42 protein-coding genes, 1 pseudogene and 1 other annotated feature (1 of these 44 cut by a window edge) are annotated in these 57671 nt (G+C 52.7%); of the genes and pseudogenes, 33 read left to right on the top strand and 10 right to left on the bottom strand.

Features of this window, described 5'->3' with window-relative positions; all coding sequences use genetic code 11:
* From MKZ24_RS28830 to MKZ24_RS28775, 12 genes and pseudogenes are all read left to right on the top strand, one after another.
* Window positions 1-27, top strand: the end of a protein-coding gene (locus MKZ24_RS28830; protein WP_340789160.1) for an iron-containing alcohol dehydrogenase. Its footprint begins 1137 nt before the window's first position; 27 of the gene's 1164 nt are visible here — the last part of the coding sequence; its start codon lies beyond the left edge, outside the window; its stop codon occupies window positions 25-27.
* A gap of 263 nt (window positions 28-290) precedes the next feature.
* Window positions 291-827, top strand: coding sequence for a hypothetical protein (locus MKZ24_RS28825; RefSeq protein ID WP_042234082.1), 537 nt, complete (start codon window positions 291-293; stop codon window positions 825-827).
* On the top strand, window positions 827-2401 hold the full coding sequence (locus tag MKZ24_RS28820) for a flotillin family protein (protein WP_042234084.1): 1575 nt from the start codon (window positions 827-829) through the stop codon (window positions 2399-2401). Before MKZ24_RS28825 ends, MKZ24_RS28820 begins: the two co-directional genes overlap by 1 nt.
* A gap of 89 nt (window positions 2402-2490) precedes the next feature.
* Window positions 2491-3198: an ABC transporter ATP-binding protein gene (locus tag MKZ24_RS28815; protein ID WP_042234087.1), complete on the top strand. Its 708-nt coding sequence runs from the start codon at window positions 2491-2493 to the stop codon at window positions 3196-3198.
* Entirely contained in the window at window positions 3191-4810 is a 1620-nt protein-coding gene (locus MKZ24_RS28810) for a hypothetical protein (RefSeq protein ID WP_340789154.1), read from the top strand. Before MKZ24_RS28815 ends, MKZ24_RS28810 begins: the two co-directional genes overlap by 8 nt.
* Window positions 4811-4950: 140 nt before the next feature.
* Entirely contained in the window at window positions 4951-5829 is an 879-nt protein-coding gene (gene glcT / locus MKZ24_RS28805; RefSeq protein WP_042234091.1) for a glucose PTS transporter transcription antiterminator GlcT, read from the top strand.
* Between the two features lie 241 nt (window positions 5830-6070).
* On the top strand, window positions 6071-8128 hold the full coding sequence (gene ptsG / locus MKZ24_RS28800; RefSeq protein ID WP_042234092.1) for a glucose-specific PTS transporter subunit IIBC: 2058 nt from the start codon (window positions 6071-6073) through the stop codon (window positions 8126-8128).
* A gap of 98 nt (window positions 8129-8226) precedes the next feature.
* Window positions 8227-8502 carry an HPr family phosphocarrier protein gene (locus MKZ24_RS28795; protein ID WP_039309348.1) on the top strand — a complete coding sequence of 92 codons (276 nt, stop codon included), beginning with the start codon at window positions 8227-8229 and terminating at the stop codon, window positions 8500-8502.
* The gene (gene ptsP / locus MKZ24_RS28790) at window positions 8495-10207 is read left to right on the top strand and encodes a phosphoenolpyruvate--protein phosphotransferase (protein ID WP_340789147.1); all 1713 of its coding nucleotides are present in this window, start codon (window positions 8495-8497) and stop codon (window positions 10205-10207) included. Before MKZ24_RS28795 ends, ptsP begins: the two co-directional genes overlap by 8 nt.
* Window positions 10208-10388: 181 nt before the next feature.
* Window positions 10389-11630, top strand: a complete 1242-nt coding sequence (locus MKZ24_RS28785; protein WP_340789143.1) for an MFS transporter — start codon at window positions 10389-10391, stop codon at window positions 11628-11630.
* 328 nt (window positions 11631-11958) lie between these two features.
* A complete protein-coding gene (gene pulA, locus MKZ24_RS28780; RefSeq protein ID WP_340789141.1) occupies window positions 11959-14361 on the top strand; it encodes a type I pullulanase in 2403 nt (800 codons plus the stop codon).
* 70 nt (window positions 14362-14431) lie between these two features.
* Window positions 14432-14857: pseudogene (locus tag MKZ24_RS28775) on the top strand (alpha/beta hydrolase fold domain-containing protein); the annotation flags it as partial.
* Between the two features lie 71 nt (window positions 14858-14928).
* On the opposite strand, the gene MKZ24_RS28770 reads toward MKZ24_RS28775, so the two are convergent.
* From MKZ24_RS28770 to MKZ24_RS28750, 5 genes are all read right to left on the bottom strand, one after another.
* The gene (locus MKZ24_RS28770) at window positions 14929-16533 is read right to left on the bottom strand and encodes a diguanylate cyclase domain-containing protein (protein ID WP_052416136.1); all 1605 of its coding nucleotides are present in this window, start codon (window positions 16531-16533) and stop codon (window positions 14929-14931) included.
* A gap of 565 nt (window positions 16534-17098) precedes the next feature.
* Window positions 17099-18271: an ABC transporter permease gene (locus MKZ24_RS28765; RefSeq protein ID WP_340789135.1), complete on the bottom strand. Its 1173-nt coding sequence runs from the start codon at window positions 18269-18271 to the stop codon at window positions 17099-17101.
* Window positions 18268-18969 (bottom strand): ABC transporter ATP-binding protein, encoded by a 702-nt coding sequence (locus MKZ24_RS28760; protein ID WP_340789132.1) that lies wholly within the window; start codon window positions 18967-18969, stop codon window positions 18268-18270. The genes MKZ24_RS28765 and MKZ24_RS28760 overlap by 4 nt, the downstream gene beginning before the upstream one ends.
* The gene (locus MKZ24_RS28755) at window positions 18966-20534 is read right to left on the bottom strand and encodes an efflux RND transporter periplasmic adaptor subunit (protein WP_340789129.1); all 1569 of its coding nucleotides are present in this window, start codon (window positions 20532-20534) and stop codon (window positions 18966-18968) included. Before MKZ24_RS28755 ends, MKZ24_RS28760 begins: the two co-directional genes overlap by 4 nt.
* Window positions 20535-20596: 62 nt before the next feature.
* Window positions 20597-23254 (bottom strand): hypothetical protein, encoded by a 2658-nt coding sequence (locus MKZ24_RS28750; protein ID WP_340789126.1) that lies wholly within the window; start codon window positions 23252-23254, stop codon window positions 20597-20599.
* A 272-nt stretch (window positions 23255-23526) separates the two neighbouring features.
* Window positions 23527-23814: a binding site (T-box leader), on the top strand.
* Between the two features lie 59 nt (window positions 23815-23873).
* Here MKZ24_RS28750 and pheS point away from each other — a divergent pair.
* From pheS to MKZ24_RS28705, 9 genes are all read left to right on the top strand, one after another.
* Window positions 23874-24908, top strand: coding sequence for a phenylalanine--tRNA ligase subunit alpha (pheS, locus tag MKZ24_RS28745; protein WP_042234103.1), 1035 nt, complete (start codon window positions 23874-23876; stop codon window positions 24906-24908).
* A 346-nt stretch (window positions 24909-25254) separates the two neighbouring features.
* A complete protein-coding gene (pheT, locus tag MKZ24_RS28740) occupies window positions 25255-27699 on the top strand; it encodes a phenylalanine--tRNA ligase subunit beta (protein WP_340789122.1) in 2445 nt (814 codons plus the stop codon).
* A 202-nt stretch (window positions 27700-27901) separates the two neighbouring features.
* Entirely contained in the window at window positions 27902-30067 is a 2166-nt protein-coding gene (locus MKZ24_RS28735) for a cell division protein ZapA (RefSeq protein WP_340790234.1), read from the top strand.
* 531 nt (window positions 30068-30598) lie between these two features.
* Window positions 30599-31591 (top strand): sugar-binding protein, encoded by a 993-nt coding sequence (locus tag MKZ24_RS28730; RefSeq protein WP_042241946.1) that lies wholly within the window; start codon window positions 30599-30601, stop codon window positions 31589-31591.
* Entirely contained in the window at window positions 31588-33021 is a 1434-nt protein-coding gene (locus MKZ24_RS28725; protein WP_340789119.1) for a sensor histidine kinase, read from the top strand. Before MKZ24_RS28730 ends, MKZ24_RS28725 begins: the two co-directional genes overlap by 4 nt.
* A gap of 29 nt (window positions 33022-33050) precedes the next feature.
* Entirely contained in the window at window positions 33051-34631 is a 1581-nt protein-coding gene (locus MKZ24_RS28720; RefSeq protein ID WP_052416142.1) for a helix-turn-helix domain-containing protein, read from the top strand.
* Between the two features lie 239 nt (window positions 34632-34870).
* On the top strand, window positions 34871-35926 hold the full coding sequence (gene xylF / locus MKZ24_RS28715; protein WP_340790233.1) for a D-xylose ABC transporter substrate-binding protein: 1056 nt from the start codon (window positions 34871-34873) through the stop codon (window positions 35924-35926).
* 88 nt (window positions 35927-36014) lie between these two features.
* On the top strand, window positions 36015-37526 hold the full coding sequence (locus MKZ24_RS28710) for a xylose ABC transporter ATP-binding protein (protein ID WP_042234116.1): 1512 nt from the start codon (window positions 36015-36017) through the stop codon (window positions 37524-37526).
* A 2-nt stretch (window positions 37527-37528) separates the two neighbouring features.
* Window positions 37529-38722, top strand: coding sequence for a sugar ABC transporter permease (locus tag MKZ24_RS28705; RefSeq protein ID WP_445324177.1), 1194 nt, complete (start codon window positions 37529-37531; stop codon window positions 38720-38722).
* A 117-nt stretch (window positions 38723-38839) separates the two neighbouring features.
* Here the strand turns inward: MKZ24_RS28705 and MKZ24_RS28700 are convergent, their stop codons facing one another.
* On the bottom strand, window positions 38840-39232 hold the full coding sequence (locus MKZ24_RS28700; protein WP_042234120.1) for a cupredoxin domain-containing protein: 393 nt from the start codon (window positions 39230-39232) through the stop codon (window positions 38840-38842).
* A gap of 333 nt (window positions 39233-39565) precedes the next feature.
* Here MKZ24_RS28700 and MKZ24_RS28695 point away from each other — a divergent pair, with 333 nt between their 5' ends.
* Window positions 39566-40651, top strand: a complete 1086-nt coding sequence (locus MKZ24_RS28695; RefSeq protein ID WP_052416144.1) for a GGDEF domain-containing protein — start codon at window positions 39566-39568, stop codon at window positions 40649-40651.
* Window positions 40652-40772: 121 nt separating this feature from the next.
* Here the strand turns inward: MKZ24_RS28695 and MKZ24_RS28690 are convergent, their stop codons facing one another.
* A complete protein-coding gene (locus MKZ24_RS28690) occupies window positions 40773-41120 on the bottom strand; it encodes a phage holin family protein (RefSeq protein WP_042234122.1) in 348 nt (115 codons plus the stop codon).
* Between the two features lie 153 nt (window positions 41121-41273).
* Here MKZ24_RS28690 and MKZ24_RS28685 point away from each other — a divergent pair, with 153 nt between their 5' ends.
* From MKZ24_RS28685 to MKZ24_RS28660, 6 genes are all read left to right on the top strand, one after another.
* Window positions 41274-43640: an endonuclease MutS2 gene (locus MKZ24_RS28685; RefSeq protein WP_340789109.1), complete on the top strand. Its 2367-nt coding sequence runs from the start codon at window positions 41274-41276 to the stop codon at window positions 43638-43640.
* Window positions 43641-43664: 24 nt separating this feature from the next.
* A complete protein-coding gene (locus MKZ24_RS28680) occupies window positions 43665-44084 on the top strand; it encodes a DUF350 domain-containing protein (RefSeq protein ID WP_042234127.1) in 420 nt (139 codons plus the stop codon).
* A 136-nt stretch (window positions 44085-44220) separates the two neighbouring features.
* A complete protein-coding gene (locus tag MKZ24_RS28675) occupies window positions 44221-44769 on the top strand; it encodes a hypothetical protein (protein ID WP_340789106.1) in 549 nt (182 codons plus the stop codon).
* Between the two features lie 78 nt (window positions 44770-44847).
* Entirely contained in the window at window positions 44848-46053 is a 1206-nt protein-coding gene (locus tag MKZ24_RS28670) for an MFS transporter (RefSeq protein WP_340789103.1), read from the top strand.
* A gap of 97 nt (window positions 46054-46150) precedes the next feature.
* Entirely contained in the window at window positions 46151-47785 is a 1635-nt protein-coding gene (gene dcuS / locus MKZ24_RS28665; RefSeq protein WP_340789101.1) for a DcuS/MalK family sensor histidine kinase, read from the top strand.
* Window positions 47782-48510 carry a response regulator gene (locus MKZ24_RS28660; RefSeq protein WP_340789099.1) on the top strand — a complete coding sequence of 243 codons (729 nt, stop codon included), beginning with the start codon at window positions 47782-47784 and terminating at the stop codon, window positions 48508-48510. The genes dcuS and MKZ24_RS28660 overlap by 4 nt, the downstream gene beginning before the upstream one ends.
* 38 nt (window positions 48511-48548) lie before the next feature.
* Here MKZ24_RS28660 and MKZ24_RS28655 read toward each other — a convergent pair whose 3' ends face one another.
* The gene (locus tag MKZ24_RS28655; protein WP_340789096.1) at window positions 48549-49382 is read right to left on the bottom strand and encodes a MurR/RpiR family transcriptional regulator; all 834 of its coding nucleotides are present in this window, start codon (window positions 49380-49382) and stop codon (window positions 48549-48551) included.
* Between the two features lie 178 nt (window positions 49383-49560).
* Here MKZ24_RS28655 and MKZ24_RS28650 point away from each other — a divergent pair, with 178 nt between their 5' ends.
* The 4 genes from MKZ24_RS28650 to MKZ24_RS28635 are packed head-to-tail and all read left to right on the top strand — an operon-like array spanning window position 49561 to window position 53829.
* On the top strand, window positions 49561-50439 hold the full coding sequence (locus MKZ24_RS28650) for a hypothetical protein (protein ID WP_042234137.1): 879 nt from the start codon (window positions 49561-49563) through the stop codon (window positions 50437-50439).
* Window positions 50432-52180 (top strand): ABC transporter ATP-binding protein, encoded by a 1749-nt coding sequence (locus MKZ24_RS28645; protein WP_340789094.1) that lies wholly within the window; start codon window positions 50432-50434, stop codon window positions 52178-52180. The genes MKZ24_RS28650 and MKZ24_RS28645 overlap by 8 nt, the downstream gene beginning before the upstream one ends.
* The gene (locus tag MKZ24_RS28640) at window positions 52167-53000 is read left to right on the top strand and encodes an energy-coupling factor transporter transmembrane component T family protein (RefSeq protein ID WP_340789092.1); all 834 of its coding nucleotides are present in this window, start codon (window positions 52167-52169) and stop codon (window positions 52998-53000) included. Before MKZ24_RS28645 ends, MKZ24_RS28640 begins: the two co-directional genes overlap by 14 nt.
* A gap of 34 nt (window positions 53001-53034) precedes the next feature.
* The gene (locus MKZ24_RS28635) at window positions 53035-53829 is read left to right on the top strand and encodes a PHP domain-containing protein (RefSeq protein ID WP_340789089.1); all 795 of its coding nucleotides are present in this window, start codon (window positions 53035-53037) and stop codon (window positions 53827-53829) included.
* A 106-nt stretch (window positions 53830-53935) separates the two neighbouring features.
* On the opposite strand, the gene MKZ24_RS28630 is transcribed toward MKZ24_RS28635, so the two are convergent.
* A complete protein-coding gene (locus MKZ24_RS28630) occupies window positions 53936-54394 on the bottom strand; it encodes a hypothetical protein (protein ID WP_340789086.1) in 459 nt (152 codons plus the stop codon).
* Window positions 54395-54573: 179 nt separating this feature from the next.
* Between MKZ24_RS28630 and MKZ24_RS28625 the strand changes: the two genes are divergently transcribed.
* Window positions 54574-56133 carry a flavocytochrome c gene (locus MKZ24_RS28625; protein ID WP_340789085.1) on the top strand — a complete coding sequence of 520 codons (1560 nt, stop codon included), beginning with the start codon at window positions 54574-54576 and terminating at the stop codon, window positions 56131-56133.
* Between the two features lie 139 nt (window positions 56134-56272).
* Here MKZ24_RS28625 and MKZ24_RS28620 read toward each other — a convergent pair whose 3' ends face one another.
* The gene (locus MKZ24_RS28620; RefSeq protein ID WP_340789083.1) at window positions 56273-57511 is read right to left on the bottom strand and encodes an NAD(P)/FAD-dependent oxidoreductase; all 1239 of its coding nucleotides are present in this window, start codon (window positions 57509-57511) and stop codon (window positions 56273-56275) included.
* Window positions 57512-57671 lie beyond the last annotated feature (160 nt).

Here is a 57671-nt window from a genome sequence, read left to right as displayed (position 1 = left end):
GTAGAGATTTACAAGCTGGCTCTGTAAATTCATTTACAGGCAGTTGACCTTGTAAGCTGGCCCTGTAAGGCAGCTGGATAGACATACCGGCAATGGTTAACCCTATATGCTGCACCATTGTTCAGCCGTTCCCGTTCGCCGGGAGCGGTTTTTTAACATGAAGATCCCTAAATAATCTCTCTTCAGAGATACAATATTGAGATTAATACCCAACTTTGTGAAACCAAGGACATGGTTTCAGCGTTTAAACTAGTATGACAGTCCGGAAGTAAAGACGGGAGGAGACAAACATGCAAACGCTGTATTTGGGCTGTTTGGCGCTGGGCATTATTTTTGCTGTAGTCAGTGTACTTGTAGGCGACCTGATCGGAGGCGCTCTGCACGGGGTTTTTGACTTCGTATCTTTTGATTTCGTCAATCCTGCCATCTTGGCGGGCGGAGTAACGGTGTTCGGCGGAGCGGGGGTACTGCTTAGCCGCTACAGTGGACTGGAAGATGGCGCAATTCTTGCCTTGTCCCTGCTGATTGCGGCTTTTATGGGAGTAGTGCTGCATCTTGTTGTCGTGAAGCCAATGAGGAACAGCGAAATGTCGAACGGATTCTCAATGAATGAGCTGCCGGGCAGAATCGGCGAGGTTACCGTCCCGGTACCTGCTGCAGGCTACGGAGAGATTATGGTAAAGTTCGGCGCTGGTAACAGTCTGCATACGGCGGCCAGCTTTGAACAGCATCTGCTGCCGGCCGGTATCAAGGTTGTAGTTGTGGAGGTCCGCGAGGGGGTAGCCCTTGTGTCAGAATTCGAAGAGAGAAGAGGAGAGGATTCTTAATGTTCGGTATTCCTGATTTTTTGTTTATTCCTGCAGTCGTTGTGGCTGTATTATTTGTACTCGGTATTGCGTTCTGGGCCCGTTACAAAACGGTAGGACCTGATGAAGGGATGATCGTTACCGGCTCCTTCCTGGGCAGTAATCATATCTCAGATGACGGCTCCGGCCGCAAAATCAAAATTGTCCGCGGCGGCGGTGCGTTCATTCTGCCGGTCTTTCAGAAGGCAGAGTTCATGTCACTGCTCTCCCATAAGCTCGACGTGACGACCCCGGAGGTCTACACCGAGCAGGGTGTTCCGGTTATTGCCGATGGGGTCGCGATCATTAAGGTGGGCAGCTCGACCGAGGATGTAGCTACGGCAGCCGAGCAGTTCATGGGCAAGCCGATTGAGGCGCTGAAGAGCGAAGCCCAGGAAGTACTCGAAGGCCATCTGCGGGCGATACTCGGTTCAATGACCGTTGAAGAGGTCTACCGCAACCGGGACCGTTTCGCCCAGGAGGTTCAAGGTGTTGCAGCCCGTGATTTGAAGAAGATGGGGCTGCAGATCGTCTCGTTCACCATTAAGGATGTGCGTGATAAGCACGGATATCTGGAAGCGCTGGGTAAGCCGCGGATTGCCGCAGTGAAGCGGGATGCAGAGATTGCTGAAGCCGAGGCTGTGCGGGATGCGCGGATTCAGAAGGCCAATGCCGAAGAGCAGGGGCAGAAGGCAGAACTGCTGCGTGATACCAATATCGCCGAAGCCTCGAAGGAGAACCAGCTGAAGGTAGCGGCGTTCAAACGTGATCAGGATACCGCCAAAGCGGAAGCGGACCAGGCGTACCATATTCAGGAGGCGCGGGCCAAGCAGACGGTGGTTGAAGAGCAGATGAAGGTCGAGCTGGTCCGCAAGGAACGCGAAATTGATTTGCAGACCAAGGAAATCCAGGTTCGCGAGAAGCAGTATGATGCGGAAGTGAAGAAGAAAGCGGAAGCTGACCGTTATGCGGTGGAGCAGGCGGCGGAAGCCGACAAGGCCAAGCGGATGCGTGAAGCGGATGCGCTGCAGTACAGTATTGAGACTCAGGCTAAAGCGACCTCCGAGCAGAAACGTCTGGAAGGGCAGGCAGTCGCGGATGCCGAACTGGCCAAGGGTAAGGCAGAAGCGGAAGTTATCCGGCTGCGCGGTCTGGCCGAAGCGGAAGCCAAAGAGAAGCTGGCGGAAGCCTTCCAGAAGTTCGGCGAAGCGGCGGTGCTCGATATTATCGTCAAAATGCTGCCGGAGCTGGCCGGGAAGATTGCCGAGCCGCTGGCTTCCATTGATAAGCTGACGGTTGTGGATACCGGCAACGGGGAAGGCGCGGCCCGGGTCAGCAATTATGTGACCCAACTGATGGCGACGGCCCCTGAGATGCTGAAAAGCGTGTCCGGCATTGATGTCGAAGCGCTGATCAAAGGGTTGACCCAAACCAAAGGCAAGCCGGAGCTGGCAGCATCTGCCGAATATACCGGAGCGCCAGTAACCGCCCTCCCGGGTAAACCGAAACCGGCCGTATTACCATCGGCCGCCCCGGTTGAACAACCAGAGGAATAATAGCGTATCACAGAGGTATGGCCGGCAGGTTTAACCGCCTGTCATACCTTTTTTATAGAAATACCGCATTAAGAAACGGAGGTGCAGGCATGGAGCTCATTTTGGATAATATACGCAAGAGCTTTGACGGTAAGGAAGTGCTGAAGGGAATTGACTTCACCTTCGAGCAAGGCAAGATTTACGGGCTCCTGGGACGCAACGGTGCCGGCAAAACCTCGCTGTTCAACTGCCTCAGCGGTGAGATACGCATGGACAGCGGCGGGGCGTTTCTGCGGCGGGAGGAAGTGAGTCTTCCGCTTCGCGAAGAGGAGATCGGCTACGTCTTTTCCCTGCCGATTCTGCCGGATTTCTTAACGGGTTATGAGTTTGTGAAGTTCTACATGGATATCAATAAGGATAAAATAGAACCGGGCAGAAGTATCGAAGAGTATTTTGATATCATCCGTTTTGAGGAGGAGGACCGCCACCGCCTGATTAAGGGCTACTCCCACGGGATGAAGAACAAAATTCAGATGCTCTGCTTCATCATTTCCCGGCCGCCGCTGATTCTGCTGGATGAGCCGCTGACCTCCTTTGATGTGGTGGTCGCGCTGGAGATCAAGAAGCTGCTGCGTGAGATGAAGCAGAAGCATATTATTATTTTCTCCACCCATATCCTGCAGTTGGCTGCCGATCTCTGTGATGAGCTGGTAATTCTGAATAATGGCTCGCTCCGTGAGATTCCCGCGGAAACGCTGCGCAGTCCGGAGTTCGAGGAGCAGATTATCGCGCTGCTGAAGGATGGAGACCATGATTAGCACGCTGAGGGCGATCATGGAGATTCGCGGGATGTCCGGCGCTAACCGGCTGATGTTCTATTTCAGAAAAATCCCCGTTATCGGCAAGCTGGTACCGGCTTCAGTCTATTCTGAGACGGCGCTTAAGCAGACTTTATCGGTAATCGTCTATATCCTCAAAGCCATCTGGGCCTTCTTGTCCAAGTTTGCCTATTTGGGGCTTATGGTCTATTTGCCCGTAAAGCTTGCAGGCAGTGAATTAACCTTAACGCTTTCAGCACAATATCAGCTGTACCTGCAGGTCCTGCTCTGTTTAAGCTTTCTGGTCGCTGCGGTTTCCAGCGCGGTTATTCTGGAGCCCAAACGGGACAAGTATATATTCGTGAAGCTAATGAGGCTCCCTGCGGAGAGATATATGCGTGTTACGCTGGCGCTGCGCGGGATCAGCTTTGCGGTTACGTTTATCCCGGCGATGATGGTCTTCGGGAATCTTCTGGGGGCTCCGCTGTGGCAGGGAGGTGTTCTTGCTCTGCTGCTGACCTTCTGGCGTATTGCCTGCGAGGCCCTGCATTTGTGGTTTTTTGATAAATACGGCATTGTGGTTGTCAAAAAAACTAGCTGGGTCTGGACCGCCATTGGTGCAGGATACCTGCTGGCTTATGTACCTCTGCTCCCGGGATTTGCGTTGGTGGACAGTTCTACGTTGTTCAGTCTGCCTCTGGTGCTTGGTGTGACCGTGCTGGGAGCCCTCTGTGCAGTCTACATCGCCCGTTATCCGGATTACCGCAATGCAGTGGATGCCGTGACCAAAATTGATGATCCGCTGCTGGATATGGGACGCATGATGAAGGAGGCACGGGTGAAGGATGTCGCAACCCGGGAGCAACAGTACACGGCGGAGCAGCTGAACCACGGACGATTCGCAGGCAAAAGCGGGTATGCTTATCTGAATGCGATATTTTTCTCGCGCCACCGGCGGTTACTCATTCATCCAGTGCAGCGGCGCCTGGTGATTATTGGCGCACTCTTCGCGGCTGCATTGCTGACGCTGCTGTTCTCGGAAGCAGCTTTTAACAGAATGGCCCATTATCTGATCAGCGCTTTGCCGACCTTTCTGATCCTTATGAATTACACCTCCATCGGTGAACGTGTCTGCAAGGCTATGTTCTACAACTGTGATCTCAGTCTGCTGCGTTACGGGTTCTACCGCGAACAGTCGGCGATCCTGAGCAACTTTCGGATCCGGCTGCTGCGCATCAGCCTGCTTAATCTGATTCCGGCTGCCGCGATCTGCCTGGCGGTGAATCTGCTGATCCTGCTGTCGGGTGAGAGCTGGGGCGCTGCGGATGCGGTTATCTTTTGCGTGACCATTGTGGCCCTGTCCCTGTTCTTCTCGGTGCATCATCTGTTCATGTATTACATCTTCCAGCCGTACAGTACCGAGCTGAATGTGAAGAATCCGTTCTTTACGATTGTGAACAGTATCGTGCTGGCAGCCGGTTTTATAGCCATGCAGTTCAAGAGCGAGCCCGGGATTTTTGCTTTTATTGTAGTGCTCTCTGCTGTTGTCTATATGCTGGCGGCCCTGATATTGGTCTACAAATTCTCAGGCCGGACGTTTCGGGTGAAATGAGTCCCAGGCTCTTTGCCGCACACTTCTAATTTGAGATTCTTGATGTTATGATAGTAGCTCAAGGTTAATCTTCACATGCTGATACGTGTATCGTGCTGCCAAAATAGATCGGGTATCCAGAATTAAAAGAGGTGTCGCAAGTGAGCAGCAGCATAACAGTGGGCAAGGTACTCAATAACAACGTTATCATTGCTGAGCATCCCCAGTATGCCGAGGTAGTGGTCATTGGCAAGGGTATCGGCTTCAACCGTAAGACACGGGACCGGATCAACCTCTCTTCTGTGGAAAAAATGTTCATTCTGCGGAGCCAGGAGGAGCAGGAGCAGTATAAGCAGCTGGTGCCCCAGGTGGACGAGAAGCTGATTGAGGTGGTCCAGGAGATCGTCCTGCATATTATGCAGAGCAGCCGGCAGGCACTTAACGAGCATATCCATATCGCGCTCACCGACCATATTTCCTTTGCCATCCGCAGGAGTGAACAGCATATATCCATACATAATCCCTTTCTGTACGAGACCCGGGAGATCTATCCGGAGGAATACAGGCTGGCGGAATATGCAGTGGACCGGATTAACGAAGCCATGAAGGTATCACTGCCGCCGGATGAGATCGGATTTGTGGCGCTTCACATTGTCAGTGCACTCAGCAACCGGCATATCTCGGAGGTTAAGCAGCACTCGCAGCTGATCGGCGACATGGTGGGACTGGTGGAGGATAACCTCGAATACCGCATTCCGCGTGATTCTTTGGACTATTCACGTCTGGTGACTCATTTGCGTTTTGTGCTGGAGAGGCTGCGCCGGGGGGAGACTGTACGTGAGACTTCGTCCCTTGACGGGCTGATGAAACGTGAATATCCCGAGATGTATATGCTTGCCTGGAAGCTGACCAAGGTTATCGAACAGCGCGTGCATATCCCGGTATATCCTGCCGAGGTGAGTTATCTGACGATTCATCTGCAGCGTCTTGCCCAGAAGAAGGAAGATGAATCCGGTATGGAACAGCAGGACAGCATTTAGCCTGTTAATTAATGCTTGCAACTTCAAATTATCGGTGCTACAATGATCCCTGTTATTAACAAAACAGAATACAAACGTGTAACTGATACGATCAGGCATGAGTGATTTACAGTATTATGGTTGTCTAGCCCCAACTCGGGGTAATCTAACTTTAGCGTTAGGCGACAACCTGTGTACTGTATTGCTCATGCCTTTTTTGGCTTCTGTTTGAACGAAATCAACGATTAAGGAAGTGACCTCAATGTTCAAAAAGTTATTTGGCGTTTTGCAGAGAGTTGGTAAGGCGCTAATGCTCCCTGTTGCCATTCTGCCTGCTGCTGGTCTGCTGCTCGGCATAGGGAACATGCTCGTTAATCCGGATTTCCTGCAGTATGTTCCGGCGCTGGAGAATGATGTGGTACAGGCGATTGCTACCGTATTGATGAATTCGGGGCAAATTGTATTTGATAATCTCTCCTTGCTGTTTGCAGTCGGCGTAGCCATCGGGCTGGCCGGAGGCGAAGGTGTAGCAGGTCTTGCGGCTATTATCGGATTCCTGGTTATGAACGTAACCATGGGTACGGTGGTCGGCGTCAACGCATACGTGCTGACCTGGAAAGATTTCTCGTATTCCAGTGTTCTGGGGATCCCCACATTGCAGACAGGGGTATTCGGTGGTATCCTGGTTGGGATATTGGCCGCATCTATGTACAAAAGGTTCTTCCGTATAGAACTGCCGTCCTATCTCGGCTTCTTCGCGGGTAAACGTTTTGTACCGATTATGACTGCGGTGACTTCCCTGATTCTCGGTCTTGCGCTTACTCTGGTATGGCCGCCGATCCAGCACGGTCTGAACTATGTCTCGCAGAGTATGATCAACACCAATCTGACGCTGTCAGCCTTTATCTTCGGGGTTATCGAGCGTTCCCTGATTCCTTTCGGCCTGCACCATATCTTCTATTCACCGTTCTGGTATGAGTTCGGAAGTTATGTAGACAAGGCTGGAGATCTGATCCGTGGTGACCAGAGAATCTTCATGCAGCAGCTTCGTGACGGTGTGGATTTCACAGCCGGTACATTTACCACTGGTAAATATCCGTTCATGATGTTCGGACTTCCGGCAGCCGCCCTTGCGATCTATCATGAGTCCAAACCTGAGAACAGACGGGTTGTCGGAAGCTTGATGATTTCTGCAGCGTTGACTTCCTTCCTGACAGGTATTACCGAGCCGCTGGAATTCTCATTCCTGTTCGTTGCTCCGCTGCTGTTCGCTGTACATGCGATATTTGCTGGTCTTTCCTTCATGACCATGCACATCCTTAATGTCAAAATCGGTATGACCTTCTCCGGCGGGTTCATCGACTATGTGCTGTTCGGCGTCATTCCGAACCGCACAGCCTGGTGGCTGGTCATTCCGGTAGGTCTGGTCCTGGCAGTGATTTACTACTTCGGATTCCGCTTCGTTATCCGCAAGTTCAACCTGAAGACTCCAGGCCGAGAAGAGGCTTCGGACGACGAGGAAGAAATGAGCACGGAAAGTGTATCCAAGACCGGCGACGATCTGCCGCGCAACATTCTGTCTGCTCTGGGTGGCAAAGAGAATATCACACATCTTGATGCTTGTATTACCCGCCTTCGTGTCGAAGTGAAGGATAAAGCAGGCGTTGACAAGGGCCGATTGAAGAAACTTGGTGCTTCTGGGGTTCTGGAAGTGGGTAACAACGTACAGGCGATCTTCGGAACCCGTTCGGACACGATCAAATCGCAGATTCAGGATGTCATGAACGGACGGACACCTGCTGCTGCTCCTGTAGCGCCGAAGCCGGAGCTTGAGCAACAGGCCGGCGAGCAGAGTGAGGCTATTATTGCCGAGGATATCGTATCCCCTGTGAACGGTGAGCTGATGGATATTACACTGGTTCCCGATGCGGTCTTCTCGCAAAAGATGACCGGTGACGGCTTCGCCTTCCTGTCCGATGACGGCAAGATTGCCTCGCCGGTATACGGCAAGGTATTCAATGTCTTCCCAAGCAAGCATGCGATAGGCATTATGTCCGACGGCGGCAAGGAAGTGCTCGTGCATATCGGTGTCAATACCGTTAAGCTTAAGGGCCAGGGCTTCACTGTACTGGTAGAAGAAGGCGATCTGGTAGCTGCCGGGCAGCCGATCATGGAAGTGGATCTGGAGTATGTGAAGGCCAATGCACCTTCGGTCATTTCTCCGGTGATCTTCTCCAACCTGCCTGAAGGCTCTTCGGTCACCCTGAAGAAACCGGGCAAAGTAGTCATCGGTGATAAGGATATCATCACCATTCAGTAAAATGTGCAAAGGCGAAGCGCTTCCATTATAATTATAGGGAGCGCGGCCTTCACCATAAGCAACTATCCTAATTAATAGAAAGCGAGTTGGATATTATTATGCAAACAACTTTCAGAATCATTGACGAAGATGGAATTCACGCACGCCCGGCAACAGCGCTGGTAAATACAGCTACAAAATTCAAAGGCACTGAGGCTTTTGCGGAAGCCAAAGGCAAAAAAGTAACTCTTAAATCCATCTTGGGCGTTCTGTCCCTGGGCCTTGAAGCAGGAGATACCCTGACCCTTATTACTGAAGGCAGTGAAGAAGCTGAAGCCCTCAGCGCACTGCAGGAAATTATGGTTAAAGAAGGGCTGGGAGAAGTTCATGAGTAAAATTTCAGGAATCGCGGCTTCCGCAGGTATTGCAGTAGCCCGTGCCTTTATCCTGGAACATCCGGACTACACCATTACCAGAACAGCGGTCACGGATGTGGACGCTGAGCTTGCGAAGCTGAATGATGCGCTGGATAAATCCAGAGGCGAACTGCAGAGCATCAAAGAGCGCACACTGGCAGAGCTTGGCGAGAAAAAAGCAGAGATCTTCGAATCTCATCTGCTGATTCTTGATGATCCCGAGCTGATTACGCCTGTAATGGATAAAATCCGCGAGGAATCGGTAAATGCGGACTATGCCCTAAATGAAGTAGCCACCCAGTTTGTAGAAATGTTCCAGAACATGAAGAGCGCGTACCTGCAGGAACGTGCAGCCGATATGCGTGACGTAACCAAGCGCGTACTGAACCACCTGCTCGGCATTCACTATGTGAGTCCGGCAGAAATCAGTGAAGAGGTTATCGTGATTGCACTGGATCTGACACCTTCTGATACGGCACAGCTTAACCGGAATTTCGTTAAAGGCTTCACAACCAATATCGGCGGACGTACTTCCCATTCCGCGATTATGGCCCGTTCCCTGGAAATTCCGGCTGTAGTAGGCACTAAGAACGTATTGTCTCTCGTCAAAGCAGGGGATCTGATCATCGTTGACGGTCTGAACGGCGATGTGCTGATCAACCCGACAGAGGCTGAAGTCGCTGAATACACCGCGAAGCAGGAAGCTTATAATCTGCAGATTGCCGAGTGGAAGAAGCTGCGTGATGAACCAACTGTATCGGCTGACGGCAAGCATGTAGAGCTGGCTGCCAATATCGGTACACCGAATGATGTAACGGGTGTAATTGAGAACGGCGGCGAAGGCGTAGGCTTGTACCGTACTGAATTCCTGTATATGGGCCGCGACAAGCTGCCTTCCGAAGAAATTCAGTACAATGCCTACCGCAGCGTGCTTGAGAACATGCAAGGTAAGCCGGTAGTTGTGCGTACACTGGATATCGGCGGTGACAAAGAGCTGCCGTATCTGGATCTGCCGAAGGAAATGAATCCGTTCCTCGGCTTCCGTGCGATCCGTCTGTGTCTGGACCGTCAGGATATCTTCCGCACCCAGCTGCGTGCCCTGCTTAGAGCCAGTGCCCACGGTGACCTGCGGATTATGTTCCCGATGATCGCGACGCTCGGCGAATTCCGTGCAGCCCGTGATCTGCTGCTGGAAGAGAAGGTCAAGCTGCGTGAAGAAGGCAAAGAAGTATCCGATAACATCCAGCTGGGCATCATGGTTGAGATTCCTTCGACCGCAGTACTGGCTGACCAGTTCGCCAAAGAAGTGGATTTCTTCAGTATTGGTACGAATGACCTTATCCAATATACAATGGCTGCGGACCGTATGAATGAACGGGTATCCTATCTGTATCAGCCATACAACCCGGCAATTCTCCGTCTGGTCAAAATCGTCATTGATGCAGCACACGCCGAAGGCAAGTGGACTGGCATGTGTGGTGAAATGGCCGGCGATGCTACAGCGATTCCGCTGCTGCTCGGCCTTGGCCTGGATGAATTCAGCATGAGTGCAACCTCCATTCTGCCGGCTCGCAGCCAGATTGCCAAGCTGTCTGCTGCAGATATGAAGGAAATGGCTGCCCAGGCGCTGCAGCTCGGCACTGCCGAGGAAGTAGCGGCACTTGTGCAAAGCCGTGTGAATTAATTCGTTTTTGGTTTTCTGTTTGAGGCAATTCCACTTTTCCAACTACTTTAGCCGGTCTCCGATACAGGAGGCCGGTTTTTTTTGAATTGTGATCATGCATCCACTTCAGCAAGAACGGAACCGCCCTTTCCGGCAGCATTATATATAATAAGTCCATCACTTCCGAAGGGTGGAATTATTTTTGCAGAAATTCAGTGCCTCGCAGCTTTATATGTTCATGGTGTTTATGATGTCATTAGCGGGCAGCACCATATTTACAACCTACAGCATTTATTATGTTACTGAGCTAGGGTTAAATCCGTTCCAGCTCGTACTGGTTGGAACGGTTCTAGAGATAACAGTGTTAGTGTTCGAAGGTATAACAGGTGTTGTAGCAGATACATACAGCCGTAAGCTGTCGGTTATTATCGGAATGTTCGTGCTGGGAAGTGCTTTTGTGCTGGAAGGATGTATTATCTGGATGATGCACCCGGCCTCCATGGTGCCTGCATTTGCCTGGCTGCTTATGTCCCAGATGCTGTATGGCATTGGCTGGACGTTTGTCAGCGGGGCGGACACGGCCTGGATTGTAGACGAGCTGGATAAGGAGCAGACGGGGGCGATTTTTATGCGTTCCAAAGTATTTGCGCTAAGTGCATCTCTGCTGGGCATTGCTGTCAGTGTAGGATTATCACTGCTTGCGCCGAATATGCCTTTCCTGGCAGGAGGCGCTGTCTATTTCATACTTGGGCTGGTATTAATCCGTTATATGAAGGAAACGGGCTTTATCCGGCGGGAGCGTGAGCCACACACCTCACCAGTCCGTGAACTGGGCAAGACCTGGGTAAGCGGCGTATCCGTACTCAGACATCACCCCCTGCTTCTGCTGCTGACCGTTGTAACATTATTTAACGGGGCTGCGTCTGAAGGGTATGACCGCCTGTGGCAAATCCACCTCATCGATGAAATCGGCTTCCCGGATACCTCCGTGTCAATGGCGGTATGGTTCGGCCTGATCAGTGCAGCGGCAACAATTTTGGGGATACTGGCCGTGCGTTTTGCCGGGAAAAGAATGGATCTGCTCCTGGAACGAAGGATCTCTGCCGCATTGTTCATACTGACCTGTATCCGCATGGGCTGCATCCTGCTGCTTGCGCTTGCACCGAATTTCACGGCCGCGATCTTTGCGGTGCTTCTCCTGGGGGTGGCCGGTTCCGTGAGCGATCCTATCTATACTACCTGGCTGAACTCGAAGCTTCCAAGCCGGAACCGGGCCACAGTCCTGTCGATGATTAGTCAATCGGATGCACTCGGCCAGTCCGCAGGCGGTCCGGTTGTTGGTTATATAGGCAGCCGTTTCTCGATCAGGGCCTCCATTCTGGCTGCCGGATTCCTGCTGCTTCCAATTCTGACGTTGTTCGGAAAGGTCATGCGTAAACGCTAAAAGAAGCAAAACAACATTTAACAGTTGTTATTTGGCAGTAGGACAAGTATACTTCCGGGTAGATTCGCAGCGACCACCTCATGAACTTAAATACCCGGGACTTCATGCCGATATAGGATATAGCAAGCAGATGCTATTCTACCCCGTAACCCAAACCTGTGAACATAATGTTACATATTATAAGATGAACCGTGAGTAAGAATTCTCAGCGATACCCGCTTGCAGAGCTGTGCAAGTATTGGTTTGGTGATATATGGAAATAACTTGGTTGTAATAGAGTGATCAGTTTTCGGCCGGATGGCAGAGAGCATTAGGATGGTGAATAGAAATGAGCAGCAATTATATAAATGCAGAATCAGTAATGGAGACCTATGAAGGCAAAGACCTTGGATTAACGTATTCTGCGGAGTACAGTATGTTTAAAGTCTGGGCACCGACTGCGTTTGCAGTATCGCTGGTGCTGTATGCTACCGGCGGGAATGGCATATCAGCCGGCCATACCGGAGATTACAAGGACAGTGGCAGGATTATCAACATGCAGCGCTCAGACGGCGGGGTCTGGGAAGTCAGGGTTTCCGGTGATCTTAAGGGTAAGTATTATATGTACCGGGCTGTATTTGCGGACGGAAGCATCAATGAAGCTGCAGACCCCTATGCAACGGCTGTATCGGCTAATGGTCTGCGGACGGCGATCATCGATTTGCAGGATACGAATCCGGCTGGTTGGGATCAGGATACTTCTCCTGTACTGGCGCATCCGGCCGATGCTGTAATCTATGAGCTGCATGTACGTGATTTCTCGGCTCATGAGAGCTCGGGTCTTACCCATAAGGGGAAATTCAAGGCGTTCACTGAGATGGGGCTGCGGGATGCTGCGGGTCATGCACTGGGCATAGATCATCTGGCTGAGCTGGGGATTACGCATGTGCATCTGCTGCCGGTATTCGACTTCCAGACGGTGGATGAGCTGAAGGCTCCCGGTGAAGCACCGCTGTCTCCGCTATTCACAGACTACAACTGGGGCTATGACCCCCAGCACTATAATGTGCCTGAAGGCTCGTACAGCACAGACCCAGCCAGTCCGCCTACCCGTATCCGTGAGTTCAAGGAGATGGTGCAGGCCCTGCACAGCCGTGGTATCTCTGTCATTATGGATGTGGTCTACAACCATACGTATTCTTTAGAAAAAGGACCCTTCCAGCCGCTTGTACCGGATTATTACTACCGCCATGACTATAGCGGCCGGCTCTCCAACGGATCGGGTGTCGGTAATGAGCTGGCGACAGAACAGCCGATGGTCCGCAAATATATTAAAGACTCCTTGACCTACTGGGCATCAGAGTATCATATCGACGGTTTCCGCTTTGATCTGATGGGATTAATGGACAGTGTGACCATGCGTGAGATCACGGAAGAGCTGCGGCTGGAGATTAATCCGAATCTGCTGCTCTACGGTGAGCCCTGGACAGGCGGAGACTCTCCGCTTGCCACCAAGACCCTGAAGGGTGTGCAGCGCGGGAAAGGTTATGCCGTCTTCAATGATAACTTCCGCTCTGCCCTCAAGGGAGACAGTGACGGCTGGGGCAAGGGCTTCACTACCGGAGAATACGGTAAAGAAGGTGCGGTTGCTTCCGGGATCAAGGGAGCCATACATGAGTTCACCGATTCGCCTGTAGAGACAGTGAACTATGTAACGGCACATGATAATCTCAATCTGTGGGACAAAATTCTCGCTACCCAGGGATTACGCCAGGAAGCGCGTTTACTGGAGCTTGAGAATGGCAGGCTGCGGGGCGGCGGGGATCTGGAAACCGCTGTGGAGCAGGCTGATCCGTATTTCGCGATTGATACCCTGGATGTGCTGGAGAATGAGACTGTACGGCGTTCTCTGCTGGCTAACGGGATTATCCTGACCTCGCAGGGAATACCGTTCCTGCACGCCGGAGATGAGCTTCTGCGCAGCAAATACGGTGACCATAACAGCTACCGCAGTCCGGACTGCATCAATGCCATCCGCTGGGAGAACAAGAAGAAGTTCCTTCCCGTATATCAATATTACAAAGGTCTGATTGAGCTGCGGCGGGGACATCCGGCTTTCCGGCTGCATGGACGTCAGGAGATTGAGCGCAGTCTTGAGTTCCTGCGCTGTGACAGCGGAGTCATTGCCTATGTGCTGAAGAATCATGCCGGCGGCGATGTATGGAATAATATTGTAGTGATTTACAATGCAAATATGGAACCGGTAACCCAGTGTCTGCCTGAATCCTCCGGCTGCTGGAATATCGTTGTTGATCATACTCATGCTGGAGCGGAAGCTTTCCGGCAGACGGAGAACGGCAATGTTGAAATTGCCGGATTGTCGATGATGGTGCTCTACGATAAATACGGCGAGCCTGAACCGAGATCGAAGGTAGTGGAAGTTCATTATGAACGGCCGGACGGCGATTACCGGGGCTGGAATCTCTGGGTATGGGGTACAGGCATTCAGGATGGACAACGGGACTTCCAGCACATGGAGGACGGTCACGCAGTAGCGCGGATCGAGGTGCTGCCAGGCACAGCGTCTATCGGGTACATCCTCCGGCTGAATGACTGGGAGGAGAAGGACGGTGCCGGAGACCGCTTCATCGACTGCTCCGGCAGCGAGGAGCAGGTGTTGAAAGTAACCGTACGGGAACGTAAGCTGGAGCACGACGGTGAGGCGGCTGATCCGCTGCAGCGCACCAGTTAGAACGCAATATGAGCTGATCTGTTCCTTCCCCCAGGGGAAGGACAGGTCAGCTCTTTTTATAAGGCACACCGGCCCTCCGATTATGTTTCAAATGCCCCTCTATCCGATGCTTGACGATCAGCTCCTTACAAGGTCCAGTAACGAAATAACAGATGACAGAGTATGGAACAGAGCCAAAAGCCAATTGGCTTGGGAAATGTACTTAGGAGAACAAGGCCAAGAATCCCCGTATGCCGCTCCGGCACGGGCAGACGATTTGTCAGGACTTCCGCCCACATACACCTGCGTCGGTGACTTAGATCCGTTTCGCGATGAAACCATTCAGTATGTGTTAAGGCTCACGCAGGCGGGTGTGCCGACTGAATTTCATTTGTACCCCGGATGTTTTCATGGGTTTGAAGAATACTTTCCTTCTGCGGAGATCAGCCAAAGAGTTGTGAAAGAATATTGCACGGCTTTAAAACATGCCTTATACAAAATACAAATGAACAGCTGATTTCTTCAGCATAACAGATAGAGGGGGCGCATTCGCTAAGGAATGCGCCCCCTCTATCTGAATGGCTTAGGCTATTTCGGCTGGCGAGTGTATTCTTCATCCACATTCTCGCTGTACAGATTGGCCTCATTGCCGCCATGATTCTTGGAGCGGTACATGGCCAGATCAGCGGCGCGGAGCAGATCATTGATGCTGCTGCCATGCTGCGGATAGAGGGCTACACCAATGCTGGCAGAAGTATGGAAGCTGGAGCCTTTGTTGACCGACCAGGATTTATTGAACAGCTGGAGCAGACGCGCCAGCATTTCATCGAGCATTTCCGGACTTGTGAACCGGTGCAACACCACCGCAAATTCATCACCGCCGATGCGGAACGCCTGGCCTGAGCCCTTAACGGTCTGCTGCAGCTCCCGTGAGAGCAACTGCAGGAATTCATCCCCTGCCAGATGCCCCAGCGTATCATTCAGCTGCTTGAACCGGTCGCAATCCAGCAGGGCTACGGCAATCTCCTGCCGGCGCTCCTCCGGCTGGTTAATCAGATTCTCCATGTACATTTTGAAATGGGCCCGGTTGGGAATGGCAGTCAAATGATCATAGAAGGCCAGCTTGTGCAGCCGTTCCTCATATTGCTTGCGCTGGGTAATCTCACGCGATACCAGCATGAATTGTGCAGGGAAAGCCCGGCTTCCCGGAATAGGTGTGACTTTGGTCTCGAGCCATACCCAGTGCCCTTCTGCCGAACGCATACGCAGCTCGGAAATCCGCGGTGAAGCCTGAACTACACTCTTCAGCTTGGCCCAGGAAATCTCGGCTTCGCGGATATAATTGGAGAGAGGGGCGCCCTTGCTTGGAACATACCCAAGTACACTTGAATGAGATGGGGATGCGTACAGGATCAGGCCATTGTGATCGGTCAAAATAATGAAATCGGACATGGTTTCGCCGATCAGCTGGTATAGTGATTTCTCTTCCAGCATTTCATTCTGCAATGATATGAGTCTGCGGCAGAGATAAATGATAACCAGGACAAGCAGGAACAGGAATACTGAATAGACGGCGAACAGCGAGCTTTTCAGATTCTTGAACTCTAGAATAACCTGCCGGGCATAGCTGTCGATCAGATCCTCGGCGGTATCCAGCGTCCCCCTTACCTCGGTGAGCTGGGTATGTACGGCCAGCGGGGAGTAGGCCGCAGGGTTCCAATCACTCTGGACCCGCTGCGAGATCAGTCCCCTTCCGTTATCCTTCCAGAGCTTAAGTGAGGTCTCGAACTGCTCCAGCTCGCTTCCCAGCTCATCCAGCAGCAGCTCACTCTGCTTCATTCCACTGTATGGACTCTCTACAGAATCCAGATTATAACGGGCAGTGCTGACCCGCTGCTGCGCCTGGGCATTATTGTCCTCGAACTCCTGAGAGAGCACACTGCGCTGCGCATCCGTTATATTGCCGCTGAGGGAAGTCTGGAGCGCGATGGCAGACTGATGCAGATCACGGTCGGCATTCAGCACAAGCTCGGAGTTCTGGTATACATCACTGTATAAGGAATCCGATAGTTTATTCATCGTATAATTCAGATATAACAGGGAGGCAACACTGATGCCAACCAGAATTACGGAGATGGAGGTGAATAATAGGATTAATCTGCGTGTACTTGTGATCTCGGAAAAAACTGCCACTGTCATCCTCTCCCCGCATAGAACTTTACGAATCTCATTGGTGTACCTTGGGTGCATGCGGAACTTATCCTTATGCGGCAAATGGCTGTTTGCTGGCAGATAAAGAGAGATTATGTTAGCGAGTCCTAAAAGCAGGGGAAGAAGGAGGGAAATGAAAGAAAAAATCCCGGTTTAACCGCGGTTTCTTTTCACCAGTATATAGGACTACCTTCATAGAGAGCAATTGCTGAAAAAAATAATAAGCCTCATCATCTCCTGCTGCCGGATCTACGGGTCGTCAAGCGAACCGGGAAACCGGGAAGGAAATTGCTTGAGACATATGACGTGCTACTTTTACGAAGATATATGTATAACTAACTACTATAAGTATTCTACCCTTGAGACCTATTACCCACATTTATTGCAAACGATACCCCTCCCGGGATTAATTAAAAGTTAATTTTGCTGAAACGGCTTAGTTTACCCGGAAAGGGTGGATGGAACAGGAAAATCCGCCAGCCTCAACCAATCTGAGGCGGACGGATAGAGTAAATATGATATAACCAGGCTCGTTAATACAGGAAGGCTAATCGGTTCGCAGCGCGTAGATTGGCCGCATTCTGGCTGCCTTGTTAGCCGGGATCATTCCGAAGACAACCCCGATGATCAGGGAGAATGTGAAGGAGATCAGGACCATGTTCCAGGATGTCGCCACATTCATGGTTGTATATTTCCCCACGGCCCAGCTGGCACCAAGCCCCAGCCCGACTCCGATCAGGCCCCCTGTTCCGCTTAAGACTACAGACTCAATCATGAACTGCATCATGATGTTGATTTTTTTGGCCCCGATCGCTTTGCGGATTCCGATCTCCCGCGTCCGCTCGTTAACGGAGACAATCATTATATTCATGATTCCTATGCCGCCGACGAACAGGGATATACCGGCAATGCCGCCAAGTGCCATAGAGAGCGTATCACTGGTCTCGTTCACCGTTTCCAGCATTTCCTGAGAATCGAAGACAGAGTAGGAGTTCTCCGCACCGCTGAATTTGGCATCGAGAGTAGACTCCAGCTCGGTTTTCACATCCTCCACATTATCGTTGGAAGTAGTTGTGATCGTAATCGAGCGGACTCCCTTACTCTGCAGAAACCGTTCAGCGGTTGAGATAGGAATCAGAATCTTCTCGTCGCTGGAGCCGCCGCTGGTTGAGCCTTTGCTCTCCAGCAGACCGACGATCTTGAAGCTGCTTCCATTGAGCTGTACCTTTTGACCTACAGGGTCATCCGTGCCGAACAGATCTTCAGCCGTATCTGTTCCGATCAAGGCTACCTTTTGACGGTACTCTGTATCAATCTCCAGCAGAAACCGTCCGGCTTGCACATGGAAATCCTGGACCTCCTCATAGGCAGGTGTTATCCCTTCAACGGATACTGAAACGTTCTCGGTCCCATTCTTGGCGGTAACATTCCCCGTGATTACAGGAGATACATTCTCCACCCCTTCAATCTCTCCAAGTGCCAGAGCTTCCTCGTAGGTTAAGGAAGTCGTCGCCCCGCGTCCCATAATGTTAACCGTCAGCTGGTTGGTTCCAAGAGAGCTTAAGGATTCCGTAATCTGCGAAGTCGTTCCCTGGCCTACCGAGACTAGGGCGATTACGGAGGATACACCGATAATGATGCCCAGCATCGTGAGGAAGGCTCTGATTTTACTGCTGAGAATACTTTTAAAAGCCATTTTCATGCTCTGATACAGCATCATGAGTGGGACACCTTCCGATCCTCCACGAGATCCCCGTCCTGAATGCGGATGATCCGTTTGGCCTGCTCGGCGATTTCGAGGTCATGCGTGATTAGAATAATGGTATGTCCCTGTTCATTAAGCGCTTTGATCATCTCCAGAACTTCCTTGCCCGTCTTGGAATCAAGCGCACCAGTCGGTTCATCGGCAAGCAGGAGAGGAGGGGTGCCGGCAAGGGCGCGGGCGATTGCCACACGCTGCTGCTGGCCCCCCGACAGCTCGGACGGAAGATGATCAATTCTGCTCTCCAGACCCACACTGACCAGAGCATTGCGGGCAATCTCTCGGCGTTCCCGGTGAGACATTCCCCGGTAGATAAGGGGCAGCTCCACATTCTCTACTGCCGATAATTTCGGCAGCAGATTGAAGTTTTGAAAGATAAAGCCGATTTTCTCATTGCGGATCTGGGCCAGCTTGTTGTCGGACAGCTTGCGGATTTCCTGGCCGTCCAGGAAATAATTACCCTCATTCGCGACATCCAGGCACCCCAGCATGTTCATCAGGGTCGACTTGCCCGAGCCTGAGGGTCCGATGATCGCAACAAACTCACCGTATTCGATGTTGAAGGTCAGGTCCTTGAGGATCACCATTGATTCTCCGGCCATGGTATAGCTGTGCTGCATGTTCTGAACCCGGATTAACGGTTCGGAGGTGCTCATCGTCCGCCACCGCCTCCGGAGAAGCCGCCGCCCGTCATTCCTCCGCCAGCTCCGCCGCCAGTGAAGCCGCCGGTCATTCCGCCGCCGAAGCTGCCGCCCATACCGCCTTGCATCTGTGTCTGCTGGGTGGAAGTGTTGCCTGTAGAGATCACAGTTGGAATGATCACTTCATCCCCTTCATTTAAGCCGCTCACGATTTCGATATTGCTCTCGTTATGAATACCCACCTCAACGGCAACCCGTTTCTGGCCGGATGCTGAGCTTGCTGCGGTTCTGCCGCCGGATACGCCGCCCGGGAATTCACCGCCGCCGTAACCGCCGCTGCGCATGCCCCGGCCGCCTGTCTGACCTTCTCGGCCTTGCCATTCACCGCTAGGTGGGCCGCCACCCGCATCACCGCTCGGAGCCTGACCGCCTGCCGCATCACCGCTAGGAATCTGGCCGCCCACCGCATCACCGCTCGGAGCCTGACCGCCTGCCGCATCACCGCTAGGAATCTGGCCGCCCACCGCATCACCGCTCGGAGCCTGACCGCCTGCCGCATCAGAGCTAGGAATCTGGCCGCCCACCGCACCGCCGCTCGGAGCCTGACTGCTTGCCGCACCGCTGTCCGTTGCCGCGGATTCCCCGCCTTCGGTCACAGGCACATTCACGTAATATTTGCCGTTCACTTCGGATACCGCCTCGATCGGCACGGTCAGAATATCATTTTTCTCTTCAATGGTAATCGCGACTTCTGCGGACATGCCGACCAGTACTCCCTTAGAGTCATTCAAGCCTACTGTGACATTGAACAGGGAGACGCCGTTTGAGGAGGTTCCTTCCTTGGCGATATCAATAACCTTGCCGGCAAACTCTTTATCCTCAAGCGCATCCAGCGTAATCGTTGACACCTGATCCAGTTTGATCTGAGGAATATCCAGTTCATCCACCTGTACCGTTACGCTCAAATTAACGTAGTCAGTCATGGTGAACAGCTCTGTACCATTCTGAGCCTGTTCGCCGTCCGTAATATTTACAGCTGTAATCGTTCCGTCGATAGGAGCCGTTAACGGATCTGGCGGAACCATATCCTCATAGATGGCAGCAATGGAATCCTGTTGATCTACAATATCGCTTTTGGCTTTATCAATGGCTGTTTTTGCCGATTCCAGCTCTTCATCTGTAGCATTATTCATCGCGATCGTTTTGTAGTTTTCCTGCTTGTTCGTAAGCTCTGTTTTGAGGTTCTCCAGCGATTTGTTGGCTTCCTTCAGCTTGTCGTCGAAATCGCCCGCCACAAAGGTGATCAGCACATCGCCTTTTTTGACGACATCGCCTTTTTTAACCATGACTGTATCCACTTCACCGGCTTCTTTGGTGCGGATGCTCTCACTGTTGATTGCCGAAACTGAGCCGGAGCCGGAGACACCGACGAGGATATTTCCCTTGGTCACCATAGAGGTATTCATTGGAGCGGCATTGACCTGCGGGTTCTGATCCGGCCACAATACATAGCCCAGAATTCCTGCAATAGCAATAACAACAACGGCTGAGGCGATAATCATTTTCTTCTTCTTTTTCATTCCGATCCTCCATCTTACTCAAATAATATAAGGCCCTGATGTAATAGGTGTACCTGAGAATCTTAAGAACCGCTTGCTTCGGTGCTTCCATTACCTGCGGCCGCTGTAGTGCCGGTATCCGTAGTTGAAGCTGCTTTGGTCACAACATCGATGGAGTAGACCTGTCCGCCAAGCTCTCTCCGCTGGCCTTGGAATTCGTCGTACAGAGTGAGCTTGTAAGTGCCTCCGCTTAAGTTCTTGAACAGTGAGTTGGTAATGGTCGTTGTGTAGGAGCCATAAGTTCCTACTGCCAAATCCGTTCCAAGGGACAGCGTTTTCTCGAAATATTGTCCATACGGGTCAGTGATGTGCAGAATCAGCTTATGGTCGAATGCTCCCATCTGGTAAGTTGTATCCCGCGAGAGATTGTAGTTAAACGCCAATGCAAGACTGGTGGTGCCTGATGTAATAGTGCCTGTGGAATTTGAAATGGCCAGTGTGTAAGGATACAGGGATACAGAAGTCAGGTTGGAAGCAGGTGCAGGCACCACAGGAGCCAGTGTCAGTGCTGATGTATTCACATAAGCTGTAGCCGCAGTTCCGGCTGAAGTCAGCTTACCGTCTGCAATCCCCTGGCTGACATACAGCTGAAGGCCGTTTGTGTCAACGGCAGCCGGTATGTTAGCCCAGAAGGTAACCAGGGTCTTGCCTGCCGGACTCGTGGAACTCTCCGACTGGACCGCAGTTGCCTCGAAATACTGTCCGTCTGCGGTTTTGAATTGTCCATACAGCCGGGAGAGATCAGTCTGCCGGGTTTCTTCACTGTTCATTTCTACTTCACTGTATATGAGGTTATTGCTGGTTCCGCTGTATACAAGGGTTGAACGTTCCTTCACGCTGGCTTTTTTACCGGTCGAAGTAATCTTGAACGATTCACCTGCAGCCAAAGGCGTAATACCGCTGCTAAGCCCGTCCGTTGTGCCAAGGGAGAGGAACTGGGTAGTGCTGGTGCCGGAAGTCTCTTGCAGAATAATCTGGGCCTGGCTGAAATCAAGCGTATAGGGCACGCGGGCAAGCACCGAGACCTGCATGCTGGCTCCAGGCGCCAGAACCGTGCTGGTACTCTCCATGTACAGCTGCGAGGACGAGCTCAAATCCGTCTGATCCACTTTCAGCACACCGGTAAGTGCAGGCAGAGTAATTGTTTTGGAGGAATGGTTGCTGATGCTGACCTTAGCCTGTACGATATCTTCGCTGCCCCATGGCAGACGCTGCAGGGAATTCAGTGTGACGCCGAAGGTGCCGTAGCTGTTGGTAATGCTGTTCTCTGTAGAAATGTGAGTATTGCCTGCCAGGGAATAAGGGATTTTGAAATAGGCTACAGGCAGTATTACTTTACTTGAACTGCTGCTGCTCTCACTGCTGCCGTTGCTGCTGGTGCTGCTGCTGCTGGTGCTACTTGTGGTGGTACTGGTGCTGCTGCCCGCAGGGGCAACCATTTGCAGTTCGAGCGTATCCTGACCCAGTTCAAGCGGAACGCTGGCGGTTAGTTCAATCAGCTTCTCTTCCAGCGGCTTCAAGGTAAGGGAGCTGAACGCAGTCGTTGTTACCGGGAAGGTATAGCCTTCAGCGGATTTGACAGCAAGCTCATACGCAGGTAAAGTCACTGCTTTGGTGCCGGCATTTTTAAGGGTGAGCTGATAACTCCACACGGCGTTGCCATTGTCTGCATGCACACTTGCGTCCGCGAGCTTCATGTCTACAATATTGCTGTCGATGGAGATCTTCTTGGTATAGCCAGCCGCCACGGTGAAATCAGCTGTACCCGCAGCAGGAAGGGAATAGGAGGAGACCGGAAGATAGAGCTTCAGCCCTTCATCCAGCTTGGCGATCTGCAGCGTCATCTTGGTGACGTTCATGTAGGAGGGAATCTCAGTCATATAGTAGAGCGTCTTCTTCTCCTGAGGCTGAATCTTGTATTCAGAGCTGCTGTCATCCAGCGTGAGCGTGAAGGTAGAGCCGCCCGAGGATTTCAGGTACAGGCTGTAGCCCGGGTCTGTAAGCACCTTGGTGCCCAGATTTGTTAAGCTCAGTCCAACCTTGGCATAGACCTTGCCGTTATATTTATAGATTTGCACAGATTCAGCTTTGGTGTTGACCGGAATGCTGCTTAGTTCAACTTTGCGGATCTCACCCTTAAGGGCGGACAGCGAATAGTTAGACGGAACGGTAAAAGTACCTATACGCTGTTCATAATTATCGGAGCTGAAGTTCCAGCCGTACATGTTGACTTTAAGCCCTTTGACCGAGGCGGCTGTTCCGATATTCGCATAATATGTAATGCTGGTGCTCTGCTTCGCAGCTATCTTCTTGGTAGTGCTGTCTGCGGTGACGGGGATTCCCTTGATGATGCTGCCGCCGGTAGTCACAATCTTGGAGAAATAGTTCACCAGATTGACGCTACTGCCAGCATTGTTAGTATAAGTGAGTGTATAGGTGAGAATATTACCTCCGGTTTGGCTCTGAATGCCTACATGGCTCAGCTTCACACTAAGCGTAGTGCCGAGCTTAATCGCGCTGAGACCGGTGAGTGTGGAGACTTCCGTTACTGTGGCCGCTGTTTTGGCAGTGGCTGTACTGGCCGGGGCAGCAAACGCCGTGGTTCCCGCGATCCCCGCGAGTTGACTTGCAGCAAATGTACTGAGTAACAGCAGGACAAATGCCTTTCTTCGTTTAAGCATGAAATTCCCTCCCTGTATAAAAGCCGATACGATCCCAAAGCTGCCGCATTCAAAATAAGGACAGCTAGGCTTTTCTCAATAGGGAAAATATCAAATCCGGCTGAACGTCTGCTGAAAAAAAGCCCTTCAAACGGTGCTGAAGCTTAAAGGAAGCTTAAAGGAAGATAAAAATTAACCTAAAATTGTGCAACTTGTCAAAAGCGCTGTTTTTGCATATAATAAATAGACATATCTTCTGAACTGGAAGATCGAGTGTATTTGACACAATCCGCATAAATGCATTGATGGAGAAAAGTACGCAGTGCCTGGCTTACAGGGAGGAAGCGCCGCAGATTGAGAGCGTTTCTAAGAGAGCAGAGCTGCCGAAGTTCACTCCGGAGCAGTTCCCTGAATTCCACTCAGGTTCGCCTTGAGGGAGACAGTAGGGGATACCGGCCGCAGACCGTTATTTCTGTTAAAGTGAGACAGGTCTCCACCGCACCGAAAGAGGGAATATTGCTCTTAAGGGAAGCGCTGCAGCCGTCTAACAAGGGTGGTACCACGGTCTTTTCGTCCCTTTACCGGGAGGAAAGGCCTTTTTTTGTTGAACAATACGAGATTTAAGGGGGCAGTACAAGGCATGAAAGAGAAATTGGAAGCATTGAAGGCCGAGGCATTGGCGAAGCTGCAGGAGGTAACCGATCCGCAGATTCTGAATGATGTGCGCGTGAAATACCTTGGTAAAAAAGGTGAGCTTACTGAAGTTCTGCGCGGTATGGGCGGGCTCAGCGCAGAGGAACGTCCGGTGATCGGCCAAGTGGCCAACCTGGTACGCAGTGCCATTGAAGAGGTCATCGGCGCGAAGCAGGAGCTCTTCCAGCAGCAGGAAACACAGAACCGTCTGAATGCGGAGAAGGTTGATGTTACATTGCCGGGCCGCGGCCTGCCGCAGGGCGGAGTTCACCCGCTGAGCCGGGTGATCCAGGATATCGAGGATATTTTCATCGGGATGGGCTTCCAGATTGAAGAAGGACCGGAAGTGGAGACAGACTACTTCAACTTCGAAGCCCTTAACCTGCCGAAGAACCATCCGGCCCGTGATATGCAGGATTCCTTCTATATAACGGAAGACATTCTGATGCGCACACAGACTTCTCCGGTGCAGGTCCGCACCATGCAGGCTATGAATGGCGAAGCTCCGGTCAAAATCATCTGTCCGGGCAAAGTGTTCCGCCGCGATGATGACGATGCGACCCATTCCTTCCAGTTCCATCAGATTGAAGGTCTGGTCATCGGCCGTAATATCCGGATGAGCGACCTGAAGGGGACACTGCAGCAGTTCATGAAAGAGATGTTCGGTCCTACGGCCGGCATCCGCCTGCGTCCGAGCTTCTTCCCGTTCACCGAGCCGAGCGTTGAGGTGGATGTAAGCTGCTTCAAATGCGGCGGCGAAGGCTGCCGTCTCTGCAAGCAGAGTGGATGGCTGGAGATCCTTGGTGCAGGTATGGTTCACCCGAATGTGCTGCGGATGGGCGGATACGACCCTGAAGTTTACAGCGGCTTCGCATTCGGTATGGGTGCGGAACGGATCGCGATGCTGAAATACGGAATCGATGACATCCGCTACTTCTACACGAATGATATGGGTTTTGTGAAGCAGTTCAAGGGGATTTAGAGATTTGGCGGGTGTGCGGGGTGCGTGGGATTGGATACTGGCAAGCCGATGACGGCTGTTCTATAGAAATGACTGTAATAGAAGGACCGGAGGGGGATTTTGGAACTGTAGGAGCGTCAGCGTCCGCCTTTGTCACCGGATTTCAACCGCGAAGAGCGGTATAAATAAAGAAATCTGGGGACAACAGCGGCCGGAAGTCCAAATATTCTCTGTAGGAACACTGCTTTACAGGAATTTTAATAGAACGAAGTTGGCATCGTGGCTTGTTTTAGATCCGCTCCCGCGCGCCAAGCATAGGCCGGCATGGAGAGATAAATACATCTGAAACAAAAGGAAGTGTGCGAAAATGAAAGTATCAACCGCCTGGCTGGCTGATTATATATCGCTGGACGGGGTGACCGCTGATGAACTTGCGGACAAAATCACTACCGCCGGCATTGAGATTGACGGAGTTGAACGCCGTAACAAAGGGATTTCCGGAATCGTAACCGGCTATGTGAAATCCAAAGAGAAGCATCCGGACGCCGACAAGCTGAACATCTGCATCGTGGATGCCGGACAGGGCGAGGATCTGCAGATTGTCTGCGGTGCCAAGAATGTCGCAGCGGGACAGAAGGTTCCGGTCGCACTGGTTGGCGCTAAGCTGCCCGGACTGGAAATCAAGAAAGCTAAGCTGCGCGGCGTGCTGTCGCAGGGGATGATCTGCTCGGCCAAAGAGCTGGGGCTGAACGACAAGCTGCTGCCCAAAGAGCTGCAGGAAGGTATTCTCGTATTGCCTGAGAATATAGAAGTCGGCCAGGATATCCTCAAGGTGCTTGGCCTGAACGATGAAATCCTGGATTTCGACCTGACGCCTAACCGCTCCGACTGTCTGAGCATGATCGGTGCTGCTTATGAAGTGAGCGCAATTCTGGGCCGTGACCTGCAGCTGGCAGATCCGGCGGCAGAGCTTGTGGAAGCAGGCGGACGGGCAGCGGATTCCATCACTGTCAATATTGAAAATGAAGAATACTGCAGCCATTATGCTGTGCGTTATATTGCCGGAGTGAAGACAGCTCCATCCCCGCTCTGGATTCAGAACCGCTTGATGGCGGCCGGGGTACGCCCGATCAATAATATCGTCGATATCACCAACTACGTAATGCTGGAATACGGACAGCCGCTGCATGCGTTTGACGGCGATCAGCTGGCAGGCGGAACGATTGGTGTACGGTTCGCTCATGAAGGTGAGCTGCTGACAACACTTGACGGCCAGGAGCGCAAGCTGGAGCCGCAGATGCTTGTCATCGCTGACGGGTCAGGAGCTATCGGCCTGGCTGGCGTTATGGGCGGATTATCGACTGAGGTTACAGCAAATACCGTCAATATCGTATTGGAATCCGCCAAATTCGACGGCGGGACTGTACGCAAGACCTCGCGTCAGCTGGGTCTGCGTTCTGAAGCTTCCCAGCGCTTCGAGAAGGAAGTCGATCCGAATGCCGTCATTCCTGCACTTAACCGTGCGGCTGCCCTGATCGCCCGCTATGCCGGCGGCTCTGTGCATGAAGGTATTGTTGAGGCAGGCAGTGTCTCTACTGAGGAGAAAGTACTGACCCTGTCGCTGGAGAAGCTGAATCAATATCTGGGTACCGAGCTGTCTTTGCTGGAAGTGAAGACCCTATTCGGCCGTCTGCACTTCAAGTGCGGTGATGCTGCCCAGGGAATCATCGAAGTTCAGGTTCCCACGCGGCGCGGCGACATCAGCTATGATGTGGATCTCATTGAAGAGATTGCCCGCCTGTACGGATATGACAACATCCCGACAACCCTTATTGAAGGAACTACTACACCGGGGGCACTCACCAGAGAGCAGTTCCTGCGCCGTGAGCTCCGCCGCCTGCTGGCCCTTGGCGGGTATCAGGAGGTTATGGGGTATTCCTTCATCCAGCCGGAACAGAGCAAGCTCTTCCCGGCACTTGCGGACGGCAAGCTCTCCGTGAAGCTGGCGATGCCGATGAGTGAGGAACGCAGCGTGCTGCGTACCAGCCTGCTGCCGCAGCTGCTGGACATTGCCCTCTATAACACTAACCGCCGTCAAGGCGATCTGGCGCTGTTCGAAATCGGCAATGTCTTCTTCACCGATGAAGAAGTGCTTACCCGCCAGCCGAACGAGCTGCCGGTACTTGGACTGCTGCTGAGCGGCACACGTGCTGCCAAGCAGTGGAATGTAGCGGCTGAGCCTGTAGATTTCTTCGATCTTAAGGGTGCGCTTGAAACTGTATTTGCCCATCTTGGCCTTACGGACCGCATAATCTATGAAGGGGATGCTCCTGAAGGCTACCATCCGGGACGCTCTGCTTCCGTCTACCTGCTGCAGGCTGAAGGCCGTGATAAGATCGGTACCATCGGACAGCTGCATCCGGAGCTTCAGCGACAGATGGATCTGGAGGATACTTATGTAGCTGAAGTGCTGCTGCAGCCGCTCTATGATGCGGCGCGCGCCCAATTACAGTACAGTGAGCTTCACCGCTTCCCTGGGATGGAACGGGATATTGCGGTAGTAGTAGACGCAGAGGTTCCTGCAGGGCACCTGATAGCTTCCATCCGTGAACATGGCGGAACACTGCTGCAGAATGTGCAAGTGTTCGATGTCTACACCGGCGGCAAAATGGAAGCTGGAAAGAAGAGCGTAGCCCTCTCGCTGCTGTACCGTCATACGGACCGTACACTTACCGATGAAGAGGTTGTGGAAGTGCATGACAGAGTCGTTTCTGCTCTGGAGCAAACTTTTGGCGCAGAATTAAGAAAATAGCAGGAATTGTGCAAAGCCGCAGCGAATCCATTTAGAAACCGATTCGCTGCGGCTTTGCTGTACCCTTGTGAAGTACAGAGTCCGGTTTAAATCTATGAAATGAACACGTTTTTTTGCCAAAGGTTAAGGAATAACGCTACAATAGCAGTAAGGAAATCAGCTTAGAATCCGCACACATACAAAGGAGGGCACAACTGTGGCTATGGACCGGACTCGTGTCGCCGTGGAGATATACGGAACTTCCTATAAACTTGTCGGAAGCAGCACTGAATATATGAAGCAGGTTGCCCGTTATGTCGATGAGCATATGCGTGCAATATCCAAATCACATTCCAGACTGGATACCCCGCGGATCGCGGTGCTTGCAGCTGTACATATGGCAGAGCAGGCTATCCAGGTTCAGGATTTCAAGAATGAATTGAATATGCTGACCGGTGAACGTACCGAGCTGCGCGTGGAGGTGTCACGCCTTCAGGAGGCGCAGCGCGAACGGCAGGAAGAATACGAGAAGCTTGAAGCGGCCGCCAAGGAAGAAGCGGCACGGCTGATTGCCGCCGTGGAAGAAGAACGCGCAAGGCATCTGGACCTGCAGGAGCAGGAGCGTCAGATGCACGCACAGCTGCTGGAGGAAGAAAAGCAGGCTGCTGCTTCCAGCCGCGGGCAGCTGACAGATGCACTGCAGGCGCGCGAAGCAGAGCTCAAAGCGCTGCGGGAGACTTACGAAGCAGAGCAGGCTGCAAGCCGCGAAGCTGCAAGACAGGAGCTGGAAGCGGCTGAAGCGTTACGGCTGCAGCAGCTTGAAGAGCTGAAGGCTGCTCATCTGCAGGAGCTGGAGCAGCTCCGGGAGACACTGACCCGGGAGAAAGCGGAGACGTTGGCAGGTCTGGAGCAGGAGCTGATCCAGACCCGGGAGTCTATGGGCAGTGAGATTGTTGAGATCCGTACCACCTTGAGCAAGGAGCTCGCCGATACCAAGGCGACGCTCACCAGTGAGCTCAGCGGAGAGCGCGAAGCGCTTGAGAAGGAGCTTGCCAAGAATAAGGAGCTGCGGCAATCCCAGGGGACGCAGGAGCACAGGCACAAGCAGCAGCTTCAGGAGCTGGAGAAGCAGCTTGCTGAGCTGCGCGGCGGAACCGGGCAGCTGCAGTCCCGGCTGCGCGCGGCGGAAGCCGGGCTCAAGGGCGAGCGCGATGCGCGCCTGACGCTGCTTGCGCAGTACGAAGCTGTGCTGAAGCGGGAAGAGCAGCTTGGCGAAGAGCTGCGCCTTGCGGCAGAGCAGGGGCAGCAGCATAGCGCAGAGCTGGAGGAAGTGCGCAAGCGTTACGTGCAGGCGCAGGATGAAGCAGCGGGACTTAACAGTGCGCTGCAGGAAACAGCGGACAAGCTAAGTGCGGCGCTGGAAGAACTGCAGACTGCCAATGAGCTCAGCGGTCTGCTGAATGATGAGCTGGAGGGGTTACGCCAGCGTTATGAGCTGACGCAGGAAGAAGCGTCGTCTCTGCGCAAATCTCTGCGGGAGACGACGGATAATCTAAGCCGGACACAGGCGGAATTTGACCGTACCGCGCTCGAAGCAAGCTCCTGGCAGGAGCTTGCGAACAAGCATATGGAGGATATCGGCGAGCTGGAGATGAACCTTCTGGAAGCCGGCGAGAAATCGGCAGCGCTGCAGCGTGAAGTAGAGACCCTCCGCGGACAGGCGGATGGAATGGTGCAGCAGCTTGACCTGGAGGCCCAGCTTCGTGCTGAGGCGGAGCAGGAAGCTGCCCTTCACCAGGAAGCGGCAGAGGCAGCCCATAAGGAACTGGCGGCGCTGCGCGGCCGCTACGAAGAGCTGATCGCCCAGTATGATGAAATTCTGCAGGATGGCGAACAGCTGAAGGAACGTTATGAGCTGCTGGAAGCCGAAGGCGAGGAAGCTGCGCGGCGTCTGGAAGAGCTGTATGAGGCAGGCCGCGAAGCTGCCGCAGCGGCGGCGGAGCAGCAGGAAGCGCTCCGCGAGACCAGGGAGTACGAAGCTTCATGGAAGCAGAAGTACGAAGAGCTGAAGCAGCGCGAGCAGCAGTGGAGCGAGCAGGAAGCGAAGCTGCGTGAGGAGATTGAGATCTGGCAGCAGGAAGCCGGGGACGCTGAAGCCCAGACGGAATCTGTGAGCCGCTCGCGCAGCGAGACCGTGCAGCAGCTTGGGGAGATCGGCGAGAGCTACGAGCTCGTCCAGGGCCAGCTCCGTCTGGTTCAGGCCCAGTTCGAGCTGCAGCAGGGTGAGCTGGACAAGCTCTCCCAGGAGCACCGCAGCCTGCAGGCGGAATATGCCAAGCTGCAGAGTGAATATAATGAATGGATTCAACTGATCGAACAGGACAGTTGAATGGCGGATGCATTAACGAAAGAGCTGTTTTAAGCAGGAGACTGCTTGGAACGGCTCTTTTGCTTAGTAGGGGAAGTCCAACCGGGTCCACCGGAAGTGGATGATAAGGTGATTCAAAGCAACCTTGATTTCTTCGGAAGCGGACCAAAGGGCGGGCATGAAGAGCCGAAGTACCCTGAATCCGCCAGTAGTGGGCGGTAGGCAGGTAGAGTAGATGAGCCGAATGTATGCGAATAACCGAGTACAATGCGCCTCCGAGAGGGTAGAGGTAGAAGTGCCCCTGAATCCGCCGGAGGTGGACGGTAGAGGGGACTGAGGAAATCATAAATCCCCTTTGACTCTAGCAATAGGCATGTGGAGATAAGTCAAACACTGGTGTGTCGCTTAAATCGCCATCTGGTGGGTTTGGCTGCGAATAGGCAACTCTTGCAATTAATGATTCAGAATTTATAGGTTTAACATAATATGTTATTCATAAATTAAATATTGCAACCGTTTACAACTCGGGGTAGGATGTTGATTGAGGTGAACATGATGGATAAAAAATGGGTCAGCGGCGCGGGGGTTATTGTGCTTTTTCTGCTGCTGGCATATCTGTTTATAGACTTTGCCAATCATTCGGGCCGGATGGGCAGTATTGTCAATGAATTGAGCGGGCACTCTAGCGGGGATAATTCGGGCTATCATATTGTGCTGATCGAACAAGAGCGGTACCATCCGTACTGGGAAATGGTCGAGAAGGGCGCCAAGGAGGCTGCTGCAAAGTATGGGATCGATATCGAGTTCACCGGCCCGGTTCGCAATAACATGGAGGAGCAGATCAGCCTGCTGGAAAAAGCGATTGCCGCACAGGCGGATGCGATCATTGTGCAGGGGCTGAACGACGAGAAGTTCACCCCCGTAATTGATAAAGCCGTGAACCGGGGGATTCCGGTAATCACCATTGATACCGACGCTCCGGCGAGCAGGCGGCTGGCTTATGTAGGGACCGACAATGTTGCAGCAGGCGAGGCGCTGGGCCGTATGGTGGTTCAGACGACCGGCGGTAAAGGGAAGATCGGTGTGATCATCGGCAGCGAGCTGGCTAAGAATCAGGTTCAGCGTCTGAACGGCCTCAGTAATATTGTAAAAAATTACAGCGGTCTTGCAATTGTGGATGTCCGCAGCTCTAACATCTCACATATGGAGGCAATTCAGCAGGCAGCCGATATGCTGCGGCTTCATCCGGAGATTGATGTGATGGTCGGTACCAGCTCAACGGATGCGTTGGGAGTACTGCAGGCCTCCAAGAGCCTGAAGCGTGTTCCGATGACGATCATTGGCTTCGATAACCAGGCAGAGACCCTTGCTGCCATCAGCCGCGGGGATATCACAGGCACCGTGGCACAGCAGCCTTATCTTATGGGGGCTACGGCTGTACGGCTGCTCCATGAGCATTTTCAGGGAATGCAGCTGGAGTCCAAATACTTCACCGGGGTGAAGGTGCTGGACAAGTCTAATGTGCAGGAGGGAGAGAGCCTATGAGTATCCGCCATAAGCTGCTCATCTGTATTCCGCTGCTTGTGCTGCTGATGAGCTCAGTCTCTTTTGTGCTTTTTGAGAGCGGAAAGAACGTGCAGGAGAGCTACCATCTGATGATGAACCGGATCATGCTGTACAAGGAAGTATCCTATGAGGTAGGGGAGAATATGCGCTCCCTGAACCGTTTCATTATGCAGGTGGACGCGGACAGCTTCCCTGAGGTGCAGAAGCATCTGAGCGCAGTGCAGGAGCTGCGGGCGAAGCTGGACGGAATGGCGACCATCGGGGGAAGCGGCCTTCCGCTGATGAATTACAGTCATATCATTGATACGTTTCTGGAGCAGGCCGGGCAGATGATTACAGAGATTGATGGTCAGGACTCCAACACACTGGCCGGTGCCTATATCGAGGCGGAGCAGACACAGCGGTTCATCCGCGAGGAAGCCCAGGAGCTGGTTGACCTGGAACTGGACCAGTACAAGCCGATCTATGCGGAGATTATGTCCACGACGGCCAAGCTGAACCGGCTGGGAAGTCTGCTGGTAATTACCGCAGCGCTGCTTAGTATCTGTATGGCGATCTGGCTGTCCGAGAGCATCACAGGACCTATCCGCCGCCTCGTGGCCACCGCCAAGCAGATCTCCAAGGGGAGGATGGATACGAAAGCGCCGGAGAGTGTCAACAACGATGAGATCAGCATCCTGTGCCGGGCTTTTAACGGAATGATCGACAATATCCAGGAGCTCATGAAGGAGAATATCAAGAGCGTTGAGAAGGACCGGCTGGTTAAAGAGCTAGAGCTGAAAATGCTGCAGAGCCAGATCAATCCGCATTTTCTGTTCAACACGCTGAATTCCATCGCCAAGCTGGCGTATCTGGAAGGAGCGGAAAGGACCAGCGATCTGACGGTATCGGTATCCCGCCTGCTCCGGTATAACCTGCAGAAGCTTGACCAGGCCGTCCCGCTACGCGAGGAAGTAGAGCATGTGAACGAGTATATTAACATTCAGCGGGCCCGCTTCCGTGACCGGATCTCTTTTGAGATGGATATTGATGAGCAGGCACTCGGCGGAATGATTCCCTGCCTGACTCTTCAGCCGATCTTCGAGAATGCGTTTGTCCACGGGCTGGAGCAAATGGAGGAAGGGGCGGTGTTGTCACTGTCGATCCGCTACCGCAGCGGACTTGTAGAGATTGAGATCAGCGATAACGGTGTGGGCATGAACCGGGAGACTGTAGCGAGGCTGATGGGATCAATCGAGGAAGAAGCCCCGTATTTCAGCGGTAAAGGTCAGTCCACCGGACTTGGGACACATAATGTATTCAAACGCCTGCATCTGTTCTTTGACGGGCAGCAGCTGATCGAGATTGACAGCAGTGAAGGACAGGGGACGGCGGTGCTGTTCAAAGTACCCTTCCGCCCGTCTGCCTGAGCCGCAGGTGAGAAAGGAGATAGATTACGATGTATAGACTGCTGATCGCCGATGATGAGGCGCTGGAACGGGAAGGGCTGGAGCTGATGATCCGCCATATTTTCCCGGATGGATTTGAATTTCTGCATGCCGAGAATGGACGGAAGGCCATTCAGCTCGCGGAGGAGCACCGGCCTGATATTATCTTCATGGACATTAAGATGCCGGGCATTCAGGGACTGGAGGCCGTACGGCAGATTCTCACCAAGCTTCCTTCCGCGCAGATCGTGATGATTACCGCTCATGATTACTTCTCCTATGCCAAGGAGGGGCTGCTGCTGGGAGTGCGTGATTATCTGCTGAAGCCGGCCAGACGGGACGAAGTGGCGGATGTACTGAAGCAGCTGATGACGGTGATCCAGGAGGAGAAGCAGCGCAGGAATGAGCAGCTGGAGCTGCAGGAGAAGCTGGCCCACCTGCTTCCGCTGGCCGAGAACGAACTGACAATGATGCTCATGCTGGAGCATGTGCAGGATCTGGAGCTGGAACAAGTCGCTGGTCTGCTGGAGCTGCAGTGGGCCAAAGGCTATGCGATGGTGCTGTCATTCCCCAGACATTCGGGCGCAGCTTGGGAAGAGTTCCAGCAGGGCAAGCGGGGGATCTATGAGGCGGTCAAGCAGTTTGCCAGAGCAGGGCTTGGCTGTCTGTCCGGGCCGCTAATCGGGCATCAGCTGGCGTTGTTTATCCCCTTGCCGCCGGGGCGGACCGGTTACTCACAGCGCGTCAGCTCGATGGATTGGGGGGAGCGGCTCCGCAGTCTGATGGAGCAGCGGTTCGGTCTGCCGATCAGCATAGGCATCGGCTCGATCCGCGAGGGCTGGGACGGGCTTAGCCGATCCTACCGGGAAGCGGTCCGTGTCTGTGCGGATCACCATGATTCCTTCAGCGTGCACCACTATGATGATATCATCCAGAGCTCGGGGCAGACGGCCGTATCCCTGGATGAGGAGAAGCGGCTGCTGGATGCCCTGCTGCAGCGGAGCAAGCAGGAAGCGTTAGAGCGTTTCGGTACGCTGTATGCCTATTTCGAGCAGGGCGGTGAGCGGCAGCTGCCTGTGATAAGGGGAGAGGTGACCGGGCTCCTGCTGTTCCTCGCCAGAGGGGTTCATTCTGTGGCGGGGGCGGAGATTCTCGCTTCCTTAAGTGCGGCGGAGGACCCTGTCTCCCTCAGGCTGAGCGCAGAAACCTGGCTGGAGCGGCTGATCCACAATCTGGAGCAGGAACAGGAGCATAACCGTTCCCATGTCCATCAGCGGGCGCTGCTCTATATCAGCCAGAAATATAAAGAGGATATCTCCATGGAGCAGACGGCTGAGTATGTGAACTTAAGCCCGCATTATTTCAGCAAATTGTTCCGGCAGCATGCGGGCGAAACCTTCATTGATTACGTCACACGGCTAAGAATTAACGAAGCGAAGCGCCTGATCACCGGAGATCAGCTGAACCTCAAGGAGATTTGTTACGAGGTAGGCTACAAGGACCCGAATTATTTCAGCAGGGTCTTCAAAAAAGCAGCCGGCATGACGCCAAGCGAATTCCGGCAGCAGCATGAGAAGCAGGGTCCTTGCTAATAGAGCAAGGACTTTTTTGTGCCCCTGCCCCGGATAATCCTATGAAAGCGGCCGGGAAGAATTACATTACAGGAGAGGATAACGGAATGCAGGCGGAGAGCAAGAAAGTGCTGGGAATAGCGGCTCCGGCGGAGGATGATCCATGCTACACTTTTTTTTGTAAGCGCAATCAAATATGCGGCTAATGAAAAGGGGCGTAGGGCAGAGTGAGAAAATACGGAAGAGCGATTTCACTGGGGATGGCAGCGTTAGTGCTGGCAGCGTCAATGGCGGGCTGTGGAGTAGTCTCAAACGGTGATAATCAGAAGAAGGAGACAACCGGGGCTACGAAGGACGGAGACAAAATTGTCATCGGCATGTCGATGGATACCTTGAAGGAAGAACGCTGGCAGAAGGACCGGGATATCTTTACGGCAAAAGTGGAGGAGCTTGGCGGTGAAGTGAAGGTGCTGGCTGCAAACGGTGATGATGCTACCCAGTTGAGCCAGGCGGAACAGCTGATCTCCCAGGGTGTGGATGTGCTTGTGGTTATTGCCCATAACGCGGAAGCAACGGCTCCGATCGTAGAGAAGGCTCATAAGGAAGGCATCAAGGTCATTGCCTATGACCGCCTGATCAATAATGCTGAGGTAGACTATTATATTTCGTTTGATAACGTGCGTGTCGGAGAGTTCCAGGCTCAGGCGGTCATAGATAAGGCCCCTAAAGGCAATATCGTCTATATCGGCGGTGCAGATACCGATAACAACGCCCATATGTTCAAAGAAGGGGCGATGAATATTCTGAAGCCGCTTGAAGAGAAGGGCGACATTAAGATTGTCTACGACCAGTTCTCCAAGGATTGGAAGCCGGAAGAAGCGCTGAAAAATATGGAGAATGCGCTGACCGCGAACAATAATGATGTACAAGGTGTGGTAGCAGCCAATGACGGGACTGCAGGCGGTTCGATCCAGGCGCTCACCGCACAGGGCATGGCCGGTAAAATACCGGTATCCGGCCAGGATGCTGACCTTGCTGCGGTACAGCGCATCGCTGAAGGCACGCAGCTGATGACCGTCTACAAACCGATCAACGCGATTGCAACGAAAGCTGCGGAAATGGCGATAGCAGCTGCCAAAGGCGAAAGTATTTCGACGGAAAAATCAGTTAACAACGGTAAAGTGGATGTTCCTTCTGTATTGCTCGATCCGCTTGCGGTCAATAAGGATAACCTGGACGTACTGATCAAGGATGGCTTCCACAAGCTTGAGGATGTCTACAAGAACGTTCCGAAGGACCAGTGGCCGAAACAATAAGGGCGGCCTTCGCGGCAAGCAGATGCGGCGCCAGTGGCGTTACCGCATCTGCTTGCCGGTTTAAGGGCCGGAAGGAGGAGCGGAAGGCATGAATGTACTTGAAATGGTAGAGATCAGCAAGACATTCCCCGGTGTTAAGGCGCTGGACCATGTGAACTTCAAGGTCAAGCAAGGGGAGATTCACGCCTTATGCGGCGAGAACGGCGCGGGCAAATCCACATTGATGAAGGTACTGAGCGGATTGTACCCGGCGGGGACGTACGGCGGAGAAATCCTGATCAATGGGGAGAAAAAGTCGTTTCATAGAATAACGGATGCGGAGAAGGCCGGTATCGCGATTATTCATCAGGAGCTGGCACTCGTGAAGGAAATGACAGTCGGAGAGAATATTTTCCTGGGAGCTGAACCGGTCAGACGCGGGGCGATCCAGTGGAATGAGCTCTATCATCAGGCTTCGCTATGGCTGAAGAAGGTCGGGCTGAATCTGTCTCCGGACACGAAGATCGGTAATCTCGGCATCGGCCAGCAGCAACTGGTGGAGATCGCCAAGGCACTCTCCAAGCATACCAAGATTCTCATTCTGGATGAACCGACGGCAGCTCTGACCGAGAGCGAGGTGTCTATCCTGATGGGCATTCTGAACCAGCTGCGGCGCGAAGGGGTAACCTGTGTCTATATTTCACACAAAATGCCTGAAGTGTTCGCACTGGCTGATTCGATCACCGTGCTGCGGGACGGGCGGACGGTAGCTACACTTGACCGCAGTGAGACAGATGACGATCAGATTGTATCCCTAATGGTTGGACGTGAGCTCACGGAGCGGTATCCGCGCGTGGAGCATTCGCCTGGGAACAAGGTGCTTGAGGTCAAAGATTATAATGTATGGCACCCGGAGAAGCGCCAGCAGAAGGTGCTCCGCGATATTGAATTCAGCCTTCGTCAAGGTGAGATACTGGGCATTGCCGGGCTGATGGGCGCCGGACGCACGGAACTTGTCAGCAGCCTGTTCGGCGCCTATGGGGGCCGGGCCGAAGGAACGGTGCTGATTGAAGGCAAGGCCATTAAGATCCGTTCTATAGCCGATGCGATCAAGGCGGGGATTGCCCTGGTTACGGAAGACCGTAAACGCCAGGGACTGGTCATGGGAATGGATGTCAAACGTAACACCACTTTAGCCACACTGGGCAAAGTCGCAAGGCTGGGGGTCATCAATGAGAATGAGGAAATTAAGTGGGCAGACCGGTACGTGCAGGATCTGAAGACGAAAACAGCTTCGCTGGAGACGCTGGTAGGCACACTGTCCGGGGGGAACCAGCAGAAGGTCGTTATCGGCAAGTGGCTGATGAGTGACCCCAAAATTCTGATTATGGACGAACCTACCCGGGGCATCGACGTCGGGGCGAAGTACGAAATATATAATTTGATGAATCAGCTGGTAGAGCAGGGAGTGGCCATTATTATGATCTCCTCGGAGCTTCCGGAGGTACTGGGCATGAGCGACCGGATTCTGGTGATGTGTGAAGGGCAGTTCGTACGGGAATATGATTGGCGGGAAGCGACGCAGGAGAATATTATGCTGGCCGCTACGGGAGGTAGATAGAGATGCAGTTGCAAAAAGAGTTTAAGGAACCTGAAGCGGTTCCGGCAGCCGGAGGATCGCGCTTACGCGGCTTGTTCGGCAAAATGGATATGCGGGCCTATACGATGGTGGGTGCATTAATACTGATCTGGGTGCTGTTCGGAGTACTGAATCCGACCTTCCTGACTTCGCGGAATCTGTCCAATCTGTTCACGCAGATGTCAGTGACCTCCATTCTGGCCATTGGCATGGTGCTGGTCATTGTGGCAGGGCATATCGATCTGTCTGTCGGCTCCATCGTTGGACTGACCGGCGGCATGGCAGCAATTCTCAGCAACTGGCTGGAGCTGCCGGCTATTGTAGTCATCCTTGGCACACTGGCCGCAGGTGCAGTGCTGGGCCTGATTCAGGGCTGGCTGGTGGCGTATAAAATGATCCCCGCCTTCATTGTCACCCTGGGGGGGATGATGGTGTTCCGCGGCGTGCTGATGGGTGTGACGGAGTCGATGACCATTCCGGTGTCTGATCCGGTGCTGGCCTTGCTCGGCAATGCTTATTTTGCTCCGGGCTTCGGTATCATCCTTGGTGTGATCGCAGTAGGACTACTGCTCTGGAGTGCATTCAATAAACGCCGTTCCCGCAAGAAATACGGCTTCGAAATCGCCCCGCTGGGCCTGGACATCGCCAAGGTGGCCGGACTTGCCCTGCTGGTGGTGGCTTTTGTAGCCGTGATGAACAATTACAAGGGCATACCGTTCCCGATTATTTTCGTAATTGTGCTGGCGGTCATCTTCTATTTCCTGTCGACCAAGACTACCTTCGGCCGTCATATCTATGCAATAGGGGGCAATATTGAGGCGGCACGCCTCTCCGGCATTAACATCAAGCGCAAATCCATGCTGATCTTCGTGCTGAGCGGATTGCTGGGCTCGATCGCCGCCATCGTGCTGACCTCACGCCTGGCCTCGGCCACTATCACTGCGGGTAATATGGCTGAGATGGATGCTATCGCCGCTTGCGTCATTGGCGGCACTTCGCTGATGGGCGGAGCCGGCACAGTCATCGGCGCCATTATCGGGGCACTGGTGATGACCTCGCTGGATAACGGAATGTCGCTGATGGGACTTGAATCCTTCTGGCAGTATGTCGTCAAAGGCTCGATTCTGGTCATTGCCGTCTGGCTGGATATTTCCAATCGCAGCAAGGGTGTGAAATAACGGCAGCACCAGCAGGTTAAACAATTTCAGCAGAACAGCCAAAACAGCCGGTTAAGGACAATGGGACTGAGTCCCATGTTGACCTTGGCCGGCTGTTTGCTGTGCCTACAGAGCCGCTTATTCGACAATAATCTTGGCGCTCATCTCACTGTGGCCGGAGCCGCACATGATCGCGCAGGTGACCTCGAAGGTTCCCGCCTCCTCGGGGAGAATCACCTTGGAGGAATCTTTGGCATCCAGCCGCAGCTTCATCTCAGGCACAAGAATGCCGTGGTTGCCGCTTTCATTTTTGAAGATGATTTTGACCGGTACGCCCTTTTTCAAACGGTATTCTTTCTGGTCAAAGCTGTAGTTGGTTGCTGTAATGACGATTTCTTCTTCCGCCGTAAGATTGGTGTCGGCAGCCGAGCTGTTAGCGCCGCCAGGATTGCTGCTGTCCGTGCCGGTTCCGCAAGCCGTAAGCAGAAGTGCAAATACAATAGAACAAAGAATAGCCGCTTTCCTGATCATTAGTAGCCTCCTAAAAGGTTTGTGGGCATAGACCTGCTGAACTTCTTCGTACAGAACTTGCTTCGGAAGCTTATGCTCAGAGTTTTGATAACAGGTGTCATTAGCATAGCTTAAATCACGATGGTTGTCTTGGATAATCTGTGAGGAATTGTTTGACCGGAAGCTGACTCCAAACTTTGTCGAAAATTGCAAAAAAATGATGCAAAAACAATTAAAATTTATTATAATTAAAGCTATTATAATTTCAACTTTATATAATTTGGTTAGAAGTAGGGGATCCACATTATTTTAGCCCACGAATCGCAAAGTGCGGAGAAATGGCACCGCAGAATATTGAACGGATACTGGATTGTTGTGCTCTGTATGCTGGCAGCCCAATTTATTTTTATGCTGTCCTCCCACTCCTTTGAAACTAAGACCATCCTCATTCCCAGTAAGGGCCACTTATTCATCGCCTGTAATCTGATGATCATTATAGCTATGGCTTCCGCCGAGATTTGGCTGCGTAAGTCACAGCATTATCATAAGCAGGCCATTGTGATCAGCGGGTTTATCGTTTCTTATCTGATGTATTTTGTGCTGGAGCCTTTTGTAGACGGTGCCCAGATGACACTTATGATGCCGATTATGATTGCCCTGATCTATTTCGACCAGCGGGTGCTGCACTATCTCGGGGTATTTAGCACGCTATTCTATAGCGGAATTTATTTCGGGCTTGAGCGGCCGTTGCTGGACAAACCGTTGCTGGAGTTTCTGATCGTAGAATGTGCGTTTATTGTGTTCGCCGTGATGACGCAGGCTGTCATTGTCAGGGCCCGTGAGACCCGCGAATATCTGGAGCAATTGACCAAGTCTGAGCAGGGGCTGATGGTGGAACGGGCGATTTCCGACAAGCTGCTGAAGACCGATGCGCTTACCGGCCTGTACAATCACAAAACCTTTCATGAATATCTGGATTCGCTGCTGGAGCAGTGCTCGAGCAACGGGCTGAGGCTGCAACTGGCGCTGTTTGATATCGACAACTTCAAGCGTGTCAATGATACGTACGGACACTGGGTCGGCGATCTCGTGCTTAAGGAGGTGGCAGCGAAGGTGAATGGTCTGATCGGGTTGAATGATTTCGCGGCGAGATACGGCGGGGAAGAGTTCGCGGTGATTTTTACGGATAAAAGCTTTCAGGAAGCCTATGCTGCCGTCGAGGAGATGCGGGTAGGTATAGCTGCTATGGAGCATCCGTACGCCGGAGGCAAGCCGATTACGGTCAGTATCGGGTTCTGCGATTATCAGCTGGGGGACGGCAAGGAAATGCTGTTCCGCAAGACGGACGAAGCGCTCTACAGTGCCAAGCGTGGCGGCAAAAATGCTGTCGTCACGGCTGCTGTCACCCATGGCGATGATCCGATGGTGTCCTATGCGTAATTATTAGTTTAAAAAATTTTTTAATTACAACAAACCCCCAGTATCCGGTATAATCCGGGGATTGGGGGTTTCGTTGTGTGCTGAAACGGATACCCGTCCCCTAAGGACGGTTTAGCCGGTTCTACTTGGCCGCTTCAAACGGAGTGGATACCGGCAGGAAGAGGTCGATAATGCCAATGACCAGGGCTGCGAGCAGCGCTCCAAGAATGGTGACACTGACTCCGCTCACAATGAACTGGGCAATCCAGATCACCAGTGCGCTGACCAGGAAACCGACGATACCGCGGCCGAAGGGTGTTGTTTTTTTGCCGAAAATGCCTTCAACCACCCAGCCGAGCAGAGCTATAACCAGCGCAAGCACAAGAGCGCTCCAGAATCCCCCGACTGTGAACTGCGGGACAATCCAGCCGACCACCATCAGAACGATTGCAGCGACCACGAAACGTACCACATGACCTAAGAATTTCACCTAAATTAACCTCCTTTGGCGTTCGCGTAAGGATATGTGCGTTGTTATTGTGGCCCGCAGCCGCTTTTCTATGCCCAGAAATCATACCCAAATAGCGAAAATGGGCTGAATTAGGTATAATGTAACCATCTATGAAGGGAGCTGTGACAGTAATTGGACGACAAAATTTTGCATACGCTTGAATATCGCAAGATTTTAAATAAATTGATGCAGTATACGCAGACACCGATGGGACGACTGACTGCCGAATCGCTGAAGCCCTCCGGAGATTTCGAAGGAGTGAAGCTGCTCCTGCAGGCTACGGATGAGGCTGCTAATGTTGACCGGCTGAAGGGGATTCCTTCCTTCCGCGGTGTGACTGACATCAAGCCCGCCTTGAAACGCGCTTCGATCGGCGGAATGCTCGGCACCGTGGAACTGCTCTCTGTCGGCAACACCATCGGCGGAGCCCGCAGAGTGAAGCGGTTCCTCGGGGCGATGCATGAGGATGAGAAGATTCCTACTCTCTTCGCCCAGAGCGATCTGCTCTCGGAGCAGAAGCATGTGGAGGATGCCATCCGCCTGTGTATTGACGAGAATGCGGATGTAATGGACTCGGCCAGTACAGAGCTAGCCTCCATCCGCCGGGAGCTGCGCGGCGGCGAGACCCGCATCCGCGAGAAGCTGGATTCCATGATCCGCTCCTCTTCGGTATCGAAGATGCTGCAGGATCAGCTTGTGACGATCCGTGGTGACCGGTTTGTCATTCCGGTCAAAGCGGAGTACCGTGCCCATTTCGGCGGCATTGTGCATGATCAGTCCGGCTCCGGGGCGACGCTGTTCATTGAGCCGGAATCGATTGTGGCGATGAACAACAAGCTGCGCGAGACAAGGCTGCGCGAGGAGCGGGAGATCGAGATCATCCTGCATCGCCTGACGGCACTTGTCGGCGATATTGCCGAAGAGATGGCTTATGATATCGATATTCTCGGCGAACTCGATTTCATCTTCGCCAAGGCACGCCTGGCACGTGACATGAAGGCTACCCAGCCGCGTATGAATGACCGCGGCTACCTGCGCCTGCGCAAAGGGCGCCATCCGCTCATTCCTGCGGAGCAGGTCGTGCCGCTGGATGTGGAGCTGGGCAACCAGTACAGCTCGATTATCGTGACCGGCCCGAATACCGGCGGGAAGACGGTTACCCTGAAGACCATCGGTCTCCTCAGCCTGATGTCGATGTCAGGATTGTTCATTCCGGCAGAGGAAGGCAGCCAGATGTGCGTCTTCGATGCGATCTATGCCGACATTGGCGATGAGCAGAGTATTGAGCAGAGCTTAAGTACGTTCTCCAGCCATATGACCAATATTATCTCCATCCTGAAGAGAATGACGCCGAAGAGTCTGATTCTGCTCGATGAAGTGGGAGCAGGAACGGATCCGGCGGAGGGATCGGCCCTGGCGATTGCCATTCTGGAGAATATCCACCGTACAGAATGCCGGATGGTGGCAACTACGCATTACAGCGAGCTGAAGGCTTACGCCTACGAGCGCAAAGGCGTCATCAATGCCAGTATGGAGTTTGATGTGGCCAGCCTGAGTCCTACCTACCGGTTGCTGATCGGTGTGCCGGGACGAAGCAATGCGTTCGCCATTGCCGAGCGCCTCGGGCTGCCGAATGCCATTCTTGAGCATGCGCGCGGCGAAGTCAAGGAAGAAGACATGCGCGTCGAGCACATGATCGCTTCCCTGGAAGAGAACCGCCTCACCGCAGAGAATGAGCGTGAACGGGCCGAGGGTCTGCGCCGCGAAGCGGAAGAATTCCGCAAGCGGCAGCAGCTGGAGCTGGAGAAGCTGGAAGGCCAGCGCGACAAACGTCTGGAGAAGGCGGAGAAGGATGCCAGCGATATTCTCGCCAAGGCGCGTAAGGAAGCCGAGGAGATCATCAGTGACCTCCGCCGCCTGGCAATGGAGGAAGGGGCGTCCGTCAAGGAGCATAAGCTGATCGAAGCCCGCCGAAGACTGGATGAAGCGGAGCCTGCACCGCGCAAGAAGGTTATCGCCCGCAGCAGTACCAAGGCGCCGCGGAAGATTCAGCCCGGAGATGAAGTCAAGGTGGCTAATGTGAATCAGAAGGGTCTTGTTGTAGAGCTGAGCGGTGCCAAGGAAGCCGTGGTGCAGTTCGGCATCATGAAGATGAAGGTTAATCTGAGTGATCTGGAGTTCCTGGCCTCCGCACCGGATTCGCCTCCCCCGGCTCTGCGCCGGGCTACGACAGTCAAGCGTACGCGGGATGAGAATGTCCGCACCGAGCTCGATCTGCGCGGGGCCAATCTGGAAGAGGCCATTATGGAAACCGACCGTTTCATCGACGAAGCATTCCTCGGCAATCTGGGGCAGATTTCGATTATCCACGGCAAAGGCACGGGGGTATTGCGGACGGGGATTCAGGAATATCTGCGCAAGCATAAGCATATCAAAAGCTATCGGCTCGGGAATTACAACGAAGGCGGCGCGGGCGTAACCGTGGCTGAACTGCAGTAGCGTCCGGCAGAAAGAGGGGGAAGTATGCAAGATAATATTGATCTTTTGCTGGATCATCCGCTGGGAGCGCTGCTCGGCTACTTCACAGTGGCCATATTGGGTCTGGTGGTATTCCTGTCCTTCTTTGAAATGGTGACTAAATACAACTGCTGGGAAGAAATCCGCAAGGGGAATGTGGCCGTAGCGATGGCAACCGGGGGCAAAATCTTCGGCATCTGCAATATTCTGCGCTTCAGCATTGAAGCGGGAGCATCGATCTATGAGACGATGAAATGGTCGGCTGTGGGTTTCCTCCTGCTGCTGCTGGCGTACTTCCTGTTTGAATTTCTAACCCCCGTCTTTTCGATTGATGACGAGATTGCCGCGGATAACCGGGCCGTGGGACTGACAGCAATGCTGATCTCCGTTTCATTGTCCTATGTCATCGGTGCTGCTATATTTTAATTTAGGGAGCAGGGAAATATGAAGATTCTGGTTCGGGTTCTGTTCATTTCCGCTCTGGCGTTTATAGCGGCCGGGATTATATATTTATTGATGCACTGAATTGAACCTAATGTGAGGAACGAAGGAGATTATACAGATGGAAACGACAGTATGTCCTTGGTGCCATACCGAGATTGTATGGGATGAGGAGTTTGGTCCGGAGGACACTTGTCCTCATTGCAATAATGAGCTTAGCGGTTACCGCACAATTACAATAGGCGCTGACGATCTTGAAGATGAAGAGGTAGACCCAGAGGATGCTTCCGTAGATGAAGAGGTCAGTGACGAGGGTCTGTGGGATGACGAAGGTGACCAGGATAGTGTGGTTCCCATATTTAATACCCTGGTCCAGTTCGGCGATGATTATGATCTGACGCGTTATGAGCAGAGTGTCTCCAGCTTGCTGGCTGCGCAGCTGGAAGCGCCAGAATGTCCACAATGCCATGAGCTGATGATTCACTCGGGCACACAGCAGGTAAGCGGATTTACCCCGGCAACGCCAGAAGCGCTTGGCGGCGGACCGGTGCTGAAGCCGCCATTCTCGCTGAATCTGTTCGTATGTCCTTCCTGCTTCCATGTGCAGCATAGCCTGGCGCAGGAAGACCGCATTCAGCTTGTACGCAATCTCAGCACTGCATCGGAATAAGCTTGAAATTCATGCTTTCCCTGTAATTTGGACATGTTATGTTTACATGAGATGTCCAGAATAGCAGGGAGGTATAGCATGAGGAGGTTATTACGGAACCAGGCAGCGCTGCTGCTTGCCGTGGGCGGGCTTTACCTGCTGGCTACGGTGCTGGCAGGTACTTTTTTGAACGTATATTTATGGAAAAGCCGGCAGAACTTCGCCATGATCGGCTGGTTTACGGTTGCCCAGCAGCTCGCAGTCGGACTAAGCTTCTGGCTGGGCGGCAAATGGGTGAAGGAGCATAACAAAATGAATGCCCTGCGGCTGGGAATTGCCGTTTCGGGCTTTTTTTATTTGCTGGTGCTCTGGCTGCGCGGAGAAGCGGTGCATTATATCTGGCCGCTGGGACTCATTCTCGGTCTTTCGATCGGGTTCTACTGGCTGGCTTTTAATATTGTTTTCTTTGAGATTACCGAGGCGGGCAACCGCGATTTCTTCAACGGCTGGATGGGACTGCTGGGTTCGCTGACTGGCATTGTGGGTCCGTGGGTGTCCGGGGTGCTGATCTCCCACTGGCAGGGAGAGCGGGGATATCGTATCGTATTTATTCTATCACTCTGTATCTATGGAGTGGCTGCTGTACTCAGCTTCGGGCTGGAGAAGCGGCCGCGCGGCGGAACCTACCTGTGGCTGGAGCCCTGGCGCGAGCTTAGCCGCAAGGAGAGTCCATGGCGGCCCGCTGCGGCGGCGCTGCTGTTCCAGGGAGTACGGGAGGGCGTATTCTCGTTCCTGATCGGACTGCTGGTCTATATTGCGGCCCGTGAGGAGAGTAAGCTTGGGCAGTTCGCACTGATTACCTCGGCAGTTTCTTTGATCAGCTACTATGCGGCCGGCAAATGGTTCAAGCCCGGAATCCGCTTCAGGGGGATGCTGGCCGGCAGTCTGCTGCTGGCCGCTTTCATTCTGCCGCTTCTGTGGAAGGTGAATTACGCCACGCTATTAATTATGGGCATTGGAACCTCGCTGTGTATCCCGCTCTACATGCTGCCGATGACGTCTACCAGCTTCGATCTGATGGGTGTCTCTGAAGAGAGTGCCGGCAAACGGGTAGAGCTGGTTGTGCTTAGAGAGCTGAGTCTGATGACAGGGCGGCTGATGGGGCTGCTTGTGTTCATCGCTGTGCTGTCGGTCAATCAGTCCCCGCAGGCTGTCACAGGGCTTATGCTGCTGCTGGGAACGGCTCCGCTGGGTGGCTGGCTGGTGCTGCGGCGGTTGCTGAAGCAAGGAAGCATAACAGGATAACTTGAGCTGAACAGATCCGGGTGCAGGTGCTGAACCGGCTTGGATCTAGCCGGGATATCCTGGTACAAACGTTATTTATGAGGAGGCATGGGCATCCATGGCCAAGAAAAAAAGCTACAGCCTAAGGACAACGGTAGCGGTGATGATATCTGCCGTTGTAGTCCTGGTGCTGCTGGTCTTATATATTATATTCCGCAATCAGATTATTCCCCAGACCCGGCATGCCCTTGAGGATAAGGCTATTACGATTGCCCGCACGATTGCCCTGATGCCGCTGCTCTCAGAGGGATTAAGCGAAGGGAACAGCAAGGGGATTCAAGCCTATACCTCCAAGATTACGCGCCGCAATGATATCCTGTTTGTTGTGGTGATGGATATGAACAGCATCCGGTATTCACATCCGGATGCCTCCAAGGTCGGGCTGCCCTTCGTGGGTGGCGGGCAGGAGGCTGCGCTGCACGGACAAGAGAGCATCTCCGAAGGAACAGGGACGCTCGGGAATTCTTTGCGGGCATTCGTGCCGGTCTATGATGGCAGAGGCCATCAGCTCGGGGTCGTAGTAGCCGGATTGTCAATGGACAGGGTGCAACGTCTGGTCAGGCAGAATGAATGGACGATTATTGCCATTCTGGTCTCAGGTGCGCTGTTTGGAGCCGGAGGCGCCTTTGTTCTGGCCAGGAGGATCAAGCAAATGATGTTCGGCATGGAGCCTGCCGATATTTCCAGACTCCTGCAGGAACGCAGCGCCATGCTGGAATCCATTCGCGAGGGGATTATTGCGATTGACCAGGAAGCGCGCATTACGCTTATTAATATGGAGGCGCACCGGCTTCTCAAGGCGGCAGGAATTAACGGCGCCGTTGTAAACCGGCAGATTACCGATTATTGGCCAGAGCTGCGTCTGGAGCATGTGCTGTCCAGCGGGGAGGGAAGGCAGGACCAGGAGCTGGAGCTGGGCGGTATCTCCCTGCTCGTAAGCAGCCTGCCGGTCCGCGTAGGCGGCGAGATTGCCGGAGCTATTGCTACATTTCGTGACAAGACCGAGCTGGCTGTGCTGGCCGAACGGCTGTCGGGTATTGCTGTCTACGCAGATGCCCTGCGGGCAGGTGCCCATGAGTTCATGAACAAGCTGCATGTCATTATGGGCATGACGCATATGGGCTTATATGATGAGCTGCAGCAGTATATTCTGGGAACGGCAAGTAACTACCAGCAGGAGATCGGGGCCATCACCAGACAGATTAAGGACCCGGTTATGGCTGGTTTTCTGCTGGGTAAGCTGAGCCGGGCGCGCGAGACGGGAATCGAGCTGCTGCTGACTGCGGACAGTGATCTGCCGGAATCGGCAGATTCACAGGTGATTCATGAGCTGATTACCATTGCCGGGAACTTGCTGGACAATGCGATGGAAGCGCTGGGCGGGTCCGGGACAGACGAACACAGCAGAGGCGTACACAGCAATAAGCGGGTCAGACTTGCTTTTCACTATGAAGAAGGCAGGCTGCTGTGTGAGGTTAGCGACAACGGGCCTGGGATTCCGGAGGCATTCCGGGAACAGATCTTCGTCCAGGGCTTCTCCTCTAAGGGGGAACACCGGGGAATCGGACTGTATTTAGTCAGGAAGAGTGTAGATAAGCTGCAGGGACATCTTCAGATTGCCGCCTGCAGCGGGCCGGGAACCACGTTCATCGTTAATGTGCCATATGCTGCAAAGGGTGAGGAGAGCCAATGAACATTAAAGTGCTGATTGTAGAAGATGACCCGATGGTAGCGAAATTCAACCGCCATTATCTCGAACAGATCCGGGGCTTCGAGTTCGCGGGCTGGGCGGCTTCAGGAGATGAGGCCTTGAAGATGCTGGCCGAGCAGGAGATCGATCTGCTGCTGCTGGATATCTATATGCCCCGTACCAGCGGGCTTCAGCTGTTGTCCGCGCTACGGGAGCAGGGAAGCAAGGCGGATATCATTGTGATCTCCGCCGCCAGCGATAATGCGAGCATCCGCAAAGCGCTGCAGAACGGGGCTGTGGATTACCTGATCAAGCCATTTGAGTTTGCCCGGTTTCAGGCGGCTTTGTCGGCATACCGCGAAGACTTTCAGTTAATGCACAAAGAGCATCTGAGCCAGGAACAGCTGGATAAGCTGCTGCGCCATTCCGTTGCGGAGGCTGAAGAAGGCAAGGCTGAGGTGCCGGCTTTGCCCAAAGGTCTTACCGAAGGCACACTGGAGAGCATCTGGAATACGATTAAGCAGCTGCAGAACCCGGTATTCTCCACTGAAGATATCAGCAGCCACGCACCGATCTCGCGGATCTCCGTCCGTAAATATCTGGCTTTTCTGACCGGGGCGGGCATTCTGGAGATGGAGCTCAGCTACGGCGCGGTAGGCAGACCGGTGTATATGTATAAGGTGAAGCCCGAGGGGCATGAACTTATAAGCAAATATATAAGCGGCTGAGCGTTAGCGGGGACCTTCGGGTCCTTTTTTTATAATTGTCAGGTACGCGGAAGCTTCCCTCCATACTGCGCCCGCAGCTGCTGGAGCTTGTCAAGATTGCTCAGGTTATGATCCCGGCCCACCAGTCCTACACCGAGAATCAGATTCTCAATGATGTAGATAGGGCCGACCATTGAATGAAACTCCCAAACCTCGCCTCTTCCTGCATACAACACGATATCTGCATCCTGTGACCGGGGATATACAAGTCGGTCAGTGATCAGAATGACCTGATAAGCTGCCTCCCGTGAATGGTCCAGAATCACCTCGATTTCGGGTAACAGCTGCACAAATCCAAAAACCAGTACCACATCCTGTTTGTCTGCATGCATTAGGGTCTCCAGCAGCTCATGGCCGCTCGGAGCCATCCGCTTCATCTGAAGACCAAAGCGCGCCATCCGGTAGATCATCAGTTCAGCCAGTCCGCCGCAGGGGCCGGGACAATAAACATATACAATCCGTGCAGCAGACAGACTGTTTACCGCGGACTGCAGCGACGTCTCATTCAAATAACGGTGTGTCTCCTGCAGATGGTGAAGGGAATTATTCAGCAGTAGCTGGGGGAGTGAACTATCATCGGATCGCTCCATTGCGTCACGCATTTTAACCGAGGGCGTAGATTCGAACCGGAACCGTAGCCGGTTTTTGAAATCCTTGGCATGCTTGAAGCCGGCTGCTTTCCAGAAACGTGAGACGGAGGCGATGCTCAAATGGAGCTCGTCAGCAACTTCCTGCTCTGTCATATAGACAACCCGCTGCTCATTCTTCTGGATAAAATCGGCGATGATCCGCTGGTTGGGTGAGAACGGGCGGTGATTCCAGTCTTTATACATATGCGTTTCCTCCGGATGTACTCTTTTTACACAATATAACGCTTGAAGATGTTGTAAATATTTTTACAGCGTTAAAAATTCTGAAAAAAATATTACTCCAGCTTAACAAATGGAAAAACCTGTGCTGACATGGCCTTTTTATAATAAAGATAAATTCCTGTAGGGAGGCCAACTGTTTATGAGCACGTTAAAGACCCGCTACACGCTGACCCAATCTCAAAAAATGATGATTTTTGTGCTGTCGATGTCGCTGTATGGTTTGTCTAATATGTTTACGGAGCTGGTGCCTAGCATCCAGTTGGGTCCGGTTGAATTGTCGATTGAATATTTCGCTTTCATTCCTCTGACCTTATGTATGCTGTTTCACCCGTTGTATGCAGCTGTAGGAGCGGCTGTCGGCGAAGTGATCTTTGGTGAGCTGATGCTGGGTCAATTCGGCGGACTGGGCGAACTGGAGAAATTCATTACCTTCTCTCTTGCGATGTATACAGCAGGCCTTATGGTATCCGATCCGAAGAACCGTAGACAGGTAGGCGCAGCCGCAATTACCGGAGTGGCGATTCACCAGTTTTTTAGCTCAGCGGTAGATATCTTGAAGGTATGGGTCGGTGTGGAGGAACTGGAAGCGGTTAAGGGTCTGGCGGAAAGTATCGTCATCATCGAAGGTGTCGGATTTCTGAATGATGTGCTGTTCTCGGGCATTCTGTTCGCCCTTCTGCCTACGATGTATCTGGTTCCCCGCTTGTACGGCAAGATTGAGCCGCTGCTCGGCATGAAGCCGCGTGAGCGGAATATGAAATATGCATCCGGGGTCTGGCTGTCGCCAAAGCTTGTCATTTCAGGTACGATTCTGATCATGGTTGCGCTAGGTTCTGAATTGTTGTCGGAATCAGGCTGGAACTTCGGTGATTTTGAATTTGCCTGGGCTGAATCAGGTGAGGAAAAGCTGATCTGGCTGAGCATGCTGGTTGCCGTCATCATTGCGGTTGTGACCATTCTATCGCTAATCCGGCGTGCTGCACGCAGGCGTCAGGAAGGAGGACAGGCAGATGCATGAACTGGTCCTGGAGCTTAGAGGAGTGTCCTTTACTTACCCGGGGGCGGAACAATCTGTACTGCGGGATGTATCCCTGCAACTGGAGAAAGGGGATTTTGTTGCCGTGATCGGCAGCAACGGATCCGGCAAATCCACACTCTGTAAATGCTTCAATGGATTAATCCCGCATTATTACACAGGAGATTTCGCCGGAGAAGCGATGATTTGTGGTCAACCGGCGGAAGGGCGGAGTGTCTCTGAACTATCCAGGCATATCGGTTATGTCTATCAGGACTTCGAGAACCAGCTGGTGCGTCCGACCGTGCTTGATGATGTTTCTTTTACCCCGCTGAACTATGGTTTTGCGGACTACAAGGAACGGGGAGAACGGGCGCTGGCGTTGACCGGACTTAGCGAACTGAGAAATGAATTTATCTGGCAGCTTAGTGGTGGGCAAAAGCACTTGCTGGCTCTTGCGGGAGCACTAGCAATGGATCCGGAAATACTGGTCATAGATGAGCCGGTAGCCCAGCTTGATCCGCAGCATGCACGTCATATCTATGATATCCTGCGGCAATTGAATGAGCTGCACGGGAAGACCATCGTAGTCATTGAGCACCATACCGAATTTATAGCAGGATACTGCAGGAACGTTATCCTAATGGATAAAGGATCCATACGCTGGCAGAAGCCGGTACGTGATGCTTTGTCCTCGGTACAAGAATTGCTGGAGCTTGGCATTTATCCGCCGGATGTGACCAGAGCTGTCTGGATGCTGGAGGAGAATGACCGGAACGCAGGACAGTTCCCTTTGACCCCTGAAGAGGGGCTTGACCGGATGATCCGCCGTAAAGGGCCGGCTGGGCAGGCCGGGTCCGCCTATCCAGTCTGCGGGCAGATCCGCACAGGCGTAGGAGATGTGGATTCTATCGTTAAAATGAAGGATGTTCACCTGTCGTACCGCACGATTCACAAGACACTTCATCCTGTTCTGAACGGGGTAAAGCTGGAGCTGAAACACGGGGAATCGGTAGCCCTTATCGGTAACAACGGTGCAGGGAAATCATCCTTAATGAAACTGATTTCAGGTATTGCCAGACCCTCCTCAGGAACGGTTAATGTGAAAGGCATAGAAGTCAATGGTGTGCCGCCCGAGCGCCTGTCCGGTACGGTTGCTTATGTATTTCAGAATCCGGAGGATATGTTTATCGAGGATTCTGTACGCAAAGAAATCTCCTATTATCTGAAGGCCCGGAAGTTAGCGGATACAGACCGGAGAGTAGAAGAGATGCTCCAGGCGTTCCGGCTTAGTGAGCTCGCTGAGAGGGATGCCCGTCTGCTGAGCGGCGGTCAGCAGCGGCGGGTATCCCTGGCAATCGGTGCCGCTGTCCGCCCTGCAGTTATGCTGCTTGACGAGCCCACCGCGAATCTGGATATTTCGACCAAGCAGGAAATGGTTAGCGTCCTTGAGACATTGCGGAGCCATGTGGAGACGGTGGTAATCGCCACTCATGATATGCAGCTTGTGTCTGAATGGGCCAGTAGAATTATTGTTATGCATCAGGGACAGATCATTGCTGACGGAACGAAGGATGAAATATTTGCTGACGGAATGCTCTTGAGGCGTGCCGGATTGGCAGAGACACAATTAATGAAGCTAAGCCGCATACTCGGCCTGCCGCGCATTTGCTGCAGCCTGGACGAGTTTGTGAGCCAAGTGGAGCTACAGAAGGAGGTGGCCGGAATCTATGGAGGCTGTTAAAAAAGCGCTGGACCGGATCTCTGTAGAACAGATCAAGCTGGAATTACTGGGGACCGCGTATAACAACAGCGCTACCTTTCTGGGCAGGCTTGACCCCCGGACACTGCTGTTATGGTATTTGTTTTTTGCCATCGTGCCCTGGTTTGTGCATAACCGGACAATCTTATTAGGAATGTTCGTGTTCATGGTCATAACAACTGTCCTGTCACGGGTTAGTCCGCTAATCATCTGTATCCTGTGCCTTGGCCTGACCGGACAGATCGGCTGGATGTTCGTGCTGACGCTTTTTTTCGGAGGGGGGAGTGAATCCCTGCTGCCAATGTTAACGCTGACGCTGAAGCTTTCTGTCATTTCACTGGCGAGCATCACTGTATTCTCCAGTCTGGATCCCGAACGGCTTAGTGACGGACTTTTATCCTTAGGCATACCTGATGCCTTTGCATTTAGTTTATCTTACGGTTATCGTATTCTGCCTACTTTGCTGGAAGAATTCCACCAGATATTGTTGTCCTTCAGACTCAGGGGGCAAAGACCGCATCGTCACGGGGTGTTCTACTGGAGAACAGTTGCGTATTACTTGCGGATTGTGGTGCTGGTCTTCTACCCGCTCATGCTCAATACAGCCAAACGGTCGCGAACCACGATTGAAGCGCTGGAGACACGCGGATTCAGCTACGGTCTCAGCAATCCGAAGGTGAAGAAGATCAAGCTGTCCTATTTGCGGATGAAGAGGCCGGACTGGGCTTTTTTATCCGGTTCAACGATTTACATTATACTGCTGTTCTGGTTTGGAACCCTGTACCCTGAGCTGGTGTATTAACCTAATCTGCAAACTTAAAAGGAGCCTAACCTATATGAATATTGATCTGCACACACACGGAAAATTGTCTAAGAAATCAGCATTTTCCCCGGCGTATTTCGCAGAAATGATGTCGGAAGCTAAAGTGAACGGACTGCAGGCAGCCGCTTTGACAGAGCATTTTAATACTTCTAATTTCTTCGCAATGTACGAGGCACTGGATCAGATGTATCCGTATAACGGACATTACTATGATGTGGACGGGCTGAAGCTGTTTCCGGGAATGGAAGTGGATATTGCCGAGACAGGCCACATCCTGCTGATCGGGCTTAAGGAGAATGTTCTTGCTGTCCGTTCTTTGCTGGAAGATTACACTGCTCAGTGTAGCTTTATTCCTTTCAAAAGACTGCTGGATCTGGCGGATGAATTCAATCTGTGGAAAATAGGGGCCCATCCGTTCCGCACCTCTACTCCACTTCATCAATTGGACCCTCAGCTGCTTAAGCGGCTGGATGCGTTTGATTTCAATGCTAAAGATATTTACGTGCAGGGGGCTGAAGCCTACAAGAACCTGATTACGCCATTTGCAGAGAAGCTTGGCGTTCCTGTGGTTGCCGGCAGTGACAGTCATCAATGCCTGCAGTATGGCAGCGTAATAAACCGGCTACATGTATCCTGCTCTACAGTTGAGGAATTGAAGGAGGCTATTAAGCAGGGGGACTATGAGATGGAGCTTTCGCCGTGTCTCCATACCAAGGTGAAGGCTTCGGTCATGATGAAGAAGCTGCTGAAGCAGCTTGCCGGCGAAGTGCCTTCCAGGGATGAAGCGGAGATTGGCTATCTGGCTTAAAGCGGCCCTAAAATATTATGAAGTCATGTCCGGACTCCTCCGGCCATGACTTCATAGGTAATGTCTTCTATGCTTCCGGGGATGATTTACGCTACGCCTTGCGGTTTTAAGCAAAAGCCAGCTTCAATGCCTGCGGATGGAAGGAACCCATAATTTTATAAGCTTTCAAATGCGGATTGTTCATATCATTATCGTAAATTATCATATGCTGCCCGCCTTTGAGAATGATATCAAACCGCTGCTTCCGGTCAGCCTGTACGATGGTAATATAATAGCTGTATTTGTTGTCTGTGCTTACATTCCGCGCTGATTTCATTAACCGGACGTCGGCGAAATCATCACATATTTGTTTGATGGCCTCAGGCTCCGTAACCACAATATCCTTCTGTTCACCGGGAACAGAGGACAGACGGGTGATTTCAAGGGAGGCGATATCCTCCAGCCGGATGGTTCTGGACACCACTTTGTTGAAGGAAGTGTAACGGTTTGCTGTATAGGTCATTAGAGAAACACCAGCTGCGGTCAGGATGGCGCCGGTAAGCACATATTTTTTGCTTTTGTCCATGGTTCAGTTCCTCCTACTCATACGAATGTGTAAGTCCCAATTATAAAACTATAAACTTCCGTACGCAAATTCACTTACTTTAGTTACTTAATGATTTCTTTAATTACGTAAGCTTCCAAGGACAGCCCTTTTGCCGCTATGCTAATTGTGAAAATATGCACAAGGGGGCAAGCATTACTATGAAAAAGAGATTTGCAGCGACTCTTATACTCGTTCTTTCCGTTATGCTGGTTATCGCAGGCTGCGGTAACAACAATGCGGGCGGCAGTGTCAATGAGAGCAAGGGTAAGAACAGCGCAACCACAGAGCCTGCAGCAACCACTGCACCTAAAGAGACAGCCGAAGCCGTATCGGGAGCATCCGAAGCGAGCTATACACCGTACGATCAGTTAAAAGATAAATATGATATCATCATTGTCGGCGCAGGCGGTGCCGGAATGTCGGCAGCGCTGGAAGCCAAGGCTAACGGCATGAACCCGGTTATTCTCGAGAAAATGCCGGTTGCCGGCGGTAATACTACCAAATCCTCTTCGGGTATGAACGCTTCGCATACGAAGTTCCAGAAGGAGCAGGGCATCGAGGACACCAATGATCTGTTCTATGAAGAGACGCTAAAAGGCGGTCACGACACGAATAACAAGGAATTGCTCCGTTTCTTCGTGGATAATTCCGCAAGTGCCATTGACTGGCTGGATTCAATTGGAATCCGTTTGAACAATATTACGATTACCGGCGGAATGAAAGAGAAGCGTACCCACCGTCCCGAAGACGGTTCAGCAGTCGGTCAATATCTGGTTGCAGGACTCGTAAGAAATGTACAAGAGCAAGGGATTCCATTGTTCGTTAATGCGGACGTGAAGGAACTTACAGTGCAAGATGGCAAGGTGAACGGCGTCAAGGTGCTGTTTAACCAGGCCGATGAGAAATTGATTACTGGAGCAGCAGTTATTGTTACAACCGGCGGTTTCGGTGCGAACAAGGAATTGATCTCCGAGGTTAGACCTGATCTGGAAGGATTAGTAACCACGAATCAGATCGGCAGCACCGGCGACGGCATCAAGATGATTGAGAAGGTTGGCGGCACAACGGTGGATATGGATCAGATCCAGGTTCACCCGACAGTACAGCAGGAGAAATCCTACCTGATCGGTGAAGCTGTGCGGGGCGAAGGCGCAATCCTTGTCTCAAGCACCGGCAAACGTTTCGGTAATGAAATGGATACCCGCGATAAAGTGACGGCTTCCATCAATAAGCTTCCAGAGAAATCCGCTTATCTGGTATTTGATTCCGGTGTGAAGTCCCGTGTCAAAGCGGTGGACCAGTACATCAAGATGGGTGTTGTCAAAACAGCGGATACCACCCGGGCGCTGGCAGAACAAATGAATGTTCCGGCAGATCAGCTGAAAACGACCGTAGATACCTGGAACAGCGCAGTGAAGAATAAGTCGGATGCGGAATTCGGCAGAACTACAGGTATGGACAATGATCTATCCGGCGCACCGTACTATGCGATTCAAATCGGCCCGGGAATTCACTACACCATGGGCGGTGTGGTGATTAACACCAATACAGAGGTCTTGAACAAAGACGGCAAAGCGATCACTGGACTTTTTGCAGCAGGCGAGGTAGTCGGCGGATTACACGGCCAGAACCGGATCGGCGGGAACTCTGTAGCCGAGATCATTATTTTCGGACGCCAGGCAGGGATCAAATCTGCTGAATTTGTAAAAGCGCAATAAGCTATTATTCCATAATGTCGGGTTTATCATAAAAAGGGATGCTCCGCAGCCATCAGGCTCGCGGACATCCCTTTTTGCATGTGCCTTTTGCTGCTCCCGCCGGAAGCAGCAAGGCTCCCTTAGCTATGCTCTATGCTGGTTACGCCTGGATTGCCGGGGACGGCGTAGGCTTCGCTGTACGGGTTAGTGAAAACAGCTCCAGCTCGGGGCGTACCTTGCCGGCAAGGGTATCTGAGAGAAGTTCGGCGGCGATCATGCTGTAGACGGTTCCATTGCCCCCGTAGCCTTCAATGAAATAGCTGTGCGGGTACTCCGGATGCGGCCCTATATAAGGCAATCCGTCACGGGTGGAGCCGAAGACCGCTCCCCAGGAATATTCGGCTTCTATTCCCTGAAGCTCCGGGAACAGGGCGACAAGCTCCTCGAGCAGCCGCTGGCTCTGGGAGAGCACACGGACATCGCGGCGCTCCGGACTGGTGAGCTGCTCATCCTTGCCTCCGGCAATGATCCGGCCGTCCGGAGTGGTCCGGAAGTACAAATAGGGCCGCGCGGTTTCCCAGAGCAGACTATGTTCATACCACTTTGGAAAGTTCAGAACAGGCTTGGTCATAATAGCGTAGGTATTGATCAGCTCCGCACCCCGGTCCTTTTTCATATCCTGGGTTTCATACCCCATGGCAAACACAACATTCTTCGCAATGATCCGGCCATTCTCCGTGTGGCAGACTACGCCGTCAGCACTATATTCATAATTAAGGGCTTGGGTATGCTCGTAGACGCGGACTCCGCCGGAATGCGCTTTGTCAATCAGACTGTGCACGGTTCGCAGCGGATTAGTCTCGGCATCTCCCCTGGAGAAGAGCGCAGCCGGTTTGGAGAAGGAATAATGCGAGCGGATGGTTTCTTCATCCCAGAACTCTGAATCAAATCCGTGCCGTGTCAGGTTCTCATGCTCCAGCCGCAGAGCGGGTACATCTTCAGGAACGCTGGCATACAGCAGACTGCTGCGGGCGATGATCTGCGGATCGATGTCCAGCTTGCCCGGCAATTCGAGAATGGAGCGGACGCCCTGCTGGCACAGCTTGTAGAACAGCACGCCGTTCTCTTCCCCGAAGGTATTCATGCAGGCGGTCAGCGATTTGTCATTCGCTATTTGCAGCAGTCCCGTATTGGCGTGGGAGCTTCCGCTGCCTACCGCTCTTTTGTCGATGAGGACTGTATCTGCTCCGCTGAGGGACATGCGGTAGGACATTATCGCCCCGCCCATACCGCCGCCTATAATGAGACAGTCGCAGGTGATATCTCCTTCAAGTACCGGATAAACCGGCGGATGAGGCAGAGTATTCTCCCAGGGCAGTTGCCCGCTGTTGAGTTTCATGGTTTGGTCGCTCCTTTGTATGATAACGATAGGGTATTATTTGCAAATGTTCAGCCGCTCATGCGCTGGTATAACGGTGATGAATCAATTTTGCTGAAGGCACCTTTGCGCTTTTTGGCACATAAAGAATTCCGCTCTGCGGCATACTAAGGAACGCTTG

It is taken from the genome of Paenibacillus sp. FSL R7-0297 (assembly GCF_038009025.1).
In the GTDB taxonomy this organism is placed as follows: domain Bacteria; phylum Bacillota; class Bacilli; order Paenibacillales; family Paenibacillaceae; genus Paenibacillus_AQ.
The sequence above is the reverse complement of the archived record's forward strand: the minus strand, read 5'-3'. Positions and strand labels throughout refer to the sequence as shown.

What these genes read in the sequence shown, in the direction of transcription:
- MKZ24_RS28650 (WP_042234137.1), top strand. Translation starts at nt 49,561, where the DNA reads ATGAGCACGTTAAAGACCCGCTACACGCTGACCCAATCTCAAAAAATG.
- MKZ24_RS28750 (WP_340789126.1), bottom strand. Translation starts at nt 23,254, where the DNA reads ATGCTTAAACGAAGAAAGGCATTTGTCCTGCTGTTACTCAGTACATTT.
- MKZ24_RS28760 (WP_340789132.1), bottom strand. Translation starts at nt 18,969, where the DNA reads ATGAGCACCTCCGAACCGTTAATCCGGGTTCAGAACATGCAGCACAGC.
- MKZ24_RS28810 (WP_340789154.1), top strand. Translation starts at nt 3,191, where the DNA reads ATGATTAGCACGCTGAGGGCGATCATGGAGATTCGCGGGATGTCCGGC.
- ptsG (WP_042234092.1), top strand. Translation starts at nt 6,071, where the DNA reads ATGTTCAAAAAGTTATTTGGCGTTTTGCAGAGAGTTGGTAAGGCGCTA.
- MKZ24_RS28755 (WP_340789129.1), bottom strand. Translation starts at nt 20,534, where the DNA reads ATGAAAAAGAAGAAGAAAATGATTATCGCCTCAGCCGTTGTTGTTATT.
- MKZ24_RS28645 (WP_340789094.1), top strand. Translation starts at nt 50,432, where the DNA reads ATGCATGAACTGGTCCTGGAGCTTAGAGGAGTGTCCTTTACTTACCCG.
- MKZ24_RS28670 (WP_340789103.1), top strand. Translation starts at nt 44,848, where the DNA reads ATGAGGAGGTTATTACGGAACCAGGCAGCGCTGCTGCTTGCCGTGGGC.
- MKZ24_RS28680 (WP_042234127.1), top strand. Translation starts at nt 43,665, where the DNA reads ATGCAAGATAATATTGATCTTTTGCTGGATCATCCGCTGGGAGCGCTG.
- ptsP (WP_340789147.1), top strand. Translation starts at nt 8,495, where the DNA reads ATGAGTAAAATTTCAGGAATCGCGGCTTCCGCAGGTATTGCAGTAGCC.
- MKZ24_RS28640 (WP_340789092.1), top strand. Translation starts at nt 52,167, where the DNA reads ATGGAGGCTGTTAAAAAAGCGCTGGACCGGATCTCTGTAGAACAGATC.
- dcuS (WP_340789101.1), top strand. Translation starts at nt 46,151, where the DNA reads ATGGCCAAGAAAAAAAGCTACAGCCTAAGGACAACGGTAGCGGTGATG.
- MKZ24_RS28735 (WP_340790234.1), top strand. Translation starts at nt 27,902, where the DNA reads ATGGACCGGACTCGTGTCGCCGTGGAGATATACGGAACTTCCTATAAA.
- MKZ24_RS28730 (WP_042241946.1), top strand. Translation starts at nt 30,599, where the DNA reads ATGATGGATAAAAAATGGGTCAGCGGCGCGGGGGTTATTGTGCTTTTT.
- MKZ24_RS28675 (WP_340789106.1), top strand. Translation starts at nt 44,221, where the DNA reads ATGGAAACGACAGTATGTCCTTGGTGCCATACCGAGATTGTATGGGAT.
- MKZ24_RS28815 (WP_042234087.1), top strand. Translation starts at nt 2,491, where the DNA reads ATGGAGCTCATTTTGGATAATATACGCAAGAGCTTTGACGGTAAGGAA.
- MKZ24_RS28705 (WP_445324177.1), top strand. Translation starts at nt 37,529, where the DNA reads ATGCAGTTGCAAAAAGAGTTTAAGGAACCTGAAGCGGTTCCGGCAGCC.
- MKZ24_RS28795 (WP_039309348.1), top strand. Translation starts at nt 8,227, where the DNA reads ATGCAAACAACTTTCAGAATCATTGACGAAGATGGAATTCACGCACGC.
- pulA (WP_340789141.1), top strand. Translation starts at nt 11,959, where the DNA reads ATGAGCAGCAATTATATAAATGCAGAATCAGTAATGGAGACCTATGAA.
- MKZ24_RS28660 (WP_340789099.1), top strand. Translation starts at nt 47,782, where the DNA reads ATGAACATTAAAGTGCTGATTGTAGAAGATGACCCGATGGTAGCGAAA.
- pheT (WP_340789122.1), top strand. Translation starts at nt 25,255, where the DNA reads ATGAAAGTATCAACCGCCTGGCTGGCTGATTATATATCGCTGGACGGG.
- MKZ24_RS28700 (WP_042234120.1), bottom strand. Translation starts at nt 39,232, where the DNA reads ATGATCAGGAAAGCGGCTATTCTTTGTTCTATTGTATTTGCACTTCTG.
- MKZ24_RS28625 (WP_340789085.1), top strand. Translation starts at nt 54,574, where the DNA reads ATGAAAAAGAGATTTGCAGCGACTCTTATACTCGTTCTTTCCGTTATG.
- MKZ24_RS28620 (WP_340789083.1), bottom strand. Translation starts at nt 57,511, where the DNA reads ATGAAACTCAACAGCGGGCAACTGCCCTGGGAGAATACTCTGCCTCAT.
- MKZ24_RS28820 (WP_042234084.1), top strand. Translation starts at nt 827, where the DNA reads ATGTTCGGTATTCCTGATTTTTTGTTTATTCCTGCAGTCGTTGTGGCT.
- MKZ24_RS28630 (WP_340789086.1), bottom strand. Translation starts at nt 54,394, where the DNA reads ATGGACAAAAGCAAAAAATATGTGCTTACCGGCGCCATCCTGACCGCA.
- MKZ24_RS28720 (WP_052416142.1), top strand. Translation starts at nt 33,051, where the DNA reads ATGTATAGACTGCTGATCGCCGATGATGAGGCGCTGGAACGGGAAGGG.
- xylF (WP_340790233.1), top strand. Translation starts at nt 34,871, where the DNA reads ATGGCAGCGTTAGTGCTGGCAGCGTCAATGGCGGGCTGTGGAGTAGTC.
- MKZ24_RS28765 (WP_340789135.1), bottom strand. Translation starts at nt 18,271, where the DNA reads ATGATGCTGTATCAGAGCATGAAAATGGCTTTTAAAAGTATTCTCAGC.
- MKZ24_RS28635 (WP_340789089.1), top strand. Translation starts at nt 53,035, where the DNA reads ATGAATATTGATCTGCACACACACGGAAAATTGTCTAAGAAATCAGCA.
- MKZ24_RS28725 (WP_340789119.1), top strand. Translation starts at nt 31,588, where the DNA reads ATGAGTATCCGCCATAAGCTGCTCATCTGTATTCCGCTGCTTGTGCTG.
- MKZ24_RS28825 (WP_042234082.1), top strand. Translation starts at nt 291, where the DNA reads ATGCAAACGCTGTATTTGGGCTGTTTGGCGCTGGGCATTATTTTTGCT.
- MKZ24_RS28710 (WP_042234116.1), top strand. Translation starts at nt 36,015, where the DNA reads ATGAATGTACTTGAAATGGTAGAGATCAGCAAGACATTCCCCGGTGTT.
- MKZ24_RS28655 (WP_340789096.1), bottom strand. Translation starts at nt 49,382, where the DNA reads ATGTATAAAGACTGGAATCACCGCCCGTTCTCACCCAACCAGCGGATC.
- pheS (WP_042234103.1), top strand. Translation starts at nt 23,874, where the DNA reads ATGAAAGAGAAATTGGAAGCATTGAAGGCCGAGGCATTGGCGAAGCTG.